Raw genomic sequence first — 57,671 nt, 5'->3', positions numbered from 1 at the left:
AGATCGGCCGCCTGACACGGGCGTCCGCCTGAGCGGAGGGCCTACGGCGGAGACCTACGGCGGAGACCTACGGCCGGTACGGGTCCGGCGGCGCGTAGGGCGTGTGGGGGGTGGTGAACGGGGCGTACGGGGTGTACGGAGCGGGGGCGGTCTGGGGCGTGCACGGCGGCGCCGGTGCCGCGTATGCGCTGCCGTACGCGCCGTACGATCCGTACGCGCTGCCGTACGCGTCCCGCGATCCGTGCCCGCCCTGCGATTCGTACGCGTCCCGCGATCCGTATCCGCCCTGCGATCCGTACGCGTCAGCCGGTCCGTATCCGCCGTGCGGTCCGTACGGGTACGTCCACGGCGGTACGGCCCTCGGTACGGGCGGTGCCGTGGCGTGGGCCGCGTGGGCCAGCGCCGGACGGGCCGTGGCCCGCAGGTGCCACAGGGCGGCCAGGAGCTCGCGCTCCCGTACGGCGAAGTCGGCGCCGGCCCTGCCCAGGTTCCCGCGCCGGCGCAGGAACGCGAGGGAGGTCGCGTAGGCCTCGTAACGCGCCACTGCCCGCGCCCCCTCCCTCCCGGCGTGTCGGCGGGCGTGCTGCCGGGCGATGCGCCGGGCCCGCATCGAACCGAGCGCGTAGGGCTCCGCGGGCGTGAGCCACCCGGCCGCCACGTAGGCGGGCAGCTCGGCCCGCACCGTGCCCAGTTCGCGCTGCCGGGTCCAGATCACCAGCCAGGTCAGCAGGCCGAAGGACGGCACCATGAACGCCGCGTAGACGGCGAAGAAGCCGTACTCGCCGAACGCGGCAGAGCCGTTCCACAGCGCGTGCATGCCCATCGCGAGCAGCAGGCCCGCCAGGGGGAGCAGGGCACGGCGCAGACGGTGGCGGCCCGTCGAGAGCGCGGCGATGCCGAATCCGATGCCCGTGAGCACGGTGAACAGCGGGTGTGCGAACGGCGACATCACGACACGGACGAAGAAGGTCGCCGCGGTGACCGAGGCCATGCCGCTGTCGCCGGTCAGCTGGTCGGTGCCGAAGGCGTTGCCGAGGTAGAGGATGTTCTCGGTGAAGGCGAAGCCGGTCGCGGTGATCCCGGCGACGACCACGCCGTCGACGATGCCGGTGAAGTCCCGCCGGCGGAAGAGGAAGACCAGCAGGACGGCGGCGGCCTTGGCGGACTCCTCGACGACCGGCGCTATGACCGTGGTGCCCAGGGTGTCCGCGCCGGCCGGGTCGGCGGTCGCGGTCGCTATCCATCTCGTCGCGAAACTGTTGGCGACGATCGCTATCAGCGCCGCCGCGCAGGCGCCCCAGGCGAAGCAGAACAGCAGGTTCCGCCAGGGGCCGGGGTCGACGCGGTCCAGCCAGCGGAACGCGGCCACCAGCACGGGAACGGGCAGCACCGCCAGACCGAGGCCCACCAGGAAGCCCTGTGTACCGGTCTGTTCGCGGACCAGGGCGAGGATCACCAGCCCGGAGACGGCGAGCAGCGTGGTCAGAGCCCCGTAACGCACCCAGGCACGCCGCCACCAGTGCGGACGCGGCGGATGCGTCGGATACGGGGGACAGGTGGCCACGGCAAGGACCCTAACCGGTGGGGGGCTGCCCCCCGCGGGGATCGCGGTGGGCATCGCGGTGCTGTACGCGGCGGAAGAGCAAGTCGTTCACCACATGTCCCTTCTCCAGTCCCTGCCCCTCGAAACGGGTCAGCGGCCGGTGGGCGGGGCGCGGCGCGTAACCGCCGCCGGGTGCGGTGTTCTCGAAGTCGGGGTGCGCGGTGAGCACGTCCAGCATCTGCTCGGCGTACGGCTCCCAGTCGGTGGCGCAGTGCACGAGGCCCCCCGGGGCGAGCCGGGTCGCGGCCAGGGCCAGGAACTCGGGCTGGATCAGCCGGCGCTTGTGGTGCCGCTTCTTGGGCCACGGGTCGGGGAAGTAGACGCGCAGCCCGGCGAGTGAGTCGGGGGTGAGCATCTCGCGCAGGAGGATGATCGCGTCGCCGTTGCCCACCCGGATGTTGGACAGCCGGTTCCGTTCCGCGAGACCGAGCAGGTTGCCCTGGCCGGGGGTGTGGACGTCGACGGCGAGGATGTTGGTGTCCGGGTCGGCGGCGGCCATCTCGGCGGTGGCCTCGCCCATGCCGAAGCCGATCTCCAGGACGACGGGGCGGGTGTCGCCGAACAGCTCGCCGAGGTCGATGACCCGCTGGCCGTCGATGTCCAGCCCCCACAGGGGCCACAGCCGCTGCAGCGCCTCCGCCTGCCCGGTGGTCACCCGGCTCCGCCGGGGCTGGAAGCTGCGGATCCGCCGCTCGAAGTGCGACCCGGCGGGATCGGCCTTCGGCCCGTCGGGGAAACGGGGCTCGCCCTTGGCGCGGACGTGCCGCGGGGCGGTCCCGGTCGAGGGCGGGGACGCGTCGGGGGTGCGGTGGGAGTCAGACACAATGCGTCGATTTTAGACCGCGCACGCCGTTGCGAGAGCTTATCGAAGTAGTTACAGTCTATAACTGAATCGAGAAGCTGAAAGTGCGGAGGAGAACCGCTGTGATCCATCACCAGATCCGTCTCGCCATGCGCCCCGACGCTCCGCAGGACAAGGTCGACGAGGCCCTTGGCATGCTCCGCAGGATGGGGCGCGAGATCGACGCCGTCGCGTACTGGTCGGTCGGGCGCGACGTGGGCGGCGACTTCGACTACGGCGCGATGTTCGCGATGAAGGACATCGACGCCTACCGGGCCTACATGCTCGCTCCGCTGCACCGGCAGGTCGACGAGATCGGGCTGCCGCTGGTGCAGCGCATGGTCTCCCACGACCTGACCGACGACGAGGACCCCGCCACGGGCGACCTCATCCGGCGGATCCACGCCGAGCGCTTCGCGGCGGACCCGGCCCTCGTCGCCCTGATCGAGGGGCTCGGCTCCTACGACGGCAGCAGCGCGCCGGGGCAGGACCGGTCCTAGACCGGGCCTAGACCCGCTCCAGCATCGCCAGCGCCCGGCGGCCCACCTCGCGGCCGATGGGCAGGGAGGCGGTCGCCGCGGGCGACGGCGCGTTCAGGACGTGCACCGCGTGGGCGCCCTCCTTGATCAGGAAGTCGTCCACCAGCGTCCCGTCCGCCAGCACCGCCTGCGCCCGTACACCGGCCGGCGCGCGGACCAGGTCGCCCTCCGTCACGGCGGGCAGCAGTCTGCGCACCGCCGCAGTGAACGCGCCCCGGGACAGCGAGCGCCGCAGCTCGCCCGCCCCGTATCTCCAGTGCCGGCGCGCTATCCGCCACGAGCCCGGCCAGGCCAGGGTCGCGCCCAGCTCGCGGGGGCGCACCACGCCCCAGCCGTAGCCCTCGCGGGCCAGGGCCGGCACCGCGTTGGGCCCGACGTGGACGCCCCCGTCGATGCCGCGGGTGAGGTGCACCCCGAGGAAGGGGAACGCCGGGTCCGGCACCGGATACACCAGACCCCGCACCAGCTCGGGCCGTGCCAGCTCGTAGTACTCGCCCCGGAAGGGGACGATCCGCATCCCGGGGTCGTCCCCGGTCAGCCGGGCGATCTCGTCGCAGTGCAGCCCGCCGCAGTTGACCAGGACGCGGGCCCGCAGCACGTCCCCGGCGCCGGTGCGGACGGCGACCCCGAGGCCGGGGCGCCGGTCGACGCGGTGCACCTCGGCGCCGTAGCGGATCTCCGCGCCGGACGCGCGGGCGAGCTGCCGGGCCACGGCCCCGTAGTCACAGATGCCGGTGGTGCCGACGTGTATGGCGGCCAGGCCGCGCACCTGCGGCTCGTACTCCTGGATCTGGGCGGCGCCCAGCTCGCGCACCGGTATGCCGTTCTCCCGGCCGCGCTGCACCAGGGCGTGCAGGCGGGGCAGCTCGGCGCGGTCGGTGGCGACGATCAGCTTGCCGGTGACCGAGTGGGCGATGCCGTACTCGGCGCAGAACTTGACCATCTCGGCGGCGCCCCGGACCGCGTAGCGCGCCTTCAGCGAACCCGGCCGGTAGTAGACGCCGCTGTGGATGACACCGCTGTTGCGGCCCGTCTGGTGGCGGGCCGGGCCCGGCTCCTTCTCCAGGACGGTGACCCGGGTGCCCGGTGCGGCGCGCGTGATCGCGTACGCCGTCGACAGGCCGACGATCCCGCCGCCGACCACCAGCACGTCGCAGTCGTAGGCGCGGTCGTATGCGACGCCGCGCACGCTTTCGGTCCGCACGTGTTCCACCTCCCGGCTCCGATAGTGCACTGCGCCACTGACAACGGCCTCAAACCCGGCGCGCTCGGTGGATCAGGCCGGGGTCACCAGCAGCGGCCGGGCGCGCTCGCGCAGCTCCACCACCCGCGGCTCGTCGCCGTACGGCTCCAGGCGGTGCAGGAGGTCCTTCACGTACTCCGTGGTGCGGGCCGAGGAGATGCGGCCGGCCACCTCGACCGCGCGCACGCCCTGCTCGCAGGCCGCGTCCAGGTTGCCCGACTCCAGCTCGGCCACCGCCGAGACGACGAGTCTGAGGCCGTGCGAGCGTACGAACTCCTCCGTCGGCTGCGACAGGGCCTGCTCGGTGAAGCGGCGGACCTGGCGTGGTGCCTTCAGGTCGCGGTAGCACTCGGCCGCGTCGGCGGCGAACCGGTCGTAGGAGTAGAAACCCAGCCACGTGGGGTCGCTGTCGCCGGGGCGGGCGCGCTCCAGCCAGCTCTCGGCGGCCTTCAGGGCGGCGCCGGCCGCCACCGCGTCGTTCGCGCGCGCGTGGGCACGGGCCTCGACCAGGCGGAAGAAGCTCATGGTGCGGGCCGTGGCCAGGCCGCGGTTGCGCTCCAGGGCGGCCTGGGCCAGGTCCACGCCCTCGTCGCCGAAGCCGCGGTAGGTCGCCTGGAGGGACATGGAGGCGAGCACGTAGCCGCCCAGCGGGACGTCGGCCGCCGCGCGGGCCAGGCGCAGTGCCTGGATGTAGTACCGCTGGGCCGCCTCCTGCTGACCGGTGTCGAAGGCCATCCAGCCGGCCAGCCGGGTCAGCTCGGCCGAGGCGCCGAACAGGGCGCGGCCGACCTCGTCGGAGTAGGAACCGAGGAGCAGGGGCGCCGCCTCGACGCGTAAGCACTCCGGGACCATCGACGAACGCCAGTCGCCGCCGCCGTACTTGGAGTCCCAGCGCCGGGCGTCCTCGGCGGCCTCGCGCAGCTTGCGCACATCACTGTGGCCGACTTTGAGCGGTGCGCCGGCGCCCTCGGCCGGGCTCACGTCGCGTGCCACCGAGCTGTCGGCCGGGGTTATCAGCCATCGCGAGGCGGGCGTCGCGTACGCGCTCACCGCGAACGACCCGGCGAGCGACTGCCAGATGCCGCCCCCGGCCCGGCGGCCGGCGAGGTCGAGTCGGTACAGCTCGGTGGCGGACCTGACCGCCTGGCCCACGTCACGGGGGAAGGCGAGGCCCACCTCGGGGGCGGGATCCGCGTCCGCCAGGCCGATCTCGTGGAGCGGCACCGGACGGCCGAGCTTCTGGCCGATGGCGGCGGCGATGAGGTGCGGTGCGGCCCCCTGGGGCACCATCCCCTTCGACACCCAGCGCGCCACCGACGTCTTGTCGTAGCGAAGCGTCAACCCGCGCTGGGCGCCGAGGTCGTTGACGCGCCGGGCGAGTCCTGCGTTGCTGATTCCCGCGAGGGCGAGAACGGCGCCGAGCTTTTCGTTCGGCCCGCGTTGCTCCCTGGACATGCGCCACCCCTCGACACAGACGGCTGCCGCGCTGGCATAACCACGCGGCATTCGTAAACCCAGCGTAGTTCGCCGCATCCCAGGCGTTAAGAGGCATTGTTCCGGATGGCGGGATTGTGGTCCGTACTCAAGTGCGGTGTATGTACGGTCTGTTGCCGCGTGCTCCCGTTGTGTGGCCGTGCGCCCGTCCGTGCGCTCTTCTCCGGCCATCGGGGGAGCGGTTCCATGGGCGATGCGTGGGTCGGCCCGCTGTACTGGATCCAGTGGGCTGGGGGACGCCGCCGCCTACATCCCCGCGGGCGGCGGACCGGTCCGGGGGGCGGGCTCCGCTCCCCGGACCGCACGACGTCCGAACGGAGACGGACGGTGCGCAGAACCTGTACGGAGCGTGTTCGAATGCGGGGGCGTCGCGCCGATTTGGCTGAAAATCACCCTCGGTGATTCCGGGGACAACCGCTCTCACCACGGGAGTTGAGGGCGCGTTGGGTAGCCAAGGGGCGCGTTGCGGGGGCGCATTCGCGTCGTCTTCACGCCCGTCGGAGAGGACTCCGGCGGGCGGCACAGAGGGGGTTGGCGCTCCCGCGTGAGTTTCCGCGAGCGCTCACTCATGGGAGCACACGCGGCTCCGCCGACGCTCTGTGGCGTGCCCTTCATGGCAGCATGGGGAACCAGTTCGTACGGTGCACTGGTTGTCCCCAGCCTGTGGAGGCGTCGATGCGGTGGTTGGTGGGGTGGAGCAGCGCCGCCGTGGGAGCAGCCGGGATCGCCGGAGCGGCCGGTTCCGCGGGTGCCACCGGCTACGACGGCGAGACCGTGCAGCCCGTGGGCGCCCAGCCGTTGTGGGGAGACCCCGACCCCCTGTGGGCGGTCGGCGACTGGCGCCCCGACGAGGTGCGCGTCGTCAGCGCCGACCCGCAGACACGGATCGCCGTCCTCGGCATCTGCGGCGCGAGCGACGAGCAACTGCGGGTCGCGCTGTTCGCCGCGCGCGGGGGCGCCCTCCGGCACCTGACGGCGTGGCCCGGGAGCTACACGGCCGTCGTCCAGGTCGGGCGGCGGATCACCGTCTGCGGCGATCTCGCGGGCGCGCGGCCGGTGTTCCACACCCCCTGGGCGGACGGCACCGCGTACGCGACCGCCGCGCTTCCCCTGGCCGACCTCGTCGAGGCCAACCTCGACTTCGGCCACCTCGCCGCACTGCTCGCCGCGCCCGACGTGCCGGCCGCGCTGGACGACTCCACCCCGTACGACGGCGTGAAGCGCGTTCCGCCGGGGCATGCGCTGATCCTGCGCGCCGGGGCGCGCGAGATCGCCGGGTACGAGCCGGTGGCCTCGCTCGCCGTCGCGGCGCCCGCTGCCGACCCCGACCGTGCGGTGGACGGCGTACGGGACGCCCTGGTGGAGGCGGTGCGTACCCGGCTCGCCGCGCCCCGGCACGTCCCCGGGGACGGCATCGACCCCGGGCCGGTTCCGGGCATGGGGCCCGCGGAACGCCGTGCGGCGCGCGGGATGCCGGTGCCGGGGATCGGGGCCGACCTGTCCGGCGGCCCGGCCTCGGGCACGCTGGCGCTGCTGGCGGCCGGGCTGCCGGGAATGCCGGGGACCGTGCTCGGGCACGGCACCGGGGCGGGGGAGCGGCTGCTGGCCGTCACCTTCAACGACCTCGCCGTCGACGGGCAGGAGTCCGAGCTGGCGCGGGCGGGTTCGCTCGCGGCCAACCCCCGGCTGCACCACGTGGTCGTCACCGGCGGCGAGGACATGCTGCCGTACGCCGCGCTGGACGGGCCGCTGACCGACGAACCCGGCTCCGTCCTGGTCGCCGCCGCACGGCACCGGGCGCGGCTGGCCGCGGGCAGCGCGGACCACTTCACCGGATACGGGGCGCGGCAGGTCCTCGACGCCCACCCGGCGCGGCTGGCCGACCTGCTGATGGACCGCAAACGGCGCCATCTCGTACGGCCGGTCGCCGCGCTGGCCAAGGCCGACGGGTCGGTACTGGTCCCCGCGCGCGTGTACGCGGCCGCGAGGCGGCTGGCGCGCACGCCCTACCGCAGCGGGCTCGAGGTCCTCTCCGAGCGGTTGCTGCGCAGACGCTTCGACGCGCTCGGCGACGGGGCGATGGACGCCTCGCTCGCCGCGCTGACCTGGGCCGGGGCCGGGCCCGCGGCGCGGTGGCTGACCGGAGAGGCGCTGGCTGAAGTATCGGTTCGCCTTCAGACGTCCTCCCAGCGGTCGGGGGTGGGCCCCGGGCAGCGTCCGGGGGACTACCGCGCGCGTGCGGCGCTGGCGCGGCAGGCCGCGGACGTGCGGGTGCTGGAGCAGGCCGCGGAGATCCGCTTCCAGCGGCTGCACACGCCGTTCCTCGACAACCAGGTCGTCCGCGCCTGCCGGGCGCTGCCGGAGGCGTTGCGGGTGCGGCCGGGGGCGCGGGCGGCGATCCTGCGGACGGTGCTGGAGGGGGCGGGGGTGAGCGAACTGCCGAGCGGGTGGGGGCGCCCACCCAGTCGCTGGCGGCCTCCGCCGCCCGGACGGGACTGCGCGCCTCCGCGGACTCCCTGCTGGGGCTGTTCGACACGCCGCTGCTCGCGGAGGCGGGGCTCGTAGAGGCGCGGGTCGTGCGCAAGGCGCTGCGCTCGGCCGCCGCGGGTGAGCCGCTGCCGCTGGACGGGCTGGCCGACCTGGTCTCGCTGGAACTGTGGCTCCGCCGCCTGCTGGCCCGCCGCGGCACCTGCTGGACCGGCACCCCGGCCCGCCAACGCGCGGTACCGGCGGGAATCGCGCCGCAGCGGGGGGCGCTGGGGGGAGCGGGGGCCGTGGTGCGGCGGGTCTGACGGGTGGTGGGCCTGCGGCGGGCTGTGCTTGGTCGGTGGCGCGGGGTGCCTGCGGCGGTTGTGCGGGTGGTGGGGGTGCGGGTAGCGCCTTCCCCACTGCGGGCAGTCGTGCCGCTGGGGCGGCACGGGTGGGCGCGGCGGCACCCCGGTAGCGCCGGGTCCCGCGAGCCCCGCCCCAGCAACGCCGGGTGCCGCCGAGCGCCGGATCACTGACCGGGCTCGCGCCGGGGCACGGGGCAACGCCGGGCACCCGCGAGCCACGCCGGGTGCCGGCCCCGGACCGGCCCGGAGACAATGTCCCCGTGCGGTACAGAATCCTGGGCATCGCCCAGACGGAGGACCACGGCACCGTCGTAAGCCCCGGCGGCGCCCGCCTGCGCGCGCTGCTCGCCGCCCTCGCCCTGCGCCCCGGCCGCGTCGTCACGCCCGCCACCCTGATCGACGAGGTCTGGGCGGACGCGCCGCCCCAGGACGCCCCCGCCGCCCTCCAGGCACTGGTCGGCCGGCTCCGTCGTACCGTCGGCAAGGACGCCGTGGCATCGGCGCCCGGCGGCTACCGGCTGGAGGCGACCCGCGACGACGTGGACCTGTACGTGTTCGAGGGCCTCGTACGGCAGGGCACCGCCGCCCTCGAACAGGGCGACGCCGCGACCGCCGTCCGGCACCTGGACGAGGCGCTCACGCTCTGGCGCGGCCCCGCCCTCGCCGACCTCCCCGGGCATGCCGCCCGGCCCGAGGCCCTGCGCCTGGAGGCGACCCGCGCCCGTATCGAGGCCGGACTGCGCCTCGGCGACGCCCACGACGCCGTACCGCGGCTGCGCGAACTGACCGCCGATCACCCGTACGACGAACCGCTCCACGCCCTCCTCATCCGCGCCCTGCGCGCCACCGGCCGCGACGCCGACGCCCTGGACGCCTACGAGGGCCTCCGCCGCGCCCTCGCCGAAGGCCTCGGCACCGAACCCGGCCGGCACCTGCGCGTCCTGCACGCCGAACTGCTCGGCGCGCAGGACGCGGAACGGCACACCCCGGTAACCCAACGGGCCCCGGCTGGCGAACGGCGGGGCAACCTCCGTCCCCGGCTTACCTCCTTCGTGGGACGGGAACCCGAACTCGACGCCATCCGTTCCGAATTGCACAGGGCCCGACTCGTCACCCTCACCGGACCGGGCGGCTCCGGAAAGACCCGTCTCGCGGAGGAGGCCGCCGCCGGGCTCCCTCAGGCGTGGCTGGTCGAGCTCGCCCCGCTGGACCGGCCGGAGGCGGTGCCCGGCGCGGTCGTCAACGCCCTCGGGCTGCGCGAGACCGTGCTGATGACCGGTGACCGGCCGACCGTCCAGGACGACCCCGTCGCCCTGCTCGTCGAGTACTGCGCCGCACACAGCCAACTCCTGATCCTTGACAACTGCGAACACGTCATCGCCGCCGCGGCCCGGCTCGCCGAGACCCTGCTGACCCGCTGCCCGGGTCTGACCGTCCTCGCCACCAGCCGCGAACCCCTCGGCGTCCCCGGCGAGTCGGTCCGGCCGGTCGAGCCGCTCACCCCCGACCAGGCGCACCGCCTCTTCACCGCCCGCGCGAGCGCCGTACGCCCCGACGCGGCCGCCGTACCGCGTGACGAGGAGGCCGTCGCCGAAATCTGCCGACGCCTCGACGGGCTGCCGCTGGCCATCGAACTGGCGGCCGCCCGGCTGCGGCTGCTCACCCCACGCGAGATCGCCGACCGGCTCGACGACCGCTTCCGGCTGCTCACCTCCGGCAGCCGCACCGCCCTGCCCCGTCAGCAGACGCTGCGCGCGGTCGTCGACTGGTCCTGGGACCTCCTCGACGACGCGGAACGCACGACGCTGTGCGAGCTGTCCGTCTTCGCGGGCGGCTGGGACCTGGAGGCGGCGGAGGCCGTGTGCTCCGGGCCCGCCGCGGACCTCGTCGGCGCACTCGTCGACAAGTCCCTGGTCGTCGCCGACCCCGGCACCCGGGGCACCGGCATGCGCTACCGCATGCTGGAAACGATCCACGAGTACGCCGACGAACGCGCCGCCGAGGTCCCCGAACTGCGCGCCGCCGCCGAGCGGGCCCACCGCGCGTGGGCGCGCGCGCTGGCCGAGGAGGCCGAACCACGACTGCGCTCGTCCGGTCAACTGCCCTACATAGCCCGCCTGGAGATCGATCACGACAACATCCGCGCGGCCCTCGACCGCTCCCTCGCCGCGGGCGACGAGGAGGACGCCGCCGCCGTCGCCCTCGCCATGGGCTGGTTCTGGTGGCTCCGCAACTACCGCCACGAGGGCGTCAGATGGCTCGATCGCGTCCTGCGCCTGGGCGCCGCCCTGGACACGGAGGCCGCGCCAGCGCCGTCGGCGGAGGTCCTCGCCCGCCGCACCGCCGCCGCCGACGCCGTCGACGTCTTCCTGGCCGTCGGAGAGGAAGAGGCCGCGCACCCACTGCACTCCCTGCGCATGCGGGTGCGGATGATGCACATCCTCCTCACCTTCGAGACCGGGCCGGGGGAGGGAGCGCTGGACGAGCGCATGCGCCGGTACGTCCGGCTGGTGCGGGACCACTTCGCGGCAGGCGGCCCCGAAGCGGCCCGCATTCCCGGCCTCATCTGGCCGCTGACCGAGTTCTTCCTCGACGAGACCGGCGACGTCCGGCGGGCCATGGACGCGTCCGTCGCCAACTGCCGCACGTTCGGCGGCGAGTGGGAGGTCGCCGCCAGCCTCATGTTCCGTATCCACGCCGTGGTCGACGTCTCCGGCGCCCCGGCCGACGTCGACGACGACCTGGCGGAGCTGCGCCTGCTCAGCCGCCGTGTCGGCGACCGCCTCGTGGAGGCCCAGGTGTGCAGCGCCTTCGGCGAGGCCGCCATGGTGCGCGGACACTACGAGGAGGCCAGGGCCGAGTACCAGGAGGCCCTGCGGTTCGCCGAGGAGGTGGGCGCGTTCGCCGAGTCGCCGTTCCTCATCGCCCGGCTCGCCGAGATCGCCTGCCGCGAGGGGGACCGCGGCACCGCACTGGCCGTCCTCGACGAGGCCGGCGCCGCCGCCGAGCAGTACGGCGTGGTGGACTCCAAGGCCTTCGTCCTGATGCTGCGCGCCGGGCTCGCGGTGCAGGACGAGGAGTTCACGCGGGCGCGCGCCCTGTGGGAGGCGGCCTGCGAGCAGTGTGCGCGGGGCACGCCCCCACCGCAGTTCCTGGCGATGCTGGGGCTCGTGGACGCCCTCGTGACAGCGGGCGAGTCGGGGCCGCGTTCGGCCCTGCCGCTGCTCGTCGGCACCGTCCGCACGGCCGTCGAGGAGCGGTGCGCCGAGCTGGTCGTCGCGACCCTGGTGGACAGCGCGGCGGGTCTGCTGTGCGACCTCGGCGACCACGCCCGCGCGGTACGGCTGCTCGGCGCCACCGGCCACTGGCGCGGTGACCGTCCGCGGCCCATGCCCGACCGCGCCCACGCCGAACGCGCGGACGCCGTCGCCCGCGCCGCCCTCGGCGGTGAGCGTTACGCCGACGCGCTGGCCGGGGGCGCCGTCCTCACGCCCGGGGACGTGGTGGACGAGCTGGACGAGGCGGTGCGGCGCGGTGGGCTGCCGGAACCGGTACCGGTACCGCGGGCACCTATGCGCAGGTGAAGCGCGACCGCGCCCAGTCCGCGAGCGCCGCCGAGTCGAAGGGGCCGTGCGGCTCGGTCACCAGCCGCAGGGTCTCGCGCCCCGAGATGTCCACACGGACGGGCACCGCCGGGTCCCCGCCCTTGACCGTCCCCGAGTTCCACAGCCGGACCCCGTCCGCGTACACCGCGAAGCGGACCTTGCCCAGCTTCAGCGTCAGGTCGTCGACGCCGGCCAGCGCCTCGTAGGACGAGCAGGCCCGGTTGAGGTCGATGGTGACCGAGGAGCGTGCGTTGACGGTGACGCCGTGCGCGTACCGCACGTCGGCGACCGAAAGGGCGGAGCGCTGCCAGACCCAGCTGCTCTCGGCCAGCCGCATCTCGGGGCCGGTGCCGTCGCCGCCGATGTCGTACGCCAGCTCACTCCACTGGTAGACGGCCGGGACGGGCGGCGGGGGCGGGGTGGGGGTCGGCGTGGGTGCGGGGGTGTGGGCGCGGGCGGGGAAGGGGTGGGTGTCGGCTTCGGCTTCGGGGTGGGTGTGGGGGGCGGCTCGGGTGGGGGCGTCGGGGCCCGGGGCGGGGTCGGCTCGGGGGCGGCGCCGGGGTGAGCGGGCGGGGTGGCCGGGCCGAGGGGTGGGGGTGTCCGGGGCGGGCTGCGCCACCGGTGACGAGGCGGGCGGGGCGGCCTTCGGCGGTTCCTTGCCCGGGGCGTCGTTGCCCGCGAGCGCCAGGGCCAGTGCCGCCGCCGCGGCCACCGCCACGACACCGGCGGCGATCCCGGCCTTCACCGGGGCGCCGAGCCCCTCGGAGGCCGCCGCGCCGCTCCCGGCGCCCGCTCCACCGGACGTACCGGCGCCCGCCGCGGCCGCCGCACCGGCGCCCGCGCCCCCGGCGATCAGGCCCGCCGCCTTCGCGTACCCGGCGACACCGAACCATCCGATGACGGCGACCGGCACCACCGCGGGGATGCCGCCGGCGACCTCCTCGATCTGCGTGGCCGCCAGCCGGCACCTGGCGCACTCCTCCAGGTGCTTGCGCAGGCCGCGTTCGGCCCGGACGCGCAGCCTTCCGCGCGCGTACGTGCCGAGCTGGTCGGCGTAGCGGGCGCACTCCTCGTCGGTGGCGAGGGCGTCGCTGACGTGGGCCTGGAGGTAGGCCTGCTTCAGGCCCTCGCGGGCGCGGCTGGCCAGGACCCGGGTGCCGTTGGCGTCCAGCCCGAAGAGCACGGCCACCTCGCTCGGCGACTCGTCCTCGACCTCGGTGTGCCACAGCACGGCCTGCCACCGCTCCGGCAGCGAACGGAAGGCCCGCATGGCCATCGACTGCTCGGCCTCGTGCATGGCGCGCACGTCGGCGCCCAGCTCCAGGGTGTCGTCGTCCGGCACCTTGACGGTGTGCGCGGCCTGTGCGGCGAACACCGCGAAGTCCTCGACCAGTTGCTCCCGCCCCGCCGACCGGGTCCAACCGGCGGCGACCCGCCTGACCGCGGTGAGCAGGTAGGCGCGTACGGCGTGCTCGGGGCCCGAACCGCCGCGCACCGCCTGGAGCATGCGGGCGAACACCTCGGCGGTGAGGTCGTCCGCGGTGTGGGCGTCACGGCAGCAGGTGCGCGCGTACCGGCGCACCGCGTCCGCGTGGCGCCGGTACAGCTCCTCGTACGCCGTGTCGTCGCCCGAGCGCATCCGCGCGATCAGCTCCGCGTCGGGCGCCGGAAGCTCGCGGGGCGGCGGCAGGACACTGTCCTCGTGCAGTTCGCGCTGGGCGGGTACGCCGGGGCCCGCACGGCCGCCGTCCCCGGCGGAGCCGCCACGGTCTTCGCCCTCGGCCGGCCGGGCGCCCTGCGCGGCACCGCCGTCGGCCCGGAGCCGGCCCGGTCCGCCCTGGCCCGGCACCTGCGGCGGGTCGCCGGCCTGGGAGCCGTGGTCCTGGACGTCTCCGGCCCGGTCGCCGACGGGCCGACTGCCGCCGGGGACCACGCCCATGCCGTCGGGGTCCACGCCCATGCCGTCGGGACCGGCCTCGCCGTCGTCGAGTGACCCGCCCTGCCCGTCAACACCCATCGCGGAAAGCCCCCGCCACCTGCCCAGCCAGTCCGAACACCGGGTCAGCGTGCCATATTGGCTTTTGTTCAGGCCCCCTCAGTGCGGACGGTCACTCATCCGTGGGGACTTGCCGTACCGCGGTAATAACGCTCAGCTGTTCGGGGAAGAAGAATCGGGCCCCGCGACGCGCCGCCGGTTCCCTCCGGTCCCGTCCGGCTCCGGCGCGTCTCGCCCCGCTCCGGTCCTGTCCGGCTCTGGCTCATCTGGCCCCGTTCCGGTCCCGCTCCGGCTCGTCTCGTCCCGTTCCGGCTGGCCCGCCTCGATCCGGCGCGTCTCGCACCGACCGGTCAGGTTCCCACCGGCGCGTCTCGTACCCGACTGGCCAGGTTCCCACCGGCCCGTCTCGTACCGACCGGCCGACCTCGCTCTGGCCCGTCTCGCACCGACCGGCCCGGCCCCCCGGGCGCGTCTCGTACCGGCCGACGTCGCTTCGGTCCGTCCGGCACCGGTCGGCCTCGCTCCCACACGTGTCGCGTCGGCCCGTGTCGCTCCGGTTCTCGCCCGTACCGGTTCGTCTACGCGGGCCGCGAGCGCAGCCCCTCCAGCAGGATGTCCAGCAGCCGGGTCGACGCCGCAGCCTGCTGTGCCGGGTCCGGCAGTGACGGCGCCGCCGTGGCTATCACCAGCAGTACGTCCGACACCGACACGTCCGCCCGCAGCTCACCCGCAGTCCGTGCGCGTTCCACGAGCCGGCCCACGACCTCCAGCAGCGCCGCCGCCCCGTCGTCGCCCGCCACGGGGCCGGGCCCGCCGATCACCGCGCCGGTCGTCCCGGCCTCCTCGGAGACCAGCCGCAGCTCTCCGGGACCCGGCTGCATCCGCTGCTGCGGCACCCGCGGATCACCGGCCGGAGCACTGTCGGCGCGGCCGGCGCGACCGGCGTCTTCGTCCGGCACTCCGACCCGCAGCACCTGCGGCGGAAGCAGCCGGCCGGCGCCCGAGGCCACCGACGTCCGCAGGAACCGGGACAGCGCCGACCACGGCTCGTCCTCCTGACCGAGCGCCGTCCGGGCCTGGTCCGTCAGCCGTGCCGTCTCCTCCTCGGCTATCCGGCGCACCAGGACGTCCTTGCTCGGAAAACGCCGGTAGACCGTGCCGACACCGACCCGCGCGCGCCGCGCCACGTCCTCCATCGGCGCTCCGTAACCCAGCTCGCCGAAGACTTCGCGCGCCGCGCGCAGCACGTGCTCCAGATTGCGCTGGGCGTCCACGCGCAGCGGCGCGCTCCGAGCCGCGTCACCGCGTCCGCCGCCCGTCGCCGCACTCATCGCGCCACCGGGCGCGACAGCCGACGCGGACGACCAATGAGAGTCCTGAACATGCATAGAAATCCCCCGGTAATGACGTCTCCCCCCGGAGACTCTCCCCGCCATCGAAAGCCGGAGTGCGTGGAACACGCCCGGTTCTGCGGCCCGCCCGTCGCGGACCGATGAGCGCATCCCCCTACACCCCGTCGGATAGAACATAGTTGAGCGGGGGTCAATTCAGAAGAGGCACGTTCCGTACGGAGCACCGCCCGGTCGGAGCACGGACCGCACAAGACCCGGACATGCCGCCCGCCGCACCCCCACCCACCCCCGCTAACCTGCGTAAGCACGCCGCCCCACGGGGACCGGGCCGTCGCGGCGACTTCGCGATCTCCGGTCACACAAATTGCCGGGCCTGTGGACAAACGGAAGCGCCGGGTGCGTCATGGGATGGTGAAGGAACGTGCGCGCATTCTCGTTGTCGGCGGTGGCTACGTCGGGATGTACACGGCCCTGCGGCTGCAGCGGAACCTCAAGGGCGAACTCCGACGGGGCGAGGCGGAGATCACGGTCGTCACCCCCGACCCCTATATGACGTATCAACCGTTCCTCCCCGAGGCGGCGGCCGGCTCCATCTCCCCGCGGCATGTCGTCGTACCCCTGCGTCGCGTCCTCGACCGGTGCGACGTCGTCGTCGGTGAGGCGCGGACCATCGACCACACGACCCGCACCGCCACCATCACCACCCTCGCGACGGACGAGGAGAAGACGGGCGCCCGCAGGGTGGCGTACGACGAACTCGTCCTCGCGCCCGGCTCCGTCTCGCGCACCCTGCCCGTCCCCGGCCTCGCCGACCACGGTGTCGGCTTCAAGACCGTCGAGGAGGCCATCGGCCTGCGCAACCACGTCCTCGAACAGCTGGACATCGCCTCCTCCACCCGCGATCCCGCCATCCGCGACGCCGCCCTCACCTTCGTCTTCGTCGGCGGCGGCTACGCGGGCGTCGAGGCCCTCGGCGAACTGGAGGACATGGCCCGCTACGCCGCGCGGTACTACCACAACGTCACCGCCGAGGACATGAAGTGGATCCTCGTCGAGGCGTCGGGCCGCATCCTGCCCGAGGTCGGCGAGGAACTGGGCCGCTACACGGTCACCGAGCTGCGCCGCCGCAACATCGACGTACGCCTGGAGACCCGCCTGGAGTCCTGCGCCGACCGCGTCGCCGTCCTCAGCGACGGCTCCCGCTTCCCCACCCGTACGGTCGTCTGGACGGCCGGCGTCAAACCGCACCCGCTCCTCGTCGCCACCGACCTGCCCCTCAACGACCGCGGCCGGCTCACCTGCACCGCCCACCTGTCGATCGACGGCACCACGCACGCGTGGGCGGCCGGAGACGCCGCCGCCGTCCCCGACGTCACCGCGCGCGAGCCGGGCCGGGAATGCGCCCCCAACGCCCAGCACGCCGTCCGACAGGCCAGGGTCCTCGGCGACAACGTCACCCACGCCCTGCGCGGCGAGCCCCTCGACACGTACGCGCACAAGTACGCCGGTTCGGTCGCCTCCCTCGGCTTCCACAAGGGGGTCGCGCAGGTCTACGGGCGCAAGCTGAAGGGCTACCCCGCGTGGTTCATGCACCGCGCCTACCACCTCAGCCGGGTCCCCACCGTCAACCGCAAGGCGCGCGTGCTGGCCGAATGGGTGATCGCCGGACTCTTCAAACGGGAGATCGTCTCCCTGGGCTCACTCGAACATCCGCGGGCGGAGTTCGAACTCGCGGCCGGTGGAAAGCCTTCTCAGGAGCCACCGCGCAACCCGAAGGGGTCGTCCTGACCGGACTCAGGAACTCCTCCGGTCACTGGGGCGTCTGACGGATGTCGGCCAGGCGGGCACCCTGCCAGACTGGTCCATCACCGCGGGCGTGCCGCCGCTCGCCCCAGCGCGGCCCCCGGGGCCCGGGCCGCCCCCGGCCCGTCCCGGTCCCCGGCCGCCGACAACGACACGAGGCAAGGATTCGTGAACTTCACGCGCTGGAGCGCCCGACTCCCCGGAACACAGCGTCGCACCGCGGCGCCGACCGACACGCCGGTCTCCCCGGACCGACGGGGAGACAGCTCCGTACCCGCCGCCCGCGCCGAGCAGCTGACCGACGAGGCCCCGCCCGTCCCCCCGGTCCCCAGCGTCGACGAACTGCCCGTGCGCGACGTCCTCGACCGCGTCCCGGCCCTCGTCGCCCTCGTCCACGGCCCCGAACACCGCCTCGCCTACGTCAACGACGCCTATGTCGCCGCCTTCGGCACGCGCGACCTCGGCGCCCGGGCCCGCGAGGCACTCCCCGAACTGGACGAGCCGGGCCTCTTCCCGCTCCTGGACCAGGTCCAGCGCAGCGGCCGGCCCCGCACCCTCAAGTCCCGCAAGGGCCCGGACGGCCGCTCCTACACCTTCACCTGCACCCCGGTCACCGAGGGCCACAACGGCGACGACCGCGGCGTCCTCGTCTTCGCCACCGACGTCACCGACCACGCCGAGGCCGCGGGCCGCCTGCGCGCGAGCGAACGCAGCCAGCGCGAGACCGCCGTCACCCTCCAGCGCTCCCTGCTCCCGCAGGAGCTGGAGGAACCCGACGACCTGCGCGTCGCCGCCACCTACCACCCCGGCGGCACCGAGGCCGCGGTCGGCGGCGACTGGTACGACGTGATCACCCTCGGCGGCGGCCGCACCGCCCTGGTCATCGGCGACGTCATGGGCCGAGGCGTCCGCGCGGCGGCCGTCATGGGCCAGCTCCGGACGGCGGTCAGGGCCTACGCGCGCCTCGACCTGCCCCCGCACGAGGTGCTCCAGCTCCTCGACGGCCTCGCCACCGAGATCGACGCCAACCAGATCGCCACCTGCGTCTACGCCATCCACGACCCCAACGAGGGCCGGCTGGTCTACGCGTCCGCCGGCCACCTCCCCATCCTGGTCCGCGACGAGAACGGCACGGTGGGTCGCGCCGACGAACCCACCGGCCCCCCGCTCGGCACCGGCGGCTGGATCCACGCCTCCGGCTCGATCGGCCTGCCCCCCGGTTCCACGGCCGTCCTCTACACCGACGGCCTGGTCGAACGCCGCGACGAGGACCTCGACGAGGGCATCGCCGCCCTGGAGCGCGCCCTGTCCGGCGCCACCGGCAGCCCCCAGGTGATCTGCGACCGCCTGGTCCGCTCGGCGGGCGTCACCCCGGACCACGACGACGACGTCGCCGTCCTCGTCCTCCAGCACCCCGCGCGCAAGGGTGCCGAGGCCGAGCGGTTCCGCAACGCCGCCCTGGAACTGCTCGGCGGCGTGGAAGCGGCCCCACGCGCGCGTGCCTTCGCCTCCGGCGTCCTCACCAGCTGGCGCTTCCCCACCGACCTGCACGACCTGGGCGTCCTGGCCACCAGCGAACTCGTCGCCAACTCCCTCCAGCACGGCACGCCCCCGATGCGGCTGCGGCTGCGCCGTACCGACCGCCGCCTGATCATCGAGGTGACCGACGGCGACGACCACCTGCCCAGACGCCGCCGCGCCGAGCCGGGCGACGAGTCCGGCCGGGGCATCGCCATCGTCGCGACGATCGCCTCCAACTGGGGCTCCCGGCGCACGCCCGGCGGCGGGAAGGCCGTGTGGTGCGAGTTCGTCCTGCAGAAGCCGTGAGCCGGGGAGGGCGGGAGACCCCCGCCCCTGCCCCGGCCCGTCTCACGCCTCCGCGACCGCCACCGCGTCGGCCGGCGCCCCGCCCTGCGTGATCACCCGACTCCTGGCGAGCGACGGCTGGTTCTGTACGTCGGTGAGCTGCCGCCCCAGGCGTACCGCCAGCACCGTGATGCCCAGCGAGAACAGCAGGAACGCCACGATGTACGGCCCGTGCAGCGAGGCCCCCAGCGGCCCGCCCACCGCGGGACCGATGGCCAGCGCGAGCTGCTTCACCAGGGCGAAGGCCGAGTTGTACTGCCCGGCGAGACCCGTCGGCGCCAGATCGGCCACCAACGGCGCCAGCGTCGGCGACAGCATCGACTCACCCAGCCCGAACAGCGCGTACGTCGAGATGAACGCGGCCGTCGCCATCGTCTGGCTGCCGTGCCCGAGCCCGGCGTACCCGGCCACGGCCCACGCCACGGCCCAGATCAGCCCCACGGCCGCGATGACGCGCGAGCGCTTGCGCCGCTCCACGAACTTCAGCACCGCGAACTGCGCGACCACGATCACCAGGGTGTTCGCGGCCAGCGCGGTCCCCAGCGCGGACGTGGAGATCCCGGCCGCCTCAACGCCGTACGCGCTCAGGCCCGACTCGAACTGCCCGTAGCAGGCGAAGAACAGCACGAAGCCCAGCACGCACAGCTGCACCATGGCCCGGTTGCCGAGCAGCTGCTTCCAGCTTCCGCCGCCGGTCTGCCCCGGCGCCTCCTCGATCCGTGGCGCGCGCGGCGCCCGCACCGTCGCCATGACGGCGACCAGCACGAGGAACATCGCCGCCTCGATGGCGAACAGCAGCGTGAAGGACGAGGGGCTCGTGGTGTCGACCAGGTGACCACCGATGAGCCCGCCGACGCCGAGCCCCAGGTTCTGCAGGAAGAACTGCATGGCGAACGCCCGCGACCGGGTCTCGGTCGTGGAGCAGTCCACGATCATCGTCGCGAGCGCCGGCTGCATCACGGCCTGCCCCGCGCCCAGTGCGGCGGCGGAGAACAGCACCGTGCCCGCCGAGGCGGACAGTCCGAGACTCATGGCGCCGAGCGCGGCGGTGACCAGGGCGAGCAGCAGTACCGGCAGCGGTCCGCGCCGGACGATGGCCCGTCCGGCGAACGGCAGCACGGTCAGCGCGGCCACGGCGAAGACGGCGAGCACGAGGCCCGCCGTGACAGAACCCAGTCCCCGTACCTGCGCCACATAGACGTACAGGTAGGGGACCGTGAAGCCGAGTCCGAACGCGCTGAGTGCGTTGCCCACGTGGATCCGGCGCATCGCCGCGCCCATTGCCCTGGTCACGTTCACCCTCTCTTGATCTCTCGGGATCGATCGCTGCAGCCGTCAGAGCTGAAGGCTGAAGACTTAGAAGCTAAAGTTCGAAGGTAAAGAGTACATAGCGAAGGACTTCAAAGCAAAGGAGCTGCGTGCCATACTGCGGCCATGGGCGACACCTCCGGCGCCGGCGAGCCGACACTCGAAGAGCAGATCGCCGCCTACCAGCGCGAGTTCCAGGACCTCGACCCCCAGGTCGAGAAGATCGTCTCGGCGCTCTCCCGTCTCAACCGCCGTATGAACGTCGCGTACGGGCGGCAGACCGCCGAGCTGGGCATCAGCAACACGGACTGGGAGGTGCTCAAGGCCCTCGTCCTCTCCGGTGCCCCCTACCGCCTCGGCCCCGGCGACCTGGCCAAGCGCCTCGGCCTCACCCCCGCCGCGATGACCCACCGCATCGACCGCATGGTGACGGAGGGGCTGGTCACCCGGGAGCGCGACGAGAACAACCGGGTCCGCGTCATCGTGGCGATCACCGCGGACGGGCGCGAGAAGTGGCTGGAGGCGATGCGCCTCGCCACGGTCTTCGAGGAGGACCTGCTCCAGGACCTCTCCGCCGACGACCGCACCGCGCTCGGCGAGGTACTCACCCGCCTCCTGCGCAGGGTGGAGCACGCGCAGCCGGACGCCGGCGGTCGGCTCAGCGACCTGGATTAAAGATCTTGACAGGCGTGCTTGACAGCCCCCTACGGGATCCGTAAAGTTCTTCGGGTTGCCACGGGACCGTAACGGTTCTTCGGCAGCACCTCCCGCCGCAGCAGCGGCAACCAAACCACCAGCACGACCTCCCAGTGGGAATGTCTTCGGCATGTCCGAATTCAATTCCGCTCGGTCTCGTCGCCCCGATCGACCCCGATTGGGAATCGCCGAGAGGGTCCGCTAAGGTTTGAGACGTCGGAACGGCCCAACAGCCGAGAAGACAACCCCTTCTGACGGGGAATCAGGGCCCGAAAGGATCTGATAGAGTCGGAACCGCCGGAAAGGGAAACGCGAAAGCGAGAACCTGGAAAGCACCGAGGAAATCGGATCGGAAAGATCTGATAGAGTCGGAAACGCAAGACCGAAGGGAAGCGCCCGGAGGAAAGCCCGAGAGGGTGAGTACAAAGGAAGCGTCCGTTCCTTGAGAACTCAACAGCGTGCCAAAAGTCAACGCCAGATATGTTGATACCCCGTTTCCGGCCATTCGGCTGGGACGAGGTTCCTTTGAAGTAACACACAGCGAGGACGCTGTGAACGGTCGGATTATTCCTCCGACTGTTCCGCTCTCGTGGTGTCACCCGATCACGGGTAAACATTCACGGAGAGTTTGATCCTGGCTCAGGACGAACGCTGGCGGCGTGCTTAACACATGCAAGTCGAACGATGAACCACTTCGGTGGGGATTAGTGGCGAACGGGTGAGTAACACGTGGGCAATCTGCCCTGCACTCTGGGACAAGCCCTGGAAACGGGGTCTAATACCGGATACTGATCCTCGCGGGCATCTGCGAGGTTCGAAAGCTCCGGCGGTGCAGGATGAGCCCGCGGCCTATCAGCTTGTTGGTGAGGTAATGGCTCACCAAGGCGACGACGGGTAGCCGGCCTGAGAGGGCGACCGGCCACACTGGGACTGAGACACGGCCCAGACTCCTACGGGAGGCAGCAGTGGGGAATATTGCACAATGGGCGAAAGCCTGATGCAGCGACGCCGCGTGAGGGATGACGGCCTTCGGGTTGTAAACCTCTTTCAGCAGGGAAGAAGCGAAAGTGACGGTACCTGCAGAAGAAGCGCCGGCTAACTACGTGCCAGCAGCCGCGGTAATACGTAGGGCGCAAGCGTTGTCCGGAATTATTGGGCGTAAAGAGCTCGTAGGCGGCTTGTCACGTCGGTTGTGAAAGCCCGGGGCTTAACCCCGGGTCTGCAGTCGATACGGGCAGGCTAGAGTTCGGTAGGGGAGATCGGAATTCCTGGTGTAGCGGTGAAATGCGCAGATATCAGGAGGAACACCGGTGGCGAAGGCGGATCTCTGGGCCGATACTGACGCTGAGGAGCGAAAGCGTGGGGAGCGAACAGGATTAGATACCCTGGTAGTCCACGCCGTAAACGGTGGGCACTAGGTGTGGGCAACATTCCACGTTGTCCGTGCCGCAGCTAACGCATTAAGTGCCCCGCCTGGGGAGTACGGCCGCAAGGCTAAAACTCAAAGGAATTGACGGGGGCCCGCACAAGCGGCGGAGCATGTGGCTTAATTCGACGCAACGCGAAGAACCTTACCAAGGCTTGACATACACCGGAAAGCATCAGAGATGGTGCCCCCCTTGTGGTCGGTGTACAGGTGGTGCATGGCTGTCGTCAGCTCGTGTCGTGAGATGTTGGGTTAAGTCCCGCAACGAGCGCAACCCTTGTCCCGTGTTGCCAGCAAGCCCTTCGGGGTGTTGGGGACTCACGGGAGACCGCCGGGGTCAACTCGGAGGAAGGTGGGGACGACGTCAAGTCATCATGCCCCTTATGTCTTGGGCTGCACACGTGCTACAATGGCCGGTACAATGAGCTGCGATACCGCAAGGTGGAGCGAATCTCAAAAAGCCGGTCTCAGTTCGGATTGGGGTCTGCAACTCGACCCCATGAAGTCGGAGTCGCTAGTAATCGCAGATCAGCATTGCTGCGGTGAATACGTTCCCGGGCCTTGTACACACCGCCCGTCACGTCACGAAAGTCGGTAACACCCGAAGCCGGTGGCCCAACCCCTTGTGGGAGGGAGCTGTCGAAGGTGGGACTGGCGATTGGGACGAAGTCGTAACAAGGTAGCCGTACCGGAAGGTGCGGCTGGATCACCTCCTTTCTAAGGAGCATTTCTTACCGGTCTTCGGGCTGGTCAGAGGCCAGTATGCGGGCGAATGTCTCGCACTGGTTGCTCATGGGTGGAACGTTGACTATTCGGCACGATCGGGATGAGGACTGCTAGTACTGCTTCGGCGTGGAACGCAGGGTCTTGACTGAACGTGTCGGGCACGCTGTTGGGTGTCTGAGGGAATGATCTTCCTTCAGTTGCCGGCCCCGGTAAAAATCTGCGGAAGCGGGTTGTGACGGGTGGTTGGTCGTTGTTTGAGAACTGCACAGTGGACGCGAGCATCTGTGGCCAAGTTTTTAAGGGCGCACGGTGGATGCCTTGGCACCAGGAACCGATGAAGGACGTGGGAGGCCACGATAGGCCCCGGGGAGTCGTCAACCAGGCTGTGATCCGGGGGTGTCCGAATGGGGAAACCCGGCAGTCGTCATGGGCTGTCACCCTTGCCTGAACACATAGGGCAAGTGGAGGGAACGCGGGGAAGTGAAACATCTCAGTACCCGCAGGAAGAGAAAACAACCGTGATTCCGGGAGTAGTGGCGAGCGAAACCGGATGAGGCCAAACCGTATACGTGTGAGACCCGGCAGGGGTTGCGTGTGCGGGGTTGTGGGATCTCTCTTCTGTTGTCTGCCGGCAACAGGACGAGTCAGAAACCGTTGATGTAGGCGAAGGACATGCGAAAGGTCCGGCGTAGAGGGTAAGACCCCGTAGTCGAAACATTAGCGGCTCGTTTGAGAGACACCCAAGTAGCACGGGGCCCGAGAAATCCCGTGTGAATCTGGCGGGACCACCCGCTAAGCCTAAATATTCCCTGGTGACCGATAGCGGATAGTACCGTGAGGGAATGGTGAAAAGTACCGCGGGAGCGGAGTGAAATAGTACCTGAAACCGTGTGCCTACAAGCCGTGGGAGCGTCGGATACGTGCTTGCACGTATCTCGTGACTGCGTGCCTTTTGAAGAATGAGCCTGCGAGTTTGCGGTGTGTTGCGAGGTTAACCCGGGTGGGGAAGCCGTAGCGAAAGCGAGTCCGAACAGGGCGTTTCAGTAGCACGCTCAAGACCCGAAGCGGAGTGATCTAGCCATGGGCAGGTTGAAGCGGCTGTAAGAGGTCGTGGAGGACCGAACCCACCAGGGTTGAAAACCTGGGGGATGACCTGTGGTTAGGGGTGAAAGGCCAATCAAACTCCGTGATAGCTGGTTCTCCCCGAAATGCATTTAGGTGCAGCGTCGTGTGTTTCTTGCCGGAGGTAGAGCACTGGATAGGCGATGGGCCCTACCGGGTTACTGACCTTAGCCAAACTCCGAATGCCGGTAAGTGAGAGCGCGGCAGTGAGACTGTGGGGGATAAGCTCCATGGTCGAGAGGGAAACAGCCCAGAGCATCGACTAAGGCCCCTAAGCGTACGCTAAGTGGGAAAGGATGTGGAGTCGCACAGACAACCAGGAGGTTGGCTTAGAAGCAGCCACCCTTGAAAGAGTGCGTAATAGCTCACTGGTCTAGTGATTCCGCGCCGACAATGTAGCGGGGCTCAAGCGTACCGCCGAAGTCGTGTCATTCATACAACAGGGCCAACGCCTGTATGGATGGGTAGGGGAGCGTCGTGTGCCGGGTGAAGCAGCCGCGGAAGCGAGTTGTGGACGGTTCACGAGTGAGAATGCAGGCATGAGTAGCGATACAAACGTGAGAAACGTTTGCGCCGATTGACTAAGGGTTCCTGGGTCAAGCTGATCTGCCCAGGGTAAGTCGGGACCTAAGGCGAGGCCGACAGGCGTAGTCGATGGATAACCGGTTGATATTCCGGTACCCGCTGTGAAGCGTCAAACATCGAGCATCGTGATGCTAAGGCCGTGAAGCCGCCCTGATCTCTTCGGAGTTGAGGGGAGTGGTGGAGCCGCCGAACCAAGCGGTTAGTAGGTGAGTGATGGGGTGACGCAGGAAGGTAGTCCATCCCGGGCGGTGGTTGTCCCGGGGTAAGGGTGTAGGCCGTGCGATAGGTAAATCCGTCGTACATGTGGCTGAGACCTGATGCCGAGCCGATTGTGGTGAAGTGGATGATCCTATGCTGTCGAGAAAAGCCTCTAGCGAGTTTCATGGCGGCCCGTACCCTAAACCGACTCAGGTGGTCAGGTAGAGAATACCGAGGCGTTCGGGTGAACTATGGTTAAGGAACTCGGCAAAATGCCCCCGTAACTTCGGGAGAAGGGGGGCCACACCTGGTGACGAGTTTTACACTCTGAGCTGGGGGTGGCCGCAGAGACCAGCGAGAAGCGACTGTTTACTAAAAACACAGGTCCGTGCGAAGCCGTAAGGCGATGTATACGGACTGACGCCTGCCCGGTGCTGGAACGTTAAGGGGACCGGTTAGTCACATTTCGGTGTGGCGAAGCTGAGAACTTAAGCGCCAGTAAACGGCGGTGGTAACTATAACCATCCTAAGGTAGCGAAATTCCTTGTCGGGTAAGTTCCGACCTGCACGAATGGCGTAACGACTTCTCGACTGTCTCAACCATAGGCCCGGTGAAATTGCACTACGAGTAAAGATGCTCGTTTCGCGCAGCAGGACGGAAAGACCCCGGGACCTTTACTACAGTTTGATATTGGTGTTCGGTTCGGCTTGTGTAGGATAGCTGGGAGACTTTGAAGCTCGCACGCCAGTGTGGGTGGAGTCGTCGTTGAAATACCAGTCTGGTCGTGCTGGATGTCTAACCTGGGTCCGTGATCCGGATCAGGGACAGTGTCTGATGGGTAGTTTAACTGGGGCGGTTGCCTCCTAAAGAGTAACGGAGGCGCCCAAAGGTTCCCTCAGCCTGGTTGGCAATCAGGTGTTGAGTGTAAGTGCACAAGGGAGCTTGACTGTGAGACCGACGGGTCGAGCAGGGACGAAAGTCGGGACTAGTGATCCGGCGGTGGCTTGTGGAAGCGCCGTCGCTCAACGGATAAAAGGTACCCCGGGGATAACAGGCTGATCTTCCCCAAGAGTCCATATCGACGGGATGGTTTGGCACCTCGATGTCGGCTCGTCGCATCCTGGGGCTGGAGTCGGTCCCAAGGGTTGGGCTGTTCGCCCATTAAAGCGGTACGCGAGCTGGGTTTAGAACGTCGTGAGACAGTTCGGTCCCTATCCGCTGTGCGCGTAGGAGTCTTGAGAAGGGCTGTCCCTAGTACGAGAGGACCGGGACGGACGAACCTCTGGTGTGCCAGTTGTCCTGCCAAGGGCATGGCTGGTTGGCTACGTTCGGGAGGGATAACCGCTGAAAGCATCTAAGCGGGAAGCCTGCTTCGAGATGAGGACTCCCACCCCCTTGAGGGGTTAAGGCTCCCAGTAGACGACTGGGTTGATAGGCCGGATCTGGAAGCACCGTGAGGTGTGGAGGTGACCGGTACTAATAGGCCGAGGGCTTGTCCTCAGTTGCTCGCGTCCACTGTGTTGGTTCTGAAACCACGAACAACCCCACGTCCACAGCGTGGTGCGGTTGTATGTTTCATAGTGTTTCGGTGGTCATAGCGTAGGGGAAACGCCCGGTTACATTTCGAACCCGGAAGCTAAGCCTTACAGCGCCGATGGTACTGCAGGGGGGACCCTGTGGGAGAGTAGGACGCCGCCGAACAATCATTGCGAGAAGACCCCGCACCGGGAACGGTGCGGGGTTTTCTGCGTTCTACCCCCGGTTTCTAGCCCACCAGCTTTGTTTCATAGGCCAGGATGACCGCCTGGACGCGGTCCCTCGAGCCCGTCTTCGCCAGGATGCGGCCCACGTGTGTTTTCACCGTGGACTCGGCGAGGTGGAGGCGCTCAGCTATCTCCGTGTTGGTCCAGCCCTGGCCCATGACGCGCAGGATTTCGGTTTCGCGTTCGGTGAGTGGGGTCAGGCGCGGATCGGGGGACCCGGACGCGTGGTCCGGTGCGCTGGCGGCCGGCAGATGGTGGACGTACGCGTCGAGGAGGCGGCGGGTCAGGCCCGGGGCGACGACCGCGTCGCCCGTGGCCACCGCGCGGATGCCGGACAGGAGCTCCTCCGGCTGGGCGTCCTTGACGAGGAAGCCGGAGGCACCCGCGCGGAGACCGGAGTAGGCGTACTCGTCGAGGTCGAAGGTCGTGAGGATGAGGACACGGGTGCGGCCGCCGTCCGCGACGATACGGCGGGTCGCCTCGATGCCGTCCAGGCCGGGCATGCGGACGTCCATGAGGACGACGTCGGGACGGAGCTCGGCCGTCATCCGGGTGGCTTCGGCACCGTTGGTGGCCTCGCCCACGACCGTCATGTCGTCCTGGCTCTCCAGGAGCATCCGGAAGCCGAGGCGCTGGAGGGAATGGTCGTCGGCTATGAGGACGGTGGTCACTGCGGGGATTCCTCCGGTAGGTGCAGGTGAACGCGCCAGCCCTGCTCGGGGGCCGGACGCGGGCCGGCCTCAAGTGTGCCCCCGTACAGGGAGGTTCGCTCACGCATCCCCGGCACACCGCGGCCGCCGGACAGGGCGGGGGACGGCAGCGGTGTCCCACGGCCCGTGTCGGTGACGGTAAGGGTGACGGCGCCGCCCGCCTCGTAGGAGAGGTCGATGTGGGCGGTGGCGTCGGGGCCGGCGTGCTTGAGGGTGTTGGTGAGGGCTTCCTGGATGACCCGGTAGAGGGTGAGTTGACGACCCTCGGGGAGCGCGGCGTCGCCCTGGACAGTCGTGCGGACGGGCAGGCCGGCCTTCCGGACGCCTTCGAGCAGGTGGTCCAGATCGGTGAGGGCGGGCTGCGGGGCCAGTTCGGGAGCCGCGCGGGTGCCGTCCGGGTCGTCGTCGCGCAGGACGTCCAGGAGGCGGCGGAGTTCGCCGAGGGCCTGGCGACTGGTGGTGCTGATGGCGTCGAGGGCCTGGGTGGCGCGGTCGGGGGACTTCGCGGCGGCGTACCGGCCGCCGTCGGCGAGGCCGGTGATGACGGAGAGGTTGTGACCGATGATGTCGTGCATCTCCCGCGCTATGCGCGCGCGTTCCGCGGCGGCGGCGAGCCGGACCTGCTGGTCCCGTTCGGTTTCCAGGCGCCGGGCGCGCTCCTCGAGGACCGCGGTGTGGTCGCGTCGGGCGCGGACGGTGACGCCGATGAGGGCGGCCACGCAGAGGGAGAGGAGCTGCGAGCCGAGCTGCTGGTTCCAGGAGCCCGCGCCGTCCCCGTAGCGGGCGACCGCGACACAGGTCGGGACGGTCACCAGGGCCGCCACCCACCAGAGGTCGCGCAGCGGCCTGCGCAGGGCGATGTGGTGGACGAGGAGCAGCTCGAGCAGGGCCGCCTGGAGCGCGGCGCCCGACCAGGCGCTCACCAGCGCGGCGGGCAGCGTGACGAGAAGGGCGACCCGGGGATGACTGCGGCGCCACAGGAGCGGGACGGAGAGGGCGAGGCTGAGGGCGACGACGAGGCCGACGGGGACGCCGCGTTCGTGGGCGACGTTGCGCCAGCCGCCGGAGGCGTCGACCAGGGCGGCCAGGACCCAGAAGCCGGTGAGGTGCAGGTCCCAGACGAGGGGACGGCGGCGGTCGAAGGCACGGACCCGGCGGTTGACGCGCTGGACGTACTCGGTGAGGGGCTCGGCCGCCCGGTGTTCCGGGACGGGCTGCGCGGGGTCCACGTGGTCCATCCGACCATGGTCGGGGGTCCCGGAGCGGCGGGCGTCCTTCCGGGGGGCGTATATCAGGTGAGGGGCGTAGTACCCGGGTATTACGGTGGCCGGCATGAGTGCCTCGGTCCCCGGTGACTACGTGATCCGCTCCATACGCGCCGACGAGTGGCCCGCGGTGAAGGAGCTGCGGCTGCGTGCGCTGCGGGATCCGGTCGCGGACCTCGCCTACCTGGAGACGTACGACGACGCCGCCGCGCGTCCCGACGCGTTCTGGCAGGAGCGGGCGGCCGGTGGCGCCGAGGGTGCCTCCGGGGCGCGGCAGATCGTCGCCGAGGGGCCCGGCGGGCTGTGGCTCGGCACGCTGACGGTGCTGATGGAGGAGGCCGGGACGACGGACTGGGCCGGGTTCCCGGTGGAACGGCGGCAGGGACACGTCGTCGGGGTGTTCGTACGGTCCGAGTGGCGGGGGAGCGGGCTGACCAAGGCACTGTTCGACGCCGGGCTCGAGTGGGCCCGGGCGAACGGTGTGACGCGGATGCGGCTCATCGTGCATCCGGACAACGGGCGGGCGCAGGGCGCCTACCGCAAGGCCGGGTTCGCGCCGAGCGGGAGGACGGTGCCGTTGGTGGGCGGGCCCGGCGACCACGAGGTGGAGTACGTCCTCGAACGCTAGCGCCGAACCGGCACGGCCGGGGTCGTGTCAGACCGGGAGTTCGTCGTGGGGCCAGCGGGTCCTGCCCTGTTCGCGGGAGCGGAGCAGCGCCAGGGTCGGCATGCCCAGATCCGTGCCGCCGGCCAGCAGCTCGGGGAGCTGGGGGAGCGGGGCCACGGCCGCGACGTCGTCCAGGACGAGCGTCATTGGTGGGTCGAGGCGACCGGAGGATGACCGTTCGGCCATGCGCCGGCCGCGCTCGACCACGCTGGAGACGAGCGCCGTCAGCAGCGGCATCGCGCCCGGGCTCGTGCGGGGATCCTCGATTGATTCACCCACCACGTAAAGGGTGCCCTGTTCGTGGACGAAGGAATCCAAGGCGAGGGCATCAGTTCGGTTGGGAGTGCACGCCTCGCGGATATTGACCGTGGACAGCGCGGCGAGGGCCCGTGCGGTCAGCTGCTGGGCCATGTCCCGGCGCTCGGGGTGGGCGGTGAGGGATCCTTCGAGCTCGCCCGCGGAACCGGGGGCCGCTTTGGGGTGGGTGCGCAGGATGCGTACGGCGTCCTGGACCTGGAGGCCCTGGGACCAGCGGTGCACGTGGCGGACGGTGCGGCCGTCGATGGCGGCGGCGTGCAGGTAGCTGCGCAGCAGTAGCTCGGCGGTGTCGGCGAGCGCCTGGTCGATGCGGGCGGTGGGGCGGACCGGCGTGAGGAGGGCGGCGGCTCGGGTGGTGGCCGTGTGCCTGTCCTCGCAGCCCGCGGTGGGGGACCAGTGGAAGCGGGCGGGGGTGTCGCAGAGGTGGTTCGGGTCGTAGAGGTGGGTGGGGCCGAGTTTGGCGCGGGCGTCCTTGGTCTCGGACCAGAGGGCGGGGTCGGAGGTGATGACCAGGGCGGCGCCTTCTGCGTCCCGCAGGGTTTGGACGGCTGTTGAGTGGCGGCTGTCCCGGGGGCCGTAGTGCACCGTGCCTTCGGTGCGGTGTGTTTCCCACCCGCTCACCCGTTTGTCGGTGGTCACAGAGGCTGAGGGCTCGGTTTCCGGAGCCGGGTTCCGCCGCGGCGCCCGGGGAGTGGGCACCTCGTGCACCGGTGCCTCGTGTGCCGGCGCCTCGTGTACTGGTGCCTCCTGTACTGGCGCCACGTGCACCGGTACCTCGTGCACCGGTACCTCGTGCACCGGCACGTCCTGGCCCGGCGTCGCGCGGACCGGTGCTTCCGGCGGCACCGGGGTCCCCCGTGGCGTCTCACGCGGGGTGGGCGTCGGTTCCTCGCGCCGCCGCTGCCGTACCGCCCGCCACCGTGCCACCGTGCCCATCACGAACACCACCAGCACCACCAGCACCATCAGCTGGCCGATGAACAGCCCCCAGAACAGTCCGTACCCGGAGAATGCCGTCTCGGGGCTGTCCGGCCAGGCGCCCGGGATGTCGTGGGGCTCGGCGATCAGGTGGCGCATGGCCTGCGGAGTGCCGCCGAAGCCGACACCGGCGGGCCAGGAGCCGTGGGCGAACAGGCCGGACAGGCCCGTCGCCGTCCACACCAGCAGGGTCATGCCGAGGAGGAAGGCCAGTATCCCGATCAACAGGCCGTCGGGAATGCCGCCCTGGGCCGGCCGCTGACCGCGGCGGTCGTCCGGTGTCATGCGTCCGGTGCCTCTCCGTCTCTCACGCGTCCGGCCTCTCCCGCGGCTGCCATGCCCCCGGCCCCCTCCCGGCGTCCTACGCCACCGTCGATTCCGACGAGTCGCCGATGTGCTGTTCCATGAAGGCCGCCGCCCGCTCCTCGGCCTCCAGCTCCGCGGCGCGCAGGGCGTCGTCAGTCAGATGGTCGGCGGAGGACTCGGTCATCGCGCGGTCGGTGAAGACCAGCGGGCGTTCGGTCTCGGTGATCAGGTGCTTGACCACCTGGACGTTGCCGTTGACGTCCCACACCGCGATACCGGGGGTGAGGGAGGGGATGATCTCCACCGCCCAGCGCGGCAGGCCGAGGACCCGCCCGGTGGCCCGTGCCTCGTCGGCCTTCTGGGCGTAGATGGTGCGGGTGGAGGCCATCTTGAGGATGGCCGCGGCCTCTCTGGCCGCCGCCCCGTCGACGACGTCGGACAGATGGTGCACCACCGCCACGAACGACAGGCCCAGCCGGCGCCCGAACTTCAGCAGCCGCTGGAACAGCTGCGCCACGAACGGGCTGTTGATGATGTGCCAGGCCTCCTCGACCAGGAAGATGCGCTTCTTCCGGTCCGGCCGGATCCAGGTGTGCTCCAGCCAGACACCGACGATGGCCATGAGGATGGGCATCGCGATGGAGTTGCGGTCGATGTGGGAGAGGTCGAAGACGATGAGGGGCGCGTCGAGGTCGATGCCGACGGTCGTCGGGCCGTCGAACATGCCGCGCAGGTCACCGTCGACGAGCCGGTCCAGGACGAGGGCCACGTCCAGACCCCAGGCCCGTACGTCGTCTATGGCGACGTTCATCGCCTCAGCGGACTCCGGCTCGGGGTGGCGGAGCCGCTCGACGATGTCGGTGAGGACCGGCTGGCGTTCGACGATGGTCTCGTTGACGTAGGCGTGCGCGACCTTGAGGGCGAAGCCGGAGCGTTCGTCCAGGCCGTGGCCCATGGCGACCTCGATGATCGTGCGGAGCAGCGCCAGCTGGCCCGTCGTCGTGATCGCCGGGTCGAGGGGGTTGAGGCGGATGCCGTGGTCCAGTGCGGCCATCGGGTCGAGGCGGATGGGGGTTATGCCCAGCTCCTCGGCGATGAGGTTCCACTCGCCGACGCCGTCCTCGCCCTGGGCGTCCAGGACGACGACCTGGCGGTCGCGGAAGCGCAGCTGGCGCAGGACGTACGTCTTCTCGAGCGCCGACTTGCCGTTGCCCGACTCGCCGAGCACCAGCCAGTGCGGGGCGGGGAGCTGCTGGCCGTAGAGCTGGAAGGGGTCGTAGATGTAGCCCTTGCCGGAGTACACCTCGCGGCCGATGATCACGCCGGAGTCGCCGAGGCCCGGGGCGGCCGTCGGCAGGTAGACGGCCTGGGCCTGGCCGGTGGACGTGCGGACGGGGAGGCGGGTCGTCTCCACCTTCCCGAACAGGAAGGACGTGAAGGCGTCGGTGAGGACGGACAGCGGGTCCCGCATCAGGCTCAGCCCCTACCTTCGGATGCCGGTGGCGAACGGAAGAGTGTTCACGAAGGCGCGATGGTGCTCACGGTCGCACCACTCCAGTTTCAGGTACGACTTGCCCGCCGACGCCCTTATCGTCCGCTTGTCGCGGGCCAGGGCCTCGGGAGTGCGGGAGGAGACGGTGATGTAGCCGACCAGGTTGACGCCGGCCGCGCCGCTCGCGAGGTCCTCGCCGCGCTGGTCGAGACGGCCGTGGGCGGCGATGTCGCGGGGGTCCACCGTGCGGTTCATCTTGGCGGCGCGGGACGCCTCGGCGTCGTCGTTCGTCTTCTCGGTCAACATGCGTTCGATGGCGATCTCGGTGGGCTCGAGGTCCATCGTGACGGCGACGGTACGGATGACGTCGGGCGTGTGGACCAGGAGCGGCGCGAGGAAGTTCACGCCGACCGGAGTCATCGGCCACTCCTTGACCCAGGCCGTGGCGTGGCACCAGGGGGCGCGGGTGGAGGACTCGCGGGTCTTCGCCTGGAGGTAGGTGGGCTCCATGGCGTCCAGCTCGGCCGGCCAGGCGTTGCGCTTGGTCATCGCCTGGATGTGGTCGATCGGGTGGTCCGGGTCGTACATGGCGTGGACCAGGGAGGCGAGCCGGCCCTGGCCCAGCGGCTGGCGGACGCGGATGTCGGCTTCCTGGAGGCGGGAGCAGATGTCGGTCAGCTCGCGCGCCATGACGACCGCGAGCCCGGCGTCGCGGTCCAGCTTGCGTCCGCCCTGCGGCCGGGCGGCGCGGGCCATGGCGTGCGCCTCGGCGGCCAGGTCGCGGTTGTAGTGCATGCAGGCGATCAGGTAGGCGCGGTGCTGCTCACTGCTGGTGGACACCATCGACTGGAGCTGGTCGTACGACTGCTGCAGCCACGGCAGCGCCCGGTCGTCGCCGCGCTGGGCGACGTCCTTGGCGTGCGCGTCGGGGTCGGCCGGGAGGGTGCGGGCGAGCATCTGGATGCGGGTGACGAAGCCGTCGCCGTTGGCCACGTGCTTGAGCAGGGTGCCGAAGCGGTCGACTAGGGCTTCCTGGTCCTCGGAGTCGCGCAGGCCGACGCCCGGCCCCTCGATCTCGATCGCGGCCGTCACGGTCTTGCGGTCCGCGTGCAGCAGTACGGCGATCTCGTCAGGACCGAAGGGCGCCGCCAGCCAGGAGATGCGTCCGATGCCGGGCGGCGGGCCGACCTCGATCTCCCGGCCGTCGATCCGCGTACCGGCCTCGATGGCACCGGAGCGGTAGGTGGTGCCTCTGCGGAGGGTGCGCTTGTAGCTGCGGTTGATCTCGAACCACCGGTAGAACGTCCGGTGGTTGTACGGCACGTAGACCGCCGCCAGCGCGAGCATCGGGAAGCCGGCGAGCAGCACGATGCGCAGGGTCAGGACGGGGACGAGGAGCCCGCACATCATGCCGAGGAACGCGCCCGCGACGATCAGCGCGATCTCGCCGGTCTCCCGGTTGCGGCCGACGATCGCGTTCGGCCGGGCGCGGCCGATCAGATACGTACGGCGGGGCGTGACCGCATGGGACACGTGGGACTCGGTCGTCAACGCCCGTCACCTCCTGTGCTCTTGCTGTTGCCAGTGTTGCGGGTGTTGCTTGCGTGGGGCGTGTTCACCGGGCTGCCGGAGCGCGGTGCGGGTGCGGCGGAGGGGACATTTCCGCCGCCGCCGCTCGAGGGGCGCGAGCTGTGCGCGGCGACTCCCCCGGAGGCGGGGTTCGAGGGGCGGGCCGCGGCGGAGGACGTGGACTGACCGCCGCCGTCGCCGTTGTTGCGGGCGCTGTGGGTTCTGATGCCCTGGGCGACGAGGTTGGCCGGCGAGCTGATCACGGCCGCGGCCTTGCCCTCGGCGCCCTGCATGATCCGGTTGTTGCGGCCGTTGGCGATCTCGTCGCCGAAGCCGGGGACGAAGCGGTAGATCATCGCGGACGCGAAGATCGCGAGCAGGATGATGGCGAGGCCGGAGACGATGGCGGCGACGGAGTCGGGACCCTCCTCCGTGGTCAGCGCGCCCGCGAGGCCCAGCACGATGACGATCACGGGCTTCACCATGATCACCGCGATCATGATGCCCGCCCAGCGGCGGACGTGGCCCCACAGGTTCTTGTCCACCAGGCCGGCGTAGACGACGACGCCGAGCAGGGCGCCGACGTAGAGCAGGACGGCCCGCAGATACAGCTCCAGGTAGAGGACGCCCGCGGCGATGATCGACACGAACGACACCAGGATCAGCATGATCGGGCCGCCGCCGATGTCGTTGCCCTGCTTCAGCGCCTGGGAGAACGTCCCGAAGAACGTGTCCGTCTGGTCCCCGGTCCCCTTGGCCAGGACGTCGCTCACGGCGTCGGTGGCGGAGACGACCGTGTACAGGATCAGCGGCGTGAAGGCCGACGCCAGGACGGTGAGCCAGAGGAACCCGACGGCCTCGGAGAGCGCGGTGGTGAGCGGCACGCCGCGCACGGCACGCTTGGCTACCGCCAGCAGCCAGAGGACCAGGGTCAGGAACGCGGAGGCCGCGAAGACCACGGCGTACTGCTTGAGGAACGTGTCGTTGGTGAAGTCGACCTCTGCGGTGCTTTTGACTGCGTCGCTGAGCGTGTCGACGGTCCAGGCGGCGGCGTCGGCGCAGCCCTTGGCGAGGGAGGAGAGGGGGTCGAGCGAGGAGGGGAGCGTGTCGGAGGTCCCCCCACTGCGCCGGGCCGCGCCGCCTTCGCCTCGTTCGCAGTAGTCCTTGGCGGGGCCGTGGATCAGATCGCAGGGGTCGTTGCTCGGCGACGGCGACGGAGAAGGGGCAGAGAAGGCGCGGGTGGCGAAGAGGACCGCGGCAGTCTGTACGGCTGCGAAGACGCCGGTCAGTTCGAGTACGCGGCGATTAGCGGGCATACGTGAACCCTCCGTACTCCTGGACGGCCTTGGCCATCTCATCCGCGCTGGATGCCTTGTCATCGCCAGGGATCGGCGCTGGGCCGTCCTTCTGCGAGTGCGTCACGATCTTCCAGTCGTCGTTGACCCACTTAAGCTGCATGGTGATGGTGAACCAGCTGCTTGTGACCGGGGCCGTGGAGTTCTGACCCGCGAGCCCGAGAAGGCCGCTGCACCAGACCTCGACGGTCGTGTTGTCGGTCGACCTCTCGGTGACCTTGGTTCCGATCGGGCTTGTGCGAGAGACGAAGGTGTAGCCCTTCGGCGTCGAGCCGTCCTCGTTCAAGCCGACAGCCTTGTTGAACTTCGGGCTGTATGCCTTGTCCAGAGTGGCCTCGAAGTTCGCCACTCTGTCGGGAACGATGATGGCCTGCAGGATCGGGTCACGCTTCGCCTTGTGGAACATCCCGTCAGATCCCAGGGCGACCGCGTAGTTCGCCGCCGCGCTCTGTGCCCCCTGCTCGTCGTGGGCGAAGCCCGCCTGTACCGGTCGGGTTCCGGACGGTGCCGTCGCTGAGGTCTTCGGCTTGCCCGACCCCGCGTCGTCGGAGGACGCGGAATCACCCCCTCCACGGTTCGCGAAGGCGATCGCCGCGATGAGGAGGACGACGACGCCGACCACGGTGACCAGGCCCCGGGAGGAGGAGCGGCTGCCGCGTCGGGGGCCGCCGTCGTCCTCCGGCAGCCGGGTCCGGGTCTGGCCGGCACCGCCGTAACCGCCGGAGGACTGGTGATCGTCTCCGAGACTCATGCCGCGTACGCCCCCTCGACGTCGGGTCGGCCTTGTACGTACGACGGTAGCCGTGCTGGTTCCCGCTCGGGCGCGGTGTTATGACTCGACATCAGGGAAACGCAACCTCAGCCAGGTTGGCACGACGGGCGGGTGGTGTGGAGGGGAAGAACGGACACGTGCCGGGCTACACGGCCATCCCGTACACGATGGTGAAGAGCGTGCCGAGCGAGCCGATGATGAACACGCCCGTCAGCCCCGCGATGATGAGGCCCTTGCCCTGCTCCGCGCTGAAGGTGTCGCGGAGCGCGGTCGCGCCGATGCGCTGCTTGGCGGCGCCCCAGATGGCGATACCGAGGCAGAGCAGAATCGCGACGGCCATCACCACCTCGATCATCACCTTGGCCTCGTTGCCCAGGCTGCCGAAGGGGCCCCAGTCCGGAGCGATCCCCCCGATGATGGTGTTGATGTCTCCCTCGTCGGCCGCAAAGAGCATGTAAGTCACCGCCCCTGTTGGGTAGTTCCGCGCCCTCTGCGGACATGCAGAGGTCAGGCCTCATTGTCGCCGACAATCACGCCGACGCATGTCGACTTGGCGTCATTGGTTGGCAGGTTTCGTACGAATAGCTTGCCACCGGTCCGCGCCCGCCCCGGTCAGGGTGGCGTGAACCGGTGTCTGAAGAGTCGTATGGTCACTCTGTGTATCACGTGACGTTACGCCGGGCAATGAAGCTGGGGCGCAACCTGTCGCGTGGTTGCGTCGTTGGGCCCTTCTGTGACGTGATCGAACGCGCCGGTCTCCGCGTCGAGCGTGAGGGTTCGCGACGTCTGACGATGCGTTCGGATGTCAGGTCCGAGGGGCCCGGGGTCCGGATGCGGACGGGGTGGCGGGGTCACTCCCGTGAGTGACGGCGACCTGAACGGGTGCCGGGCGGGTGTTCGTCCTGGGGTCCGGGCAGGTGCGGCTCCGGAAGGAGCTTCCCGGCGGGGCTCGCCACGGCGTCGGCCGTTGCCTGCCACGTCCGGGGAAGGCGGGTGGCGGGCAACGGCGTCAGGGACTCGGCCGGGGGTTCAGGCGCAGGAGGTGAACGTGGGACTCGTGTTGGCCAGGTAGACCGTCGCGCCGCCCGCCGGGTCGCTGTCGACCGGCACGGTGACCGTGTCGTCGGCCGTCCAGGGGAAGCCCTGGGCATCGAAGGTCCAGGTACCGGTCACCTTCCTCGCCAGCAGGGACAGGGTGACCCAGCCGTAGTGCCCGTCGGGCACGACGACCTGGATGCCGTCGCCGACCGTCGTCGAACCGTTCCAGACGTTGCTGAACGTCAGAGTCGTCCCGACCGTGGCCTGGAGGGGTGTCAGCTCGCCACCGCCGCCGGTGACGCTCGACGAGAGAGCCGTGGTGATGCTGCTGGACCAGCCGGTCGTCTCGGTCACGGAGAACGTCTGCGTGGCCGGCGAGCCGGTGTTGTTGTACCAGACCGCGGAGGCGCAGACCGTGGGCAGCGGGGCTGCGGGGGCCTCGCTCGCCAACGACCAGGAACAGCTCGACGGGTCCTGCTGGCACCGGCGGGCGCCGCGGTCCACGGCCAGGTTCCAGGCGGCGTCCGAGGTCGTGGTCCAGCGCTGGTTGGCCGCGGCGTGGCAGGCGGAGGTCCCGGTCCACGCGTCGTCGTACTGGGCGTTCGCCGTGAGGTCGAGGCACGAGTCGTCGCTCGCGTTGCGGATCAGGAACACGGAGTGCGACCCGGCGACCGGCTGGAAGTACCACTTCTGGCTCGTTTTGCCCCGGCACGTCTGCTGGCTGAGGGCCGGCCAGCCGAGGTCGACGCACTTGCCGGTCGCGTCGTTGAGGATCGTGAAGGTGGCGCTCGTGGTGTCGACGTTCAGGGACCAGGACTGGTGGTGGCCGGGCGCCGAGTTGGTGACGACGAACGCGCCGTCGCCGGTCGAGCCGTTCTGTACGTCGAGGTTGCGGCCGTTACTGGCGGAGGTGATGGTCTCGCAGTGCAGGGGGGACGCGCAGTCGTCGTCGGCGGCGTGTGCCGCGGAGACCGCGAACGGGGCCGTCATGAGCCCCAGGGCGATGCAGCAGGTCGCCAGGAGGACGGCGAGCAGGCGTATGCGTGCCGCAGGAGGTAACTCACGGCGGGTGGGAGTCGGTTTCACGGGGCGTTCCTTCCTCGAAGTGGCCGGGCCGGCCGCGGGTGTACGGGCGGCCCTGGGAGTGCTTCGTCGCCGACCGCCCCGGAACTCCGGGCGCTGCGCCCGGTGTGGAGGCGGTCCGGACGGCGTGCGACGAGTCTGCCCCGGCGGGTGACCGAGTTAGAACAGTTTTCTAGAAAGTTGCTTTAGATTGGCGTGGACGTGACCACCGCGCGGTGCCGCGCTCGTCCGCGGACCGCGTCCGGTGCTGGGGCAACTCGTGTCGCAGCTCGTGTCGTCCGGGAAGAGGACGGGCCGGCACCGCGGTTGCCGACGCCGTGTCAGGTGCCGGGACCGGGGCGGAGTGAGGGGTCGCGGTCCGGGGCGCCCCGCGACATGGCCGGGAAACGGCACTGAACCGCGTGCTCGTGGGGGATGGTTGGGGCATGCGCAAGATGTGGGTCGGTGCCGGGGTCGCGGGTGCCCTCGGGATGGGGTTCGTGATGCTGCTCGTCGTGGGCGTCTACCTCGTCGGGGGGAACGCCGGCGGTGCGGGGGGCGAGGGGAAGAAGCTGGCCAAGGGGTCCGTGCCCGCCGCGTACCAGGCGCTCGTGCAGGAGTGGGGCAATCGCTGTCCCGCCATCAACCCCGCGCTGCTGGCCGCCCAGCTCTACCAGGAGAGCGGGTTCAACCCGAAGGCGCAGAGCGCGGCGGCGGCGCAGGGGATAGCGCAGTTCATCCCCGGGACGTGGGCCATCCACGGCATCGACGGGGACGGGGACGGGGACCGCGACGTGTGGGATCCCGAGGACGCCATCCCGTCGGCCGCGTCGTACGACTGCTCCCTCGCCTCGTACGTGAAGGACGTGCCCGGCGACCCGACGGCGAACATGCTGGCCTCCTACAACGCGGGCGCCTACGCGGTGATCAAGTACCAGGGCGTGCCGCCGTACAAGGAGACCCAGAACTACGTGAAGACCATCACGACGCTGGCGAAGAGCTTCGCCGCGCCGACCACCCGGGTCGATCCGTCCGAGCAGGCCGCCGGGGCCATCGCCTACGCGCAGAAGAAGCTCGGGACGCTGTACCTGTGGGGTGGCAACGGAACCGCCGAGCAGGGTGGGCGGTTCGACTGTTCGGGGCTGACCAAGGCGGCGTACGAGAGCGTGGGGATCGAGCTGCCCCGCGTCGCCAACGACCAGTACAACGCGGGGGCGCATCCCGGGCGGGACGAGTTGCTCCCGGGGGACCTGGTGTTCTTCTCCGACGATCTGACCAACTCGCGGGCCATCCGGCACGTGGGGATCTACGTCGGCGGTGGATACATGATCGACGCGCCGCGGACGGGTGCCGTGATCCGGTTCGATCCGATCGACACGCCCGACTACTTCGGGGCCACCCGGGTGACCGAGGATGGCGCGAAAGCGCTGCCCACCACGGTGTGAATGGCAGGGTTTGAACACAGCGTGAAACCCTGCCCTGAGCTGCAGTGACGTGTCTCTCTTCGATAACGTCTGCGTGATCATTCAGTGGAGTGTGGAACGTATCAACGGGGGCCGTGCGTTCCTGTTGACGTACGGCTGACCACGGGGGTGGCAGAAGAGGCGTGCGCTCGGTGCGCCGGAGGACATGACGAAGGGGCCGCAGCACCATGGCTGGACTCGCCGAATCCGGGTCGAACCCCGACGTCGAGCTGCTCTACGACATCAACGGCCTGGCCAAGGACGCACCGCACTGGTTCGACCGGGTCATGGAGTTCGTCGGTGAGTACGGGTTGCTGTTCGCGATCGTGCTGCTGGTGCTGTGGTGCTGGTGGGGTGTGCGGCGCCGGGGCGGAGAGGACGCGGCCCCGAGTGTGGCGGCCCTGATGTGGGCGCCGCTCGCCGCCGGTGTGGCGGTCCTCGTCAACGTGCCGATACGGGGGTTCGTCGAGCGGCCCAGACCCTTCAAGTCCCATGAGGGCCTCGAGGTGCTCGTCGACGGGAAGGACGACTTCTCCTTCGTCAGCGACCACGCCACTCTCTGCATGGCCCTGGCCGTCGGCCTGTTCGTCGCCAACCGGAAGTTCGGGATCGTCGCGATCGTGCTCGCGCTGTTCGGCGGCTTCGTCCGGGTCTACATGGGCGTCCACTACCCGACCGACGTCATCGGCGGGTTCGCGCTCGGCACGGCTGTCGCCCTGCTGCTGTCGCCGGTCGCCATGGCCCTGCTGACGCCGCTGACCCGGGCCGTCGAGCGCTCGCCCCGGGTGGGACGCCTGGTCAACGCCAGGGGGCGCGAGGGTGCCGCCGGGCGCGATGCCGTCATCCCCGGTGCCCGCAGGGGGAGTTCGGAGACGGCCGGGGAGCGCGATCTCGCCGCCTAGGTTGTCGTGGGTTGTCGCAGGTTGCCGTGGCCGGCTGCTACAGCGCCTGCGGGTAGGCGAAGACGCGGTCCGGGTCGTACTGGTGCTTCAGACGCGCCAGGCGCGGGGCCGCGTCCGCGTAGTAGGCCGTCCGCCAGTCCGTCAGGGCGGGGTCCGCGTAGTTCTGGTAGGCCGCGCCCGAGGCGTACGGCCGCATCGCGCCGTAGGCGGAATTCAGCCACGACTGGGCGGCCTCCCCGCTCGTCCCCGGACGCCACGACGCGAGGTACTGGGCCAGCATCCGGGAGTGCCGGTGCACGAACGCGGTGGCCGTCGGCGAGACGCGGTTCACCGCACCGCCGAGTGCCGTGAACGCGATGCTGCCGGAGCCGCCGCGCACCGCCGTGAGCCGGGACAGCAGCGTCCTGACGCCGTCCGGCGGGATCGAGCGGTCGAAGAAGTCCGAGCGCGCCGCGTACGTCTCACGGCCGAGCGATCCCTGCGGTGAGTGGCCGGGGGCGGAGCCGGGGAGGTGGCAGCGGGCGTCGGTCGAGAAGGAGGAGCAGCCCGCGTACACCTCCATCGCCTCCTCGTACGTACGGCGCTTGAGGGACACGTGGCTCGCGGAGGCGCCGACGCGTCCGGCGAGGCGGTCGACGGCGTTCTGCAGTTCGCCGTAGGTGCCGAGGGAGAACGCGGCGACCGAGACGCCGGGCCCGCGGCCGGGGGCGGCGGCCAGGTGCAGGGAGGACCAGATCTCGTCGGGCTGGTCCGGACCCCACTCCTGCCAGGCACGCACCACGGCGGCCGCCCTGCGCCAGGGCCAGGTCAGGTACGCCGACACCGCCCGGGGCGCGGGGCGGGTGCGGAAGTGGAACTCCGTGACGACGCCGAAGTTGGCGTTGCCCGCGCCGCGCAGGGCCCAGAAGAGGTCCTTGTGATCGGTGGAGTCGGCGGTCAGCTCCCTGCCGTCCGCCGTGATCAGGGTGGCCTGGGTGAGGCTGTCGCAGGTCAGGCCGTAGGCGCGGGAGACGACGCCGTGTCCGCCGCCGAGGGTGAGGCCGGAGATGCCGACGGTGGGGCAGGAACCGGCCGGTACGGTCACGCCCTTGGCGGCGAGGGCGCGGTAGACGTCGATCAGTTTGGCGCCGGCGCCGACGACCGCTTCGCCGGAGGACGCCCGGACGCGGTTGAGCGGGGACACGTCGATGATCAGACGGCCGTTGCCCGAGGACCATCCGGCGTAGGAGTGGCCGCCGTTGCGGATCGCCACGGGGATGCGGTGGGCGCGGGCGTAGGAGAGGGAGGTGCGGATGTCGTCGGGGTGGGCGACGTAGGCGACGGCAGCGGGTTCGAGGGTGTCGAAGCGGGTGTTGTAGAGCTGATGGGCCGCCTGCCAGGCGTGGTCGCCGGGGCGGAGCAGGGAACCGTCCAGCGACTTGGCGAGGGCGGCCCAGGTGGCGGGCGCGCTGGTGGGGGCGCTGGTGGGGGCGCTCGCGGAGGTCGCTGAGGTCGCGGTGCGGGTTCCGCGGGGGGTGGTCGTGGCGGGGGCGGGGTTCTTGCCGGCGGTGGTGCCGTCGCCGCCGGTGCCCGCGTCGGTGCAGGCGGCCGTGGTGGCCGCCAGGGCCGCGACGGCTGTGGTGCGGGTGAGGAATGTGCGTCGGTGCATGTCGCCTCCGCGTCCCGTGGGGGGTCGTGGAAGTAGACGGGGGTGTGGGGGCGAGGGTTCCCGAGGGTGCGCCGGACGGGTGCCTCGGCGCGTCGGGTGCGCGGCGTGCCCCGGCGTTCGGAGTGGGGGGCGGCGGCCGGCGCCGGGGGTTACGCGGGTGGGTGCGACGCCGCGTCCGTGCGGGCCTGGCTTCTGGCCCTGCGGGCCGGGCCTCGCCAGCCGCAGGTGCAGCGGGCCAGGCAGAAGGGTCCTTGCTCGACCGTTGTCGTGAGGTGTTCCGGGGCGTCCCCGGGGGCTTCGAGACCGTCCTGCTGCGCCACGCCCACAACGTTACCGGGGCAACCCGCCCCTCGTTAACCGGGACGGCAGGGGTGCAACGGGCGAGACGGCGTGGGACAGCGGGTGACGATGGTCGGGCGGGCGAGGGAGCGGCGAGGCGGGCGACGGGGCGGGAGGACCGGCGATGGCCTCGCCGTCGCCGCGGGCGTGGTCTGCGTGTGTCTGGCCGGCGCCGGGTGCTCCGCGCAGGGGGCCTCCGTCGGGGGCGCGGGCGGCGGCGGTGATCCGGTCGCCGTGCTGCACCGGGCCGCCGACCGGCTGGTGGCCGCCGGCAGCGCCAAGACGCGTACCGCGATGGAGATGGCCAGCGGCGGGACGCGGGTGACCATCCGGGGCGAGGGCGTGTACGACTTCGAGGAGCGGCTCGGGCAGTTGAAGGTCCGGCTGCCCCAGGACCCGGCGGGGTCGAGCGAGCACCGGCCGATCACCGAACTGCTCGCACCGGGCGCCCTGTTCATGAAGAACCGGGGGGCCGGTGTCCCCGACGACAAGTGGGTGCGGGTGGAGACCGAGTCGCTGTCCGACGGGAACCTGGTGACCGGCGGGGCGACGGATCCGTTCGCCGCCGCCGAGGTGCTGCGGGGCACGCGGACGGCCACGTTCGTGGGGCGCACGGAGCTGGCGGGGACCGCGGTGCGCCACTACCGGGGGACCGCCGACCTCGCGCGGGCGGCTCGGGACGCCTCGGGCGGGAACAGGAAGGCACTGGCCGCGGCGGCCGAGGGGTTCGCCACCGCCGAGGTCCCGTTCGACGTCTACCTCGACGACGAGGGCCGTATCCGCAAGGTCCGGCACCGCTTCAGCTTCTCCCACGGGCAGGAGAACGGCACCGTGGACGTCGCGTCGACGACGTTGCTCTACGATTTCGGCGCCGCCGTCCGCGTACGGCTGCCCGAGGAGCAGGACATCTACGCCGGCCGGATCGCCGAGGAGCCCGGCGAGGCGGGCGAGGCCGGCGGGCAGGGAGAGGCGGGCGGGCCGGGCGAGGGCGCCGGCTCCGGCGGGGCGGCGGACGGCAAGAACTAGCCCTTCCGTGCCATGCGCGGTGTGTAGGCCGCTCCCTACTCTAGGAAGCCGGTGACGGCAGAGACGAGGTGACGCGTGTGGCTCCGGTCGGCGGTACGGCGGTTCAGGACCACGTGGCCCTCGCCGAGATCGAGCTGTGCGGCGAACTGATCATCGCGGCGTCGGCCGCCCGGGAGCGGCTCAGCCTGGAGAGCATCGACAAGGTGCTGCGCGTGGCCGAGGAGCGCTCACGTGCGCAGTAGGCGGCCGATGGCCTTCGTCGCCTCTTCCACCTTCGCGTCGATCTCGGTGCCGCCCTTGAGGGCCGCGTCGGCGACGCAGTGGCGCAGGTGCTCCTCCAGGAGTTGCAGTGCGAACGACTGCAGGGCCTTCGTGGAGGCGGAGACCTGGGTCAGTATGTCGATGCAGTAGACGTCCTCGTCGACCATCCGCTGCAGGCCGCGGATCTGGCCCTCGATGCGGCGCAGGCGCTTGAGGTGCTCGCCCTTCTGCTCGTGGTACCCGTGCACACCGCGGTCGTGGTCGGTCACGACGTCCGTGCCGTCCGTCTCGACCTGCTCCACGATGGGGGAGGGCGCACCTGCGCCGGCCTCGGTGGTCGTCATCGCGTCCTCCTGGTTGTCGGGGTTGGGTGGGGCGGGGGCCGGGGGCGTCGAGCGGGTTCGGGCGGGAATTCGGGGGGATAGCGGACATATACCCCTGGCGGGTATATGGTAACGAACTTTCCCGGGTATGAGGCCCTTGGCAGAGCGGCCGACGTCGCCCCCCTGCTCATCACTCTGCCTGATGGGCGACACTGGGGAAGGCCCGTTAGCAGTGGCCGGATGATGCGCCTAGCATCAGCCTGACCGAAACCGATGCATCCCGAGGACCCCACGTGCGCTTTCGTCTGACCCCCAGGGAGACGAGCTTCTACGACATGTTCGCCGCCTCCGCGGACAACATCGTCACGGGCTCCAAGCTCCTGATGGAACTGCTCGGGGCGGACGCATCCGCCCGGGCCGAGATCGCAGAGCGTATGCGGGCCGCCGAACACGCGGGTGACGACGCCACGCACGCGATCTTCCACCAGCTGAACTCCTCGTTCATCACGCCCTTCGACCGCGAGGACATCTACAACCTCGCCTCCTCCCTCGACGACATCATGGACTTCATGGAGGAGGCCGTCGACCTGGTCGTCCTCTACAACGTCGAGGAGCTGCCGAAGGGCGTCGACCAGCAGATCGAGGTGCTGTCGCGGGCCGCCGAGCTGACGGCCGAGGCGATGCCGAACCTGCGCACCATGGACAACCTCACCGAGTACTGGATCGAGGTCAACCGGCTGGAGAACCAGGCCGACCAGGTCCACCGCAAGCTGCTCGCCCACCTCTTCAACGGCAAGTACGAGGCCATCGAGGTGCTGAAGCTGAAGCAGATCGTGGACGTTCTGGAAGAGGCGGCCGACGCCTTCGAGCACGTGGCCAACACGGTGGAGACCATCGCGGTCAAGGAGTCCTGACCTCTTCATGGACACCTTCGCTCTGGTCGTGACCATCGGGGTCGCGCTCTTCTTCACGTACACCAACGGATTCCACGATTCGGCCAACGCGATCGCCACCTCCGTGTCGACGCGCGCGCTCACCCCCCGCGCGGCGCTCGCCATGGCCGCGGTCATGAACCTGGCCGGCGCGTTCATGGGGTCCGGGGTCGCCAAGACCGTCAGTGAGGGGGTGATCCAGACCCCCGAGGGCTCGAAGGGGATGGGGATCCTCTTCGCGGCACTCGTCGGCGCCATCGTCTGGAACCTCATCACCTGGTACTTCGGGCTGCCCTCCTCGTCCTCGCACGCCCTGTTCGGCGGCATGGTGGGCGCGGCGCTGGCCGGGAGCACGACCGTGTACTGGCACGGAGTCCTCGACAAGATCGTCATCCCCATGTTCGTGTCGCCGGTGATCGGTCTGCTCGCCGGTTACCTGGTGATGACCGCGATCATGTGGATCTTCCGGCGGGCCAACCCGCACAAGGCGAAGCGCGGATTCCGTATCGCGCAGACGGTGTCCGCGGCGGGCATGGCGCTGGGCCACGGTCTGCAGGACGCGCAGAAGACGATGGGCATCGTGGTGATGGCGCTGGTCATCGCCGACGTCGAGGACTACGGCGACCCCATCCCGGTGTGGGTGAAGCTCGCCTGCGCGCTGATGCTGTCGCTCGGCACGTACGCGGGCGGCTGGCGGATCATGCGGACGCTGGGACGCAAGATCATCGAGCTGGATCCGCCGCAGGGGTTCGCCGCGGAGACGACGGGCGCGTCGATCATGTTCGGGTCGGCGTTCATTTTCCACGCGCCGATCTCCACCACGCACGTGATCACCTCGGCGATCATGGGCGTGGGGGCGACGAAGCGGGTGAACGCCGTGCGGTGGGGTGTCGCCAAGAACATCATCATGGGCTGGTTCATCACGATGCCGGCCGCCGCGGTGGTGGCCGCCGTGTCGTTCTGGATCGTGAACCTGGCGTTCCTGTAGCCGCCCCCCCCGTACGGCGATGGGCCCGCCCCCGGACTCGGGGGCGGGCCCTTGTGCTCCTCGCGGTGGCACCGCCATGCAGCACCGCGAGGGGATCGAGAGGTCTCTAGCCGAAGCGGCCGGAGATGTAGTCCTCCGTGGCCTGGACCGACGGGTTGGAGAAGATGCGCTCCGTCTCGTCGATCTCGATCAGCTTGCCGGGCTGGCCGACCGCCGCCAGGTTGAAGAACGCCGTACGGTCCGAGACGCGCGCCGCCTGCTGCATGTTGTGCGTCACGATGACGATCGTGAAGCGCTCCTTCAGCTCGCCGATCAGGTCCTCGATCGCCAGGGTGGAGATCGGGTCCAGGGCGGAGCAGGGCTCGTCCATGAGCAGGACGTTCGGCTCGACCGCGATCGCCCGCGCGATGCACAGGCGCTGCTGCTGACCGCCGGAGAGACCGGAGCCCGGCTTGTTCAGGCGGTCCTTGACCTCGTTCCAGAGGTTGGCGCCCCGCAGCGACTTCTCGACGACGTTGTCCAGCTGGGACTTCTTGTACTTGCCGTTCAGGCGCAGGCCCGCCGCCACGTTGTCGTACACCGACATCGTGGGGAACGGGTTCGGGCGCTGGAAGACCATGCCGACCTCGCGGCGCACGGCCACCGGGTCGATGCCGGCGCCGTAGAGGTTCTCGTCGTCCAGCATCACCTTGCCGTCGACGCGGCCGCCGGGCGTGACCTCGTGCATGCGGTTGAGCGTGCGCAGGAAGGTGGACTTGCCGCAGCCGGAGGGGCCGATGAAGGCCGTCACGGAGCGGGGTTCGACGGTCATCGAGATGTCCTCGATGGCCAGGAAGGAGCTGTAGTAGGCGTTGAGGCCGCTGACATCTATGCGCTTGGCCATGGGTATCACTGCTTCTTTCGGGGTCCGGTCGCGGACGGTGCTTCTGCGGGTCGCGTCAGCGACCGGTCTTCGGGGCCTTCCAGCGGGCGATGCCGCGGGCCGCGAGGTTGAGGATCATGATGAAGGCGATCAGCGTCAGGGCCGCCGCCCAGGCACGGTCGTAGGCCGCGTCGGAGCCCGCGCCGTACTGCAGGTAGATGTACATCGGCAGCGACTCCTGCGGGTCCTGGAACGGATTCGCGTTGATGAAGTCGGTGCCCCACACCAGCAGCAGTACGGGGGCCGTCTCGCCGGTGATGCGGGCGACGGCCAGCATGACGCCGGTGACGATGCCGCCGATCGAGGTCGGCAGGACCACCTTGAGGATCGTGCGCCACTTCGGCACGCCCAGCGCCAGGGACGCCTCGCGCAGCTCGTTCGGGACGAGCTTGAGCATCTCCTCGGTGGAGCGGACGACCACCGGGATCATCAGGATGCACAGGGCGAACGAGCCGGCCACGCCGGACGGGCCCATGTCCAGGATCAGCACCCACAGGCTGAGCACGAACAGGCCCGCGACGATCGACGGGATGCCCGTCATGACGTCCACGAAGAAGGTGACGGACTTGGCGAGCCTGCCGCGCCCGTACTCGACCAGGTAGATCGCGGTGAGCACGCCGATCGGCACGGAGAACAGGGTGGCGAGGCCGACCTGCTCCAGGGTGCCGAGGAGGGCGTGGTAGATGCCGCCGCCGGGTTCGCTGTCGCCGACCACGCCCATCGAGTGGGTCAGGAAGTAGCCGTCGAGGACCTTCACGCCCTGCTTCACGGTCTCCCAGATCAGGGAGATGAGCGGGATCAGGGCCAGCAGGAAGGCGACCCAGACCAGGCTGGTCGCGACCCGGTCCTTGGCCTGCCGGCCGCCCTCGACGCGCGCCGAGATGCCGTACGAACCGGCGACGAAGAGGACCGCGGCGATCAGGGCCCACTGGATGCTGCTGTTCAGCCCGGCGGCGGCACTGATGCCGAGGCCGAGGAGGACCGAGCCGGCCGCGACCGCCCAGGGGAACCACTTGGGCAGGGTGGCGGCGCGCAGGGAGCTGCGGTTCTTGGGGGCGGGGGTCAGGGTTGCGTTGCTCATGCGTTGGCCCCCGAGTACTCCTTGCGGCGGGCGATGATCATGCGGGCGCCGCCGTTGACCAGCAGGGTGATGACGAACAGGACCAGACCGGAGGCGATCAGGGCGTCGCGGCCCATCTGGGTGGCCTCGTTGAACTTGCTCGCGATGTTCTGGGCGAAGGTGCCGCCGCCCGGGTCGAGCAGGCTGGCGGTGATGTCGAAGGTCGGGGAGAGGACCATCGCCACGGCCATCGTCTCGCCGAGCGCGCGCCCGAGGCCGAGCATCGAGGCGGAGATGACGCCGGAGCGGCCGAAGGGCAGCACCGACATCCGGATGACCTCCCAGCGCGTGGCGCCGAGGGCCAGGGCGGCCTCCTCGTGCATGCGCGGGACCTGCCGGAAGACCTCACGGCTGACGTTGGTGATGATCGGCAGGATCATGATCGCCAGCAGGATGCCCACGGTGAGCAGCGAGCGTCCGGCGCCGCCGTTCCACTCGAAGATCCCGGTCCAGCCGAGGTATTCGTCGAGCCAGCCGTAGAGTCCGTTCAGGTGCGGCACGAGGACGAGCGCGCCCCACAGGCCGTAGACGATCGAGGGCACGGCGGCGAGCAGGTCGATCACGTAGCCGATCAGTCCGCCCAGCTTGCGCGGCGCGTAGTGCGTGATGAACAGCGCGATGCCGACCGAGACCGGGACGGCGATCGCCATGGCGATGACCGAGGACACGACGGTGCCGTAGGCCAGGACCGCGATGCCGAACTCCGGCGGGGAGCCGGTCGGGTTCCATTCGAAGCTGGTGAAGAAGTTCGCCTCGTCCTCGCTGATGGCGAGGGTGGCGCGATAGGTGAGGAAGGCCGCGATGGCGGCCATGATGACCAGCACGAGGATGCCGGAACCGCGGGAGAGCCCGACGAATATCCGGTCGCCGGGGCGGCTGACGCCGCGGGGGGCGCGCTTCTCCCCGGTCGCGGGCGGCTGGGGGGCGGGTGAGGGTGCTGGCTTCTGGGTGTCCGTGGTGATGTCCATCGGGTTCTCCGGTCTGCGGAGCCGTCGTGGCCGACGGCTCGGGCGGGGCCCCGGTCGGGGGCCCCTGGCGGCGGTGCACCGGACGGTGCGGTCCGGTCCTCCTGCGGGGACGCTGGCGGTCACCCCTGGGCGGGGGACGCCGTCGTCACCCCTGGGCGGGGGGACCGGACCGCACTCGGGTCAGCTCAGGCCCGAGACGGTCTCGCGGACCTTGGTGATGATCTCGGTGGGCATCGGGGCGTAGCCGGCCTCCGCCAGCAGGCCCTGACCGTCCTCCGAGGCCATGTAGTTCAGGAAGGACTTGGTGGCGGGCAGGGTGTCCGCCTTGTTGCCCTTGTCGCAGGCGATCTCGTACGTCACCAGGACGAGCGGGTAGGCGCCGGCGGCGTCCGGGGTGTAGTCCAGCTCCAGGGCGAGGTCCTTGCCGGTGCCGACGACCTTGGCCGCGCCGATGGCGGCGGTGGCGTTCTCGACGGTGGCCTTGACCGGCTCGGCGGCCGCGGTCTTGACGTCGACGGTCTTGATGCCGTCCTTGGCGTAGGACAGCTCGAAGTACGAGATGGCACCGGGGGTCTGCTTCACCAGGCCGGCCAGGCCGGAGGAGCCCTGCGCGGACTGGCCGCCCTTGGCCTCCCAGGACTTGCCGCCCTCGTACTTCCAGTCGTCGGGCGCGGCGGCCTTCAGGTACTTGGTGAAGTTGTCCGTGGTGCCGGACTCGTCCGAGCGGTGGGACGCCTGGATCTTGAGGTCGGGCAGCTTGGCGTCGGGGTTGAGCTTCTTGATCGCCTCGTCGTTCCAGTTGGTGATCTTGCTGTCGAAGATCTTGGCCATCGTCGGGGCGTCCAGGACGAGGGTGTCGACACCCGGGACGTTGAAGCCGACCGCGATCGGGCCGCCCACCATCGGCAGGTCGATGGCCTGGCCGTCCTTGCAGACCTTCTTCGAGGCCTCGATCTCGTCGGGCTTCAGCGCGGAGTCCGAACCGGCGAACGCGGTCTGGCCCTGCGTGAACGCGGTGATGCCCGCGCCGGAGCCGGTCGGGTTGTAGTTGATCTGCACGCCCTTGCAGGCCGCGACGTATTGCTTGACCCAGGCGTCGATCGCGTTCTTCTGGGCGGAGGAGCCGGAGGCCTGGAGCTGGCCCTTGGCGTCGTCGCACTTGATGTTGCTGTTGGCGGCGGTGCTGGCGTTGTTGCCGTTGCTGTTGTCGCCGGTGTCGTCGGAGCCGCACGCCGTGAGGGCCAGGGCGCCGGAGACGGCGAGAGCACCGAGAGCGAGGGCCCGCCGGTTCATGCGCTGAAGCTTCACTTGAGGGAGTTCCTTCCAGGAGCCGCCGTCCTGAAAGCGGCGGCGTGCGAGGAGTGGTAAGGCCGAAATTAGGCAGATGAGATGAAGGCGCCGAAGGGCGTAAATGAACGCCGGGTGAACCCCTGAGGACGGTGCGGTGAGGTCACGGAACGCTTACGTCGAGGACACGGAGTGGTTCCGGAGCGGTGGGCTCGTCGGGGCTGCCGGGTTTCCGAGGCCGCCGGGACCTACGGGGCGGCCCGGACCGACGGGTTCGCCGGGTCGCCGTGACCGGGTTTCCGGGGCTCCCGGGCTCATCTGGGCCGCCGGGGCCGCCGGGTTCGCTGTGACCGCTGGGCCTTCCGGGCACGCGGGCTTTCCGGGTTCGCTGGGTCCGGGCTTTCCGGAGCCGCCTGGCCCCCGTGCTCGCCTGGCCGGCCGTGCTCGCCGGGCGGTCCGTGCTCGCCGGGCTTGCCCGGACCGCAGGGCTTGACGGGGCCGGGCCTTCCGGGACCGGGCGTTGTGGGAGCGCGGGTCAGCCGGGGCCGTCGGGTTCTCCGGGATCGCTGGGCTCGCCGGGACCGGGCTTTCCGGGACCGGGCGTTGTGGGAGCGCGGGTCAGCCGGGGCCGTCGGGTTCTCCGGGATCGCCGGGCTCGCCGGGACCGGGCCGGCCGGGTTCTCCGGGGCCGCCGGGTTCTCCGGCCTCGCAGGGTTCGCCGGGCCCTCCGGGGCGACGCGTGGTGAGCAGTGCGTCGACGAGGGTCCGGTCGCGGGGCCGGGTGAGGCGGGCGCGGGCCTCCTCTGGGGTGAGCCACAGGATGCGGTCCACCTCGTCGGACGGGGCGAACGCGCCGGTGCCGGCCGCCGCCTCCCAGTAGCGGACCTCCTTGGGGCGGCCGTTCGCGAGGTAGCGCACGGTGGGCAGTTCGGCGCCCGGCACGGCGGCGTACCCCGTCTCCTCCGCGACCTCGCGCAGCGCGCCCGCGAGCGGGTCCTCGCCGGGCTCGAGCTTGCCCTTCGGATGCGACCAGTCGTCGTACTTCGGCCGGTGCACCAGGCACAGCTCCAGGCCGCCAGGGGACGTGGGGCCGGGGCGAGGGGCGGGGCGCCACAGGACGCAGCCGGCCGCCCGCACGGTCATGTCGCCGTCTGCGGGGCTCACGGCTCGCTCACACCTCCCGTCGTCCTACGGCAGCCTGATCGGTTCCTTGCGCCAGCTGTGCTGGAACGCGTACCGCGCCGCCTCCACCTCATGCCGCTGGTCGGCGTGGAGCACGCCGAGCGCGTACGCCGTCGCCGGGGCGATGCGCGGCGTACGGGCGGCCTGGGCGGCGGCCGCGGCGGCCTCGGAGGCGTCGCGGTGGCGGTCCAGGGCCTCACCGGCCGCGAGGAGGCGTACGTCCACCGTGTCCTCGGCGCTCCCGGCGCTCCCGGCGTCCCCGCCGGCCAGTGCCTCCAGGGCGTAGCGGTGCAGGCGCAGCAGCAGGCGGACCTGGTGCCACGGGGCGTCCTGGGGGTGCGGGGCCGGGTCGGGCGAGAGCCCGTGGACCAGGGCCTGGGCGTTGTACGGACTGCCGGCGGCGACCAGCGGCAGCGCGGCCACCGCGTCGGTGAGGCGCCCGTGCGCGGCGGCGGCCAGCGGGCGCAGGTCGAAGGGCGCGGTCTCGGGGGCGGTGGCGCGGCCGGGGTGGCCGGTGAGGCGCAGGGGGACCTCGCTGGCGAGCAGGGCGACCTTGTCCGCCACGGCGTGGAAGCGGCTGCTGCCCAGTGCCTGGAGGGCCGTGGAGTGCGCCCGGGTGCGGGCCAGGGTCAGCTGCCGGTCGAGCAGTGCGCCCGCCTTGGCCGCGCCCACCGTGAGGTTGCCGCGGTCCGGGGGCGCCTGGCGGACGACGGGCACACCGGTCGGCACGGTGGCGGCACCGGAGGCCCGCCCCAGCGGTCGCGGGGCCGGGAGCGCCGACGAGCCGGACAGTCGGTGCAGGGCCTGGAGCAGCCGTTCCAGGCGGGACGCGTGGGCGTGTTCCAGCGCCAGCGTGCCGGACAGCCAGGCCAGCTCGGGGCGCATGCCCTCCGCCCAGTCGGGATCCAGCAGCGGCTGGAAGGTGTGCAGGGTGCCGCTGATGCGGCGGGCCGCGCGGCGCAGGGCGCGGGCCGCGTCCACGTCGTCCTCGGCGGCGGCCGGGCGGCCGGGGCCGGACGTGCCGTTCGTGCCCGGTCCCGTCCCCGGCGCCGTGCTCGTCCCCGGACCCGACTCGCGGTGCCGGCGCAGGGCGCGCAGGAACTCCGTGGCCTGGGCGCGCAGGTAGGCCGCCAGCGCGCCGGTGTCCTGGTCGGCGGCCACGGCGGCCGGGAGGGGCGCGTGGTCGCGTGCACTCCGGCGCGCGGGTGCGCGCCCGCGTGAAGGTCCGCACCCGCGCCGGGGCCCGCGCCCGGGCCCGCGCCGGGGCCCGGGTCCGCCGCCGGGGCCGTGCCCGCGGGGGCCGTGCCCGTGGTCGCGTTCGCGTGCGTGCCCGTGCCCGTGCTCGCGTTCGTGTGCGCTCCTGTGTTCGTGTTCGCGTTCGCGTGCGCGCGTGGCGGCGGTCCGGTGGTCGCCGCGGGGTCCGTCGGGTCAAGGTGTCGCTGTGCCACGCCGGCGCCTCCGGGCGTCTATGAGCATCTCCTGGATGTTGCGCAGGGGCTGGCCGTCCGCGTCGGTGGCGTGCCGGGTCCAGTCGCCGTCCGGGCCGAGGTGCCAGGAGGCGGTGGTGTCGGACATGCCGTTCTCGAGGAGGCGGTTCAGGGCCGCCCGGTGGGCCGGGTCGGTGACCCTGACCAGGGCCTCGATCCGGCGGTCGAGGTTGCGGTGCATCATGTCGGCGCTGCCGAACCAGACCTCGGGCTCGCCGCCGTTGCCGAAGGAGAAGACCCGGGAGTGCTCCAGGAAGCGGCCGAGGACGGAACGGACCCGGATGTTCTCCGACAGGCCCGTCACTCCCGGGCGCAGCGCGCAGATGCCGCGTACCCACACGTCGACCGGCACGCCCGCCTGGGACGCGCGGTAGCAGGCGTCGACCACGGCCTCGTCGACCATCGAGTTGACCTTGATGCGGATGTAGGCGGGGCGCCCGGCCCGGTGGTGCTGGATCTCCTTGTGGATGCGGGAGACCAGGCCGTCGCGCAGCGACTTGGGCGCGACGAGCAGCCGGCGGTAGGTCTCGCGCCGGGAGTAGCCGGAGAGGCGGTTGAACAGGTCGGAGAGGTCCGCGCCGACCTGCGGGTCCGAGGTGAGCAGGCCCAGGTCCTCGTAGAGGCGGGCCGTCTTCGGGTGGTAGTTGCCGGTGCCGACGTGGCTGTAGCGGCGCAGCGTCTCGCCCTCCTGCCGTACGACCAGGGAGAGCTTGCAGTGGGTCTTCAGGCCCACCAGGCCGTACACGACGTGGCAGCCGGACTCCTCCAGCTTGCGGGCCCACTTGATGTTGGCGGACTCGTCGAAGCGGGCCTTGATCTCCACCAGGACGAGGACCTGCTTGCCCGCCTCGGCCGCCTCGATGAGCGCGTCGACTATGGGGGAGTCGCCGGACGTCCGGTACAGCGTCTGCTTGATCGCGAGGACGTCCGGATCGGTGGCCGCCTGCTCCAGGAACGCCTGAACGGAGGTGGAGAAGGAGTCGTACGGGTGGTGGAGCAGGACGTCCTTGGAGCGCAGCGCGGCGAAGATGTCCGGCGCGGACGCGGACTCCACCTCGGCCAGGTCGCGGTGGGTGCCCGCGACGAACTTCGGGTACTTCAGCTCGGGCCGGTCGATGCTGTGGATGCGGAAGAGGCCGGTGAGGTCCAGGGGGCCGGGCAGCGGGTAGACCTCCGCCTCGCCGATCTTCAGCTCGCGCACCAGGAGGTCCAGCACCTCGCGGTCGACGGACTCCTCGACCTCCAGGCGGACGGGCGGGCCCAGACGCCGCCGCATCAGCTCCTTCTCCAGGGCCTGGAGGAGGTTCTCCGCGTCGTCCTCCTCCACCTCCAGGTCCTCGTTGCGGGTGAGGCGGAAGGTGTGGTGCTCCAGGACCTCCATGCCCGGGAACAGCTCCTCCAGGTGGGCGGCGATCACGTCCTCGATGGGGACGTAGCGGCCCGGGGAGGCCTCCAGGAAGCGGGAGAGCAGCGGCGGGACCTTGACGCGGGCGAAGTGGCGGTGGCCCGTGACCGGGTTGCGGACGACGACCGCGAGGTTGAGGGACAGCCCCGAGATATAGGGGAAGGGGTGGGCCGGGTCGACCGCGAGGGGGGTGAGGACCGGGAAGATCCGGTGCCGGAAGAGGGTGAACAGGCGGGCCTGCTCCTTCTCGGCGAGTTCGCTCCAGCGGACCAGGTGGATGCCCTCCTCGGCGAGCGCCGGGGCGACGTCCTCGTGGAAGCAGGCGGCGTGCCGGGCCATGAGTTCGCGGGAGCGGGCCCAGATCATGTCCAGGACCTCGCGGGGCTGGAGGCCCGAGGCGGAGCGGGTGGCGACGCCGGTCGCGATCCGGCGCTTGAGACCGGCGACGCGGACCATGAAGAACTCGTCCAGGTTGCTGGCGAAGATGGCGAGGAAGTTGGCCCGCTCCAGGAGGGGCGTGCTCGGGTCCTCGGCGAGTTCGAGCACCCGTTCGTTGAACGCGAGCCAACTGCGTTCGCGGTCCAGGAAACGCCCCTGGGGGAGCCGGGCGCCGCCGTCCTGGGACTCCTCCTCCGACTCCTCGTACGCGTCGAGGTCGGCGTCGATGTCCGGCTCCAGTCCGGAGACCGCGGCGGCCACGGTCTCCGGGCGGTGCGCCGCGATGGAGCCCACGGAGGGCTGCGTGTGCTGGACCTCTGCCTGGCTGTTCGGCTGCCTCATGAACCCATTCTTCCGCGCCACGCGCGTGTCAGGCGCGTCGGAGGGCACGGAAGGCTCGGGCTCGGTCGGCTTCATTCGGTGAGCGTCGCAAGGCTGTCTGAATCAACGGTTACGGGGACATGACGTGCGGGATAGCGGCGGGCCTCCGGAAGGTCGCCGCGAACTTCCCTGAGATCGTGTGAACCGGTCGGCCGGGCTCGTGCGATGAGGAGATGTGAGCGAAACGAGAAGCGACGGGGAGCTGCTGCGGGCCGTCGCGGCGGATGCCGACCGGCGTGCCTTCGAGGAGCTGTACCGCCGGTACGCCCCGTGGCTGACCGCCCGCATGCGCAGCCGCTGCGCCGACGCCCCCATGGTCGACGACGTGGTGCAGGAGACCTTCCTCGCGGTGTGGCGCGGCAGCGCGCGGTACCGGGAGGAGGGCGACGTGGCCGGGTGGCTGTGGCGGATCGGGTCGCGGCGGCTGATCGACGGGCTGCGCGGCGACGGTGCGCGCGGGCGGCTGCGGCAGGCGCTGGCGCGGCTGCGCCACCGGGACGAGGTCTCGGCGGAGGAGCGCGTCCTCGCCGGGGTCGAGCACGGTGATCTCGCCGGTGCGCTCATACGGCTGTCGCCGGAGCTGCGCGCGGTGCTCCAGGCCACCGTCGTGGACGGGCTGACCACCCGTGAGGCGGCCGTCCTGCTCGGCATCCCGCCGGGCACGGTCAAGACGCGGGCGATGCGTGCCCGCCGACAGCTGCGGGAGGCGCTGGCATGAGAAACGAGGACAGCCGTCGCCGGGACACCTGGCACGTGGACGAGGAAGACCTGCGGGCCTACGCCCGGGGGGAGCTGGCGGCACCCGCACTCTGGTCCGCCGACGCCCATCTGACCTCCTGCGACACCTGCCGCGGTGTCCTCGCCGAGGTGAGCGACACCGCCGCGCTGGACGCGGGCTGGGAGCGGCTCGACGCCGAGCTGGACGTGCCCCGTCCGGGCCGGTTCGAGAGGCTCCTGGTGCGGTGCGGCGCGGGCGACGGCACCGCGCGGCTCCTCGCGGCTACCCCCATACTGCGCCGGTCCTGGTTCGGCGCGCTCGCCGCCGTGCTGCTGGTCACCTTCCTCGTGGCCGTCTCGGCCGGAGCCGCCGGCCGGCCCGTCCTGTTCCTGGCCTGCGCGCCCCTGCTGCCGCTGGTCTCGGTGGCGCTCGCCTACGGGCCCGCGCTGGACCCCACGTACGAGATGGCCGTCGTCTCGCCGATGCACGGCTTCCGGCTGCTGATGATCCGTACGGTCGCCGTGCTCGTCGTGGCGCTCGGTGTGGGCGGACTGGCAAGCCTCGCCCTGCCGGGGTACGGGCCGGCCGCCCTGGCCTGGCTGCTGCCCGGGCTCGCTCTCACCGCGACCGGGCTCGTGCTGACGCCCCGGCTCGGTCCGGTGATCGCGCCGTCCGTGCTCGTGGGCGCCTGGGCCGCCGTGCTGCTCGCCGCGGACGCCGCCCGCACGTCCGAGGACGGCGTGCTGGCGCCGTTCACCGCGGCCGGACAGGGCGTGTCCATGCTCGTGGCGGCGGTGGGCGCCGGGCTGCTGTTCCTGTTCCGCGACCGGTTCGACGTCTCCGCGCGCGGCACCGTGTGAGCCCCGCCCCCGCACCCACCCCCGCACCCACCCCCGGCCCCTCCCCCGGCCCCTTCCCTCTGACCCCTTTCACGTACGGGAGTTCCGTATGACCCCCACTGTTTCCGCGTCCGGGCTCAGCCTCCGCTACGGACGCACCCGCGCCCTCGACGACGTGTCGCTGAAGCTGGCCCAGGGCGTCACCGGGCTGCTCGGGCCCAACGGCGCCGGGAAGACCACGCTGCTGCGCGTGCTCGCCACCGCCGTGCCCGCCGACCGGGGGGAGTTCAGCGTGCTCGGGCACGACCCCAGGACCTCGCGCGGCCGGCAGGAGGTGCGGCGGCGGCTCGGGTACCTGCCGCAGGCGCCCGGCTTCCACCCCGACTTCACCGCCTTCGAGTTCGTCGACTACGTCGGGATCCTGAAGGAGCTGGCGGACCGTCGGGAGCGGCACCGCGAGGTGCGGCGCGTCCTGGAGGAGGTCGACCTCGGGGACGTGCGCGGGCGCC

At 71.0% G+C, this 57,671-nt stretch carries 40 protein-coding genes, 3 rRNA genes and 2 pseudogenes (2 of these 45 cut by a window edge); 20 read left to right on the top strand and 25 right to left on the bottom strand.

The window, feature by feature from the left end; genetic code table 11:
- On the top strand, nt 1-32 hold the 3' portion of the coding sequence (locus tag BJ961_RS34810; protein ID WP_271416742.1) for an aldo/keto reductase. The gene continues 913 nt to the left of window position 1, outside the view; 32 of the gene's 945 nt are visible here — the last part of the coding sequence; its start codon lies off the left edge, out of view; the stop codon is at nt 30-32.
- Nucleotides 33-67: 35 nt separating this feature from the next.
- On the opposite strand, the gene BJ961_RS34805 is transcribed toward BJ961_RS34810, so the two are convergent.
- Nucleotides 68-1,564, bottom strand: a complete 1,497-nt coding sequence (locus BJ961_RS34805) for a PrsW family intramembrane metalloprotease (protein ID WP_271416741.1) — start codon at nt 1,562-1,564, stop codon at nt 68-70.
- A gap of 10 nt (nt 1,565-1,574) precedes the next feature.
- Nucleotides 1,575-2,426 (bottom strand): tRNA (guanosine(46)-N7)-methyltransferase TrmB, encoded by an 852-nt coding sequence (trmB, locus tag BJ961_RS34800; RefSeq protein ID WP_271416740.1) that lies wholly within the window; start codon nt 2,424-2,426, stop codon nt 1,575-1,577.
- A 101-nt stretch (nt 2,427-2,527) separates the two neighbouring features.
- Between trmB and BJ961_RS34795 the strand changes: the two genes are divergently transcribed.
- Complete coding sequence (locus tag BJ961_RS34795) at nt 2,528-2,944, top strand: Dabb family protein (RefSeq protein ID WP_271416739.1); 417 nt, start codon at nt 2,528-2,530, stop codon at nt 2,942-2,944.
- A gap of 7 nt (nt 2,945-2,951) precedes the next feature.
- Here the strand turns inward: BJ961_RS34795 and lhgO are convergent, their stop codons facing one another.
- Together lhgO and BJ961_RS34785 are read right to left on the bottom strand one after the other, a co-directional pair.
- Nucleotides 2,952-4,196, bottom strand: coding sequence for an L-2-hydroxyglutarate oxidase (gene lhgO, locus BJ961_RS34790; RefSeq protein WP_381158666.1), 1,245 nt, complete (start codon nt 4,194-4,196; stop codon nt 2,952-2,954).
- A 63-nt stretch (nt 4,197-4,259) separates the two neighbouring features.
- The gene (locus tag BJ961_RS34785) at nt 4,260-5,681 is read right to left on the bottom strand and encodes an MFS transporter (RefSeq protein ID WP_271416737.1); all 1,422 of its coding nucleotides are present in this window, start codon (nt 5,679-5,681) and stop codon (nt 4,260-4,262) included.
- Between the two features lie 714 nt (nt 5,682-6,395).
- Between BJ961_RS34785 and BJ961_RS34780 the strand changes: the two are divergent.
- Together BJ961_RS34780 and BJ961_RS34775 are read left to right on the top strand one after the other, a co-directional pair.
- Nucleotides 6,396-8,512 (top strand): annotated as a pseudogene (locus BJ961_RS34780) (asparagine synthase-related protein).
- Between the two features lie 302 nt (nt 8,513-8,814).
- Nucleotides 8,815-12,138, top strand: a complete 3,324-nt coding sequence (locus BJ961_RS34775) for a BTAD domain-containing putative transcriptional regulator (protein WP_271416736.1) — start codon at nt 8,815-8,817, stop codon at nt 12,136-12,138.
- Here BJ961_RS34775 and BJ961_RS34770 read toward each other — a convergent pair.
- Nucleotides 12,125-14,176, bottom strand: a pseudogene (locus BJ961_RS34770) (sigma-70 family RNA polymerase sigma factor). The gene BJ961_RS34775 and the pseudogene BJ961_RS34770 overlap by 14 nt on opposite strands.
- Before the next feature lie 557 nt (nt 14,177-14,733).
- Nucleotides 14,734-15,543: a TetR/AcrR family transcriptional regulator gene (locus tag BJ961_RS34765; RefSeq protein ID WP_271416735.1), complete on the bottom strand. Its 810-nt coding sequence runs from the start codon at nt 15,541-15,543 to the stop codon at nt 14,734-14,736.
- Between the two features lie 372 nt (nt 15,544-15,915).
- On the opposite strand from BJ961_RS34765, the gene BJ961_RS34760 reads away from it, so the two are divergent.
- Entirely contained in the window at nt 15,916-17,295 is a 1,380-nt protein-coding gene (locus tag BJ961_RS34760) for an NAD(P)/FAD-dependent oxidoreductase (protein WP_271416734.1), read from the top strand.
- A gap of 183 nt (nt 17,296-17,478) precedes the next feature.
- Nucleotides 17,479-19,137, top strand: a complete 1,659-nt coding sequence (locus BJ961_RS34755) for an ATP-binding SpoIIE family protein phosphatase (protein WP_271416733.1) — start codon at nt 17,479-17,481, stop codon at nt 19,135-19,137.
- A 42-nt stretch (nt 19,138-19,179) separates the two neighbouring features.
- Here BJ961_RS34755 and BJ961_RS34750 read toward each other — a convergent pair whose 3' ends face one another.
- Entirely contained in the window at nt 19,180-20,457 is a 1,278-nt protein-coding gene (locus tag BJ961_RS34750) for an MFS transporter (RefSeq protein ID WP_271417262.1), read from the bottom strand.
- 153 nt (nt 20,458-20,610) lie between these two features.
- Here BJ961_RS34750 and BJ961_RS34745 point away from each other — a divergent pair, with 153 nt between their 5' ends.
- The 4 genes from BJ961_RS34745 (at nt 20,611) to rrf (ending at nt 26,939) form a co-directional block, all read left to right on the top strand.
- Nucleotides 20,611-21,159, top strand: coding sequence for a MarR family winged helix-turn-helix transcriptional regulator (locus BJ961_RS34745; protein ID WP_271416732.1), 549 nt, complete (start codon nt 20,611-20,613; stop codon nt 21,157-21,159).
- Between the two features lie 637 nt (nt 21,160-21,796).
- Nucleotides 21,797-23,323: ribosomal RNA gene (locus tag BJ961_RS34740) — 16S ribosomal RNA — on the top strand.
- A gap of 295 nt (nt 23,324-23,618) precedes the next feature.
- Nucleotides 23,619-26,738, top strand: a 23S ribosomal RNA gene (locus BJ961_RS34735).
- 84 nt (nt 26,739-26,822) lie between these two features.
- Nucleotides 26,823-26,939 (top strand): 5S ribosomal RNA (gene rrf, locus BJ961_RS34730).
- Together the 16S, 23S and 5S rRNA genes form the textbook arrangement of a ribosomal RNA operon.
- Nucleotides 26,940-27,003: 64 nt before the next feature.
- Here rrf and BJ961_RS34725 read toward each other — a convergent pair.
- Together BJ961_RS34725 and BJ961_RS34720 are read right to left on the bottom strand one after the other, a co-directional pair.
- The gene (locus BJ961_RS34725) at nt 27,004-27,672 is read right to left on the bottom strand and encodes a response regulator (protein ID WP_271416731.1); all 669 of its coding nucleotides are present in this window, start codon (nt 27,670-27,672) and stop codon (nt 27,004-27,006) included.
- A complete protein-coding gene (locus BJ961_RS34720) occupies nt 27,669-28,949 on the bottom strand; it encodes a sensor histidine kinase (protein ID WP_271416730.1) in 1,281 nt (426 codons plus the stop codon). The genes BJ961_RS34725 and BJ961_RS34720 overlap by 4 nt, the downstream gene beginning before the upstream one ends.
- A 94-nt stretch (nt 28,950-29,043) precedes the next feature.
- On the opposite strand from BJ961_RS34720, the gene BJ961_RS34715 reads away from it, so the two are divergent.
- The gene (locus BJ961_RS34715; protein WP_271416729.1) at nt 29,044-29,604 is read left to right on the top strand and encodes a GNAT family N-acetyltransferase; all 561 of its coding nucleotides are present in this window, start codon (nt 29,044-29,046) and stop codon (nt 29,602-29,604) included.
- A gap of 27 nt (nt 29,605-29,631) precedes the next feature.
- Here BJ961_RS34715 and BJ961_RS34710 read toward each other — a convergent pair whose 3' ends face one another.
- The 7 genes from BJ961_RS34710 to BJ961_RS34680 all read right to left on the bottom strand — a co-directional run bounded on the left by BJ961_RS34710 (nt 29,632) and on the right by BJ961_RS34680 (nt 38,461).
- The gene (locus BJ961_RS34710; RefSeq protein ID WP_271416728.1) at nt 29,632-31,224 is read right to left on the bottom strand and encodes a P-loop NTPase family protein; all 1,593 of its coding nucleotides are present in this window, start codon (nt 31,222-31,224) and stop codon (nt 29,632-29,634) included.
- 76 nt (nt 31,225-31,300) lie between these two features.
- The gene (locus BJ961_RS34705; protein ID WP_271416727.1) at nt 31,301-32,716 is read right to left on the bottom strand and encodes an ATP-binding protein; all 1,416 of its coding nucleotides are present in this window, start codon (nt 32,714-32,716) and stop codon (nt 31,301-31,303) included.
- A 12-nt stretch (nt 32,717-32,728) separates the two neighbouring features.
- The gene (locus BJ961_RS34700) at nt 32,729-34,288 is read right to left on the bottom strand and encodes an SCO6880 family protein (RefSeq protein ID WP_271416726.1); all 1,560 of its coding nucleotides are present in this window, start codon (nt 34,286-34,288) and stop codon (nt 32,729-32,731) included.
- The gene (locus tag BJ961_RS34695; protein WP_271416725.1) at nt 34,285-35,622 is read right to left on the bottom strand and encodes a hypothetical protein; all 1,338 of its coding nucleotides are present in this window, start codon (nt 35,620-35,622) and stop codon (nt 34,285-34,287) included. Before BJ961_RS34695 ends, BJ961_RS34700 begins: the two co-directional genes overlap by 4 nt.
- Nucleotides 35,612-36,412, bottom strand: coding sequence for a hypothetical protein (locus BJ961_RS34690; RefSeq protein ID WP_271416724.1), 801 nt, complete (start codon nt 36,410-36,412; stop codon nt 35,612-35,614). The genes BJ961_RS34695 and BJ961_RS34690 overlap by 11 nt, the downstream gene beginning before the upstream one ends.
- 166 nt (nt 36,413-36,578) lie before the next feature.
- A complete protein-coding gene (locus BJ961_RS34685; protein WP_019526682.1) occupies nt 36,579-36,887 on the bottom strand; it encodes a hypothetical protein in 309 nt (102 codons plus the stop codon).
- Nucleotides 36,888-37,462: 575 nt separating this feature from the next.
- A complete protein-coding gene (locus BJ961_RS34680; RefSeq protein WP_271416723.1) occupies nt 37,463-38,461 on the bottom strand; it encodes an RICIN domain-containing protein in 999 nt (332 codons plus the stop codon).
- 500 nt (nt 38,462-38,961) lie between these two features.
- Here BJ961_RS34680 and BJ961_RS34675 point away from each other — a divergent pair, with 500 nt between their 5' ends.
- Nucleotides 38,962-39,978 (top strand): C40 family peptidase, encoded by a 1,017-nt coding sequence (locus tag BJ961_RS34675; RefSeq protein WP_271416722.1) that lies wholly within the window; start codon nt 38,962-38,964, stop codon nt 39,976-39,978.
- Between the two features lie 206 nt (nt 39,979-40,184).
- Nucleotides 40,185-40,898, top strand: a complete 714-nt coding sequence (locus BJ961_RS34670; RefSeq protein WP_271416721.1) for a phosphatase PAP2 family protein — start codon at nt 40,185-40,187, stop codon at nt 40,896-40,898.
- A gap of 37 nt (nt 40,899-40,935) precedes the next feature.
- Here BJ961_RS34670 and BJ961_RS34665 read toward each other — a convergent pair whose 3' ends face one another.
- Entirely contained in the window at nt 40,936-42,546 is a 1,611-nt protein-coding gene (locus BJ961_RS34665) for an FAD-binding oxidoreductase (RefSeq protein ID WP_271416720.1), read from the bottom strand.
- A 408-nt stretch (nt 42,547-42,954) separates the two neighbouring features.
- Here BJ961_RS34665 and BJ961_RS34660 point away from each other — a divergent pair, with 408 nt between their 5' ends.
- The gene (locus BJ961_RS34660; protein ID WP_271417261.1) at nt 42,955-43,911 is read left to right on the top strand and encodes a hypothetical protein; all 957 of its coding nucleotides are present in this window, start codon (nt 42,955-42,957) and stop codon (nt 43,909-43,911) included.
- Nucleotides 43,912-43,988: 77 nt separating this feature from the next.
- Nucleotides 43,989-44,153, top strand: coding sequence for a hypothetical protein (locus BJ961_RS34655; RefSeq protein ID WP_199807537.1), 165 nt, complete (start codon nt 43,989-43,991; stop codon nt 44,151-44,153).
- On the opposite strand, the gene BJ961_RS34650 is transcribed toward BJ961_RS34655, so the two are convergent.
- Nucleotides 44,139-44,516 (bottom strand): metal-sensitive transcriptional regulator, encoded by a 378-nt coding sequence (locus BJ961_RS34650; RefSeq protein ID WP_271416719.1) that lies wholly within the window; start codon nt 44,514-44,516, stop codon nt 44,139-44,141. The two genes, BJ961_RS34655 and BJ961_RS34650, sit on opposite strands and share 15 nt — an antisense overlap.
- Before the next feature lie 272 nt (nt 44,517-44,788).
- On the opposite strand from BJ961_RS34650, the gene BJ961_RS34645 reads away from it, so the two are divergent.
- Both BJ961_RS34645 and pitH read left to right on the top strand, forming a co-directional pair.
- Nucleotides 44,789-45,409 carry a DUF47 domain-containing protein gene (locus tag BJ961_RS34645; RefSeq protein ID WP_271416718.1) on the top strand — a complete coding sequence of 207 codons (621 nt, stop codon included), beginning with the start codon at nt 44,789-44,791 and terminating at the stop codon, nt 45,407-45,409.
- Between the two features lie 7 nt (nt 45,410-45,416).
- Complete coding sequence (gene pitH, locus BJ961_RS34640) at nt 45,417-46,415, top strand: low-affinity phosphate transporter PitH (protein WP_271416717.1); 999 nt, start codon at nt 45,417-45,419, stop codon at nt 46,413-46,415.
- Between the two features lie 106 nt (nt 46,416-46,521).
- Here the strand turns inward: pitH and pstB are convergent, their stop codons facing one another.
- The 7 genes from pstB to BJ961_RS34605 form a co-directional block, all read right to left on the bottom strand.
- On the bottom strand, nt 46,522-47,298 hold the full coding sequence (gene pstB / locus BJ961_RS34635; protein ID WP_271416716.1) for a phosphate ABC transporter ATP-binding protein PstB: 777 nt from the start codon (nt 47,296-47,298) through the stop codon (nt 46,522-46,524).
- Nucleotides 47,299-47,353: 55 nt separating this feature from the next.
- The gene (gene pstA / locus BJ961_RS34630; protein WP_271416715.1) at nt 47,354-48,418 is read right to left on the bottom strand and encodes a phosphate ABC transporter permease PstA; all 1,065 of its coding nucleotides are present in this window, start codon (nt 48,416-48,418) and stop codon (nt 47,354-47,356) included.
- Complete coding sequence (gene pstC / locus BJ961_RS34625) at nt 48,415-49,425, bottom strand: phosphate ABC transporter permease subunit PstC (protein WP_271416714.1); 1,011 nt, start codon at nt 49,423-49,425, stop codon at nt 48,415-48,417. Before pstC ends, pstA begins: the two co-directional genes overlap by 4 nt.
- Before the next feature lie 180 nt (nt 49,426-49,605).
- Nucleotides 49,606-50,733, bottom strand: coding sequence for a phosphate ABC transporter substrate-binding protein PstS (gene pstS / locus BJ961_RS34620; protein WP_271416713.1), 1,128 nt, complete (start codon nt 50,731-50,733; stop codon nt 49,606-49,608).
- Nucleotides 50,734-51,330: 597 nt separating this feature from the next.
- Nucleotides 51,331-51,876 carry an NUDIX hydrolase gene (locus tag BJ961_RS34615; RefSeq protein WP_271416712.1) on the bottom strand — a complete coding sequence of 182 codons (546 nt, stop codon included), beginning with the start codon at nt 51,874-51,876 and terminating at the stop codon, nt 51,331-51,333.
- A 24-nt stretch (nt 51,877-51,900) separates the two neighbouring features.
- Nucleotides 51,901-53,055, bottom strand: a complete 1,155-nt coding sequence (locus tag BJ961_RS34610; RefSeq protein ID WP_271416711.1) for a CHAD domain-containing protein — start codon at nt 53,053-53,055, stop codon at nt 51,901-51,903.
- A 267-nt stretch (nt 53,056-53,322) separates the two neighbouring features.
- Complete coding sequence (locus BJ961_RS34605) at nt 53,323-55,566, bottom strand: RNA degradosome polyphosphate kinase (protein ID WP_271416710.1); 2,244 nt, start codon at nt 55,564-55,566, stop codon at nt 53,323-53,325.
- Nucleotides 55,567-55,780: 214 nt separating this feature from the next.
- Between BJ961_RS34605 and BJ961_RS34600 the strand changes: the two genes are divergently transcribed.
- The 3 genes from BJ961_RS34600 to BJ961_RS34590 form a co-directional block, all read left to right on the top strand.
- Complete coding sequence (locus BJ961_RS34600) at nt 55,781-56,323, top strand: RNA polymerase sigma factor (RefSeq protein ID WP_271416709.1); 543 nt, start codon at nt 55,781-55,783, stop codon at nt 56,321-56,323.
- Nucleotides 56,320-57,183: a cupin domain-containing protein gene (locus tag BJ961_RS34595; protein WP_271416708.1), complete on the top strand. Its 864-nt coding sequence runs from the start codon at nt 56,320-56,322 to the stop codon at nt 57,181-57,183. The genes BJ961_RS34600 and BJ961_RS34595 overlap by 4 nt, the downstream gene beginning before the upstream one ends.
- Nucleotides 57,184-57,271: 88 nt before the next feature.
- On the top strand, nt 57,272-57,671 hold the beginning of the coding sequence (locus tag BJ961_RS34590) for an ABC transporter ATP-binding protein (protein WP_271416707.1). It continues 461 nt past the right edge of the window; 400 of the gene's 861 nt are visible here — the first part of the coding sequence; its start codon is at nt 57,272-57,274; its stop codon lies beyond the right edge, outside the window.

The sequence above is a fragment of the Streptomyces lienomycini genome (genome assembly GCF_027947595.1).
Classification (GTDB): Bacteria; Actinomycetota; Actinomycetes; order Streptomycetales; family Streptomycetaceae; genus Streptomyces; species Streptomyces lienomycini.
This window is presented reverse-complemented; position numbering and strand designations above follow the sequence as displayed.

Coding starts and splice junctions, on each gene's coding strand:
- BJ961_RS34595 (WP_271416708.1), top strand. CDS start 56,320: ATGAGAAACGAGGACAGCCGTCGCCGGGACACCTGGCACGTGGACGAG.
- BJ961_RS34660 (WP_271417261.1), top strand. CDS start 42,955: ATGGTCGGGCGGGCGAGGGAGCGGCGAGGCGGGCGACGGGGCGGGAGG.
- BJ961_RS34605 (WP_271416710.1), bottom strand. CDS start 55,566: ATGAGGCAGCCGAACAGCCAGGCAGAGGTCCAGCACACGCAGCCCTCC.
- BJ961_RS34695 (WP_271416725.1), bottom strand. CDS start 35,622: ATGCCCGCTAATCGCCGCGTACTCGAACTGACCGGCGTCTTCGCAGCC.
- BJ961_RS34750 (WP_271417262.1), bottom strand. CDS start 20,457: ATGGGCGCGGCGATGCGCCGGATCCACGTGGGCAACGCACTCAGCGCG.
- BJ961_RS34665 (WP_271416720.1), bottom strand. CDS start 42,546: ATGCACCGACGCACATTCCTCACCCGCACCACAGCCGTCGCGGCCCTG.
- BJ961_RS34705 (WP_271416727.1), bottom strand. CDS start 32,716: ATGCGGGACCCGCTGTCCGTCCTCACCGACGCCTTCACGTCCTTCCTG.
- pstA (WP_271416715.1), bottom strand. CDS start 48,418: ATGAGCAACGCAACCCTGACCCCCGCCCCCAAGAACCGCAGCTCCCTG.
- BJ961_RS34650 (WP_271416719.1), bottom strand. CDS start 44,516: ATGACGACCACCGAGGCCGGCGCAGGTGCGCCCTCCCCCATCGTGGAG.
- pstB (WP_271416716.1), bottom strand. CDS start 47,298: ATGGCCAAGCGCATAGATGTCAGCGGCCTCAACGCCTACTACAGCTCC.
- BJ961_RS34685 (WP_019526682.1), bottom strand. CDS start 36,887: ATGCTCTTTGCGGCCGACGAGGGAGACATCAACACCATCATCGGGGGG.
- BJ961_RS34760 (WP_271416734.1), top strand. CDS start 15,916: ATGGTGAAGGAACGTGCGCGCATTCTCGTTGTCGGCGGTGGCTACGTC.
- pstC (WP_271416714.1), bottom strand. CDS start 49,425: ATGGACATCACCACGGACACCCAGAAGCCAGCACCCTCACCCGCCCCC.
- BJ961_RS34745 (WP_271416732.1), top strand. CDS start 20,611: ATGGGCGACACCTCCGGCGCCGGCGAGCCGACACTCGAAGAGCAGATC.
- BJ961_RS34765 (WP_271416735.1), bottom strand. CDS start 15,543: ATGCATGTTCAGGACTCTCATTGGTCGTCCGCGTCGGCTGTCGCGCCC.
- BJ961_RS34715 (WP_271416729.1), top strand. CDS start 29,044: ATGAGTGCCTCGGTCCCCGGTGACTACGTGATCCGCTCCATACGCGCC.
- BJ961_RS34720 (WP_271416730.1), bottom strand. CDS start 28,949: ATGGACCACGTGGACCCCGCGCAGCCCGTCCCGGAACACCGGGCGGCC.
- BJ961_RS34690 (WP_271416724.1), bottom strand. CDS start 36,412: ATGAGTCTCGGAGACGATCACCAGTCCTCCGGCGGTTACGGCGGTGCC.
- BJ961_RS34670 (WP_271416721.1), top strand. CDS start 40,185: ATGGCTGGACTCGCCGAATCCGGGTCGAACCCCGACGTCGAGCTGCTC.
- BJ961_RS34680 (WP_271416723.1), bottom strand. CDS start 38,461: ATGACGGCCCCGTTCGCGGTCTCCGCGGCACACGCCGCCGACGACGAC.
- BJ961_RS34785 (WP_271416737.1), bottom strand. CDS start 5,681: ATGTCCAGGGAGCAACGCGGGCCGAACGAAAAGCTCGGCGCCGTTCTC.
- pitH (WP_271416717.1), top strand. CDS start 45,417: ATGGACACCTTCGCTCTGGTCGTGACCATCGGGGTCGCGCTCTTCTTC.
- BJ961_RS34710 (WP_271416728.1), bottom strand. CDS start 31,224: ATGACACCGGACGACCGCCGCGGTCAGCGGCCGGCCCAGGGCGGCATT.